Source organism: Streptomyces sp. SA15 (assembly GCF_002291145.1).
GTDB lineage: Bacteria > Actinomycetota > Actinomycetes > Streptomycetales > Streptomycetaceae > Streptomyces.
Map to the genome: position 1 here is coordinate 1 of NZ_NTGE01000102.1, position 55893 is coordinate 55893.

49 protein-coding genes and 8 pseudogenes are annotated in these 55893 nt (G+C 68.8%); 26 read left to right on the top strand and 31 right to left on the bottom strand.

The annotated features are described in order from the left end of the window. On the top strand, positions 1-1154 hold a 1154-nt coding region (locus tag CLM62_RS23200; protein ID WP_218835617.1), incomplete at its 5' end, for a helix-turn-helix transcriptional regulator. A 69-nt stretch (positions 1155-1223) separates the two neighbouring features. Here CLM62_RS23200 and CLM62_RS52730 read toward each other — a convergent pair. The 4 genes from CLM62_RS52730 to CLM62_RS23210 all read right to left on the bottom strand — a co-directional run bounded on the left by CLM62_RS52730 (position 1224) and on the right by CLM62_RS23210 (position 3216). Beyond that, complete coding sequence (locus CLM62_RS52730; RefSeq protein WP_306457929.1) at positions 1224-1559, bottom strand: hypothetical protein; 336 nt, start codon at positions 1557-1559, stop codon at positions 1224-1226. Between the two features lie 20 nt (positions 1560-1579). Continuing rightward, positions 1580-1837 (bottom strand): helix-turn-helix domain-containing protein, encoded by a 258-nt coding sequence (locus CLM62_RS52735; protein ID WP_306457930.1) that lies wholly within the window; start codon positions 1835-1837, stop codon positions 1580-1582. A 3-nt stretch (positions 1838-1840) separates the two neighbouring features. Beyond that, positions 1841-1981, bottom strand: coding sequence for a hypothetical protein (locus CLM62_RS50190; RefSeq protein ID WP_179382199.1), 141 nt, complete (start codon positions 1979-1981; stop codon positions 1841-1843). Positions 1982-2160: 179 nt separating this feature from the next. Beyond that, on the bottom strand, positions 2161-3216 hold the full coding sequence (locus tag CLM62_RS23210; RefSeq protein ID WP_257004026.1) for an alpha/beta fold hydrolase: 1056 nt from the start codon (positions 3214-3216) through the stop codon (positions 2161-2163). 990 nt (positions 3217-4206) lie between these two features. On the opposite strand from CLM62_RS23210, the gene CLM62_RS23215 reads away from it, so the two are divergent. Next, positions 4207-4866, top strand: coding sequence for an alpha/beta fold hydrolase (locus CLM62_RS23215; RefSeq protein ID WP_257004027.1), 660 nt, complete (start codon positions 4207-4209; stop codon positions 4864-4866). A 519-nt stretch (positions 4867-5385) separates the two neighbouring features. Then, positions 5386-5859: a helix-turn-helix domain-containing protein gene (locus tag CLM62_RS23220; RefSeq protein WP_095751908.1), complete on the top strand. Its 474-nt coding sequence runs from the start codon at positions 5386-5388 to the stop codon at positions 5857-5859. 16 nt (positions 5860-5875) lie between these two features. On the opposite strand, the gene CLM62_RS23225 is transcribed toward CLM62_RS23220, so the two are convergent. Then, positions 5876-6481 carry an ABATE domain-containing protein gene (locus CLM62_RS23225; RefSeq protein WP_257004029.1) on the bottom strand — a complete coding sequence of 202 codons (606 nt, stop codon included), beginning with the start codon at positions 6479-6481 and terminating at the stop codon, positions 5876-5878. 66 nt (positions 6482-6547) lie between these two features. Here CLM62_RS23225 and CLM62_RS23230 point away from each other — a divergent pair, with 66 nt between their 5' ends. Continuing rightward, the gene (locus CLM62_RS23230) at positions 6548-7420 is read left to right on the top strand and encodes an alpha/beta fold hydrolase (protein ID WP_095751841.1); all 873 of its coding nucleotides are present in this window, start codon (positions 6548-6550) and stop codon (positions 7418-7420) included. Positions 7421-7608: 188 nt separating this feature from the next. Here CLM62_RS23230 and CLM62_RS23235 read toward each other — a convergent pair. The 4 genes and pseudogenes from CLM62_RS23235 to CLM62_RS23250 form a co-directional block, all read right to left on the bottom strand. Next, positions 7609-8306, bottom strand: a pseudogene (locus CLM62_RS23235) (MFS transporter); the annotation flags it as partial. Further along, the gene (locus tag CLM62_RS23240; protein ID WP_257004043.1) at positions 8261-8464 is read right to left on the bottom strand and encodes a hypothetical protein; all 204 of its coding nucleotides are present in this window, start codon (positions 8462-8464) and stop codon (positions 8261-8263) included. The gene CLM62_RS23240 and the pseudogene CLM62_RS23235, both read right to left, overlap by 46 nt. A gap of 742 nt (positions 8465-9206) precedes the next feature. After that, positions 9207-10382, bottom strand: a complete 1176-nt coding sequence (locus CLM62_RS50795) for a hypothetical protein (RefSeq protein ID WP_218835618.1) — start codon at positions 10380-10382, stop codon at positions 9207-9209. Positions 10383-10904: 522 nt separating this feature from the next. Next, positions 10905-12386 (bottom strand): AMP-binding protein, encoded by a 1482-nt coding sequence (locus CLM62_RS23250; RefSeq protein WP_257004041.1) that lies wholly within the window; start codon positions 12384-12386, stop codon positions 10905-10907. Between the two features lie 331 nt (positions 12387-12717). On the opposite strand from CLM62_RS23250, the pseudogene CLM62_RS23260 reads away from it, so the two are divergent. Then, positions 12718-12920 (top strand): annotated as a pseudogene (locus CLM62_RS23260) (dihydrolipoyl dehydrogenase); the annotation flags it as partial. A gap of 206 nt (positions 12921-13126) precedes the next feature. Here the strand turns inward: CLM62_RS23260 and CLM62_RS23265 are convergent. From CLM62_RS23265 to CLM62_RS23280, 4 genes and pseudogenes are all read right to left on the bottom strand, one after another. Beyond that, on the bottom strand, positions 13127-14182 hold the full coding sequence (locus tag CLM62_RS23265) for an aldo/keto reductase (RefSeq protein WP_095751842.1): 1056 nt from the start codon (positions 14180-14182) through the stop codon (positions 13127-13129). A 170-nt stretch (positions 14183-14352) separates the two neighbouring features. Continuing rightward, positions 14353-14943, bottom strand: coding sequence for a TetR/AcrR family transcriptional regulator (locus CLM62_RS23270; protein WP_095751843.1), 591 nt, complete (start codon positions 14941-14943; stop codon positions 14353-14355). Positions 14944-15274: 331 nt separating this feature from the next. Further along, positions 15275-16090 (bottom strand): oxidoreductase, encoded by an 816-nt coding sequence (locus CLM62_RS23275; protein WP_095751844.1) that lies wholly within the window; start codon positions 16088-16090, stop codon positions 15275-15277. Positions 16091-16608: 518 nt separating this feature from the next. Next, a pseudogene (locus CLM62_RS23280) lies at positions 16609-17961 on the bottom strand (carboxylesterase/lipase family protein); the annotation flags it as partial. A 336-nt stretch (positions 17962-18297) separates the two neighbouring features. On the opposite strand from CLM62_RS23280, the gene CLM62_RS23285 reads away from it, so the two are divergent. Together CLM62_RS23285 and CLM62_RS23290 are read left to right on the top strand one after the other, a co-directional pair. Further along, entirely contained in the window at positions 18298-18597 is a 300-nt protein-coding gene (locus CLM62_RS23285; RefSeq protein WP_095751846.1) for a hypothetical protein, read from the top strand. A 199-nt stretch (positions 18598-18796) separates the two neighbouring features. Beyond that, complete coding sequence (locus CLM62_RS23290; RefSeq protein WP_095751847.1) at positions 18797-19117, top strand: hypothetical protein; 321 nt, start codon at positions 18797-18799, stop codon at positions 19115-19117. Here the strand turns inward: CLM62_RS23290 and CLM62_RS23295 are convergent. Beyond that, positions 19114-23649, bottom strand: a complete 4536-nt coding sequence (locus CLM62_RS23295; protein ID WP_095751848.1) for a hypothetical protein — start codon at positions 23647-23649, stop codon at positions 19114-19116. The two genes, CLM62_RS23290 and CLM62_RS23295, sit on opposite strands and share 4 nt — an antisense overlap. A 397-nt stretch (positions 23650-24046) precedes the next feature. Between CLM62_RS23295 and CLM62_RS51790 the strand changes: the two genes are divergently transcribed. After that, positions 24047-24292 carry a hypothetical protein gene (locus tag CLM62_RS51790; RefSeq protein ID WP_257004030.1) on the top strand — a complete coding sequence of 82 codons (246 nt, stop codon included), beginning with the start codon at positions 24047-24049 and terminating at the stop codon, positions 24290-24292. Positions 24293-25426: 1134 nt separating this feature from the next. On the opposite strand, the gene CLM62_RS23305 is transcribed toward CLM62_RS51790, so the two are convergent. Further along, positions 25427-25618, bottom strand: coding sequence for a hypothetical protein (locus CLM62_RS23305; protein ID WP_095751850.1), 192 nt, complete (start codon positions 25616-25618; stop codon positions 25427-25429). After that, the gene (locus CLM62_RS23310) at positions 25615-26031 is read right to left on the bottom strand and encodes a dihydrofolate reductase family protein (protein WP_095751851.1); all 417 of its coding nucleotides are present in this window, start codon (positions 26029-26031) and stop codon (positions 25615-25617) included. The genes CLM62_RS23305 and CLM62_RS23310 overlap by 4 nt, the downstream gene beginning before the upstream one ends. A gap of 202 nt (positions 26032-26233) precedes the next feature. Here CLM62_RS23310 and CLM62_RS23315 point away from each other — a divergent pair, with 202 nt between their 5' ends. The 4 genes and pseudogenes from CLM62_RS23315 to CLM62_RS23330 form a co-directional block, all read left to right on the top strand. Beyond that, complete coding sequence (locus tag CLM62_RS23315; protein WP_095751852.1) at positions 26234-26578, top strand: hypothetical protein; 345 nt, start codon at positions 26234-26236, stop codon at positions 26576-26578. A gap of 47 nt (positions 26579-26625) precedes the next feature. Next, positions 26626-27576 carry an NmrA/HSCARG family protein gene (locus tag CLM62_RS23320; protein ID WP_095751853.1) on the top strand — a complete coding sequence of 317 codons (951 nt, stop codon included), beginning with the start codon at positions 26626-26628 and terminating at the stop codon, positions 27574-27576. Further along, the gene (locus tag CLM62_RS23325) at positions 27577-28338 is read left to right on the top strand and encodes a 3-oxoacyl-ACP reductase family protein (RefSeq protein ID WP_095751854.1); all 762 of its coding nucleotides are present in this window, start codon (positions 27577-27579) and stop codon (positions 28336-28338) included. Between the two features lie 111 nt (positions 28339-28449). Continuing rightward, a pseudogene (locus CLM62_RS23330) lies at positions 28450-28704 on the top strand (aldo/keto reductase); the annotation flags it as partial. A gap of 309 nt (positions 28705-29013) precedes the next feature. Here the strand turns inward: CLM62_RS23330 and CLM62_RS23335 are convergent. Continuing rightward, positions 29014-29472 carry a carboxymuconolactone decarboxylase family protein gene (locus CLM62_RS23335; RefSeq protein WP_095751855.1) on the bottom strand — a complete coding sequence of 153 codons (459 nt, stop codon included), beginning with the start codon at positions 29470-29472 and terminating at the stop codon, positions 29014-29016. Positions 29473-29566: 94 nt separating this feature from the next. On the opposite strand from CLM62_RS23335, the gene CLM62_RS23340 reads away from it, so the two are divergent. The 3 genes from CLM62_RS23340 to CLM62_RS23350 all read left to right on the top strand — a co-directional run bounded on the left by CLM62_RS23340 (position 29567) and on the right by CLM62_RS23350 (position 31368). Continuing rightward, complete coding sequence (locus tag CLM62_RS23340; RefSeq protein WP_095751909.1) at positions 29567-30556, top strand: pirin family protein; 990 nt, start codon at positions 29567-29569, stop codon at positions 30554-30556. A gap of 23 nt (positions 30557-30579) precedes the next feature. Continuing rightward, complete coding sequence (locus tag CLM62_RS23345; protein ID WP_095751856.1) at positions 30580-30918, top strand: GNAT family N-acetyltransferase; 339 nt, start codon at positions 30580-30582, stop codon at positions 30916-30918. A 189-nt stretch (positions 30919-31107) separates the two neighbouring features. Then, positions 31108-31368: a hypothetical protein gene (locus CLM62_RS23350; RefSeq protein ID WP_143659129.1), complete on the top strand. Its 261-nt coding sequence runs from the start codon at positions 31108-31110 to the stop codon at positions 31366-31368. 15 nt (positions 31369-31383) lie between these two features. Here CLM62_RS23350 and CLM62_RS23355 read toward each other — a convergent pair. Next, a pseudogene (locus CLM62_RS23355) lies at positions 31384-32329 on the bottom strand (fumarylacetoacetate hydrolase family protein). A 109-nt stretch (positions 32330-32438) separates the two neighbouring features. Continuing rightward, a pseudogene (locus tag CLM62_RS23360) lies at positions 32439-32756 on the bottom strand (MFS transporter); the annotation flags it as partial. Positions 32757-32781: 25 nt separating this feature from the next. On the opposite strand from CLM62_RS23360, the gene CLM62_RS23365 reads away from it, so the two are divergent. Beyond that, on the top strand, positions 32782-32934 hold the full coding sequence (locus CLM62_RS23365) for a hypothetical protein (RefSeq protein WP_257004031.1): 153 nt from the start codon (positions 32782-32784) through the stop codon (positions 32932-32934). 170 nt (positions 32935-33104) lie between these two features. On the opposite strand, the gene CLM62_RS50800 is transcribed toward CLM62_RS23365, so the two are convergent. Further along, positions 33105-33278 carry a hypothetical protein gene (locus tag CLM62_RS50800; RefSeq protein WP_218835619.1) on the bottom strand — a complete coding sequence of 58 codons (174 nt, stop codon included), beginning with the start codon at positions 33276-33278 and terminating at the stop codon, positions 33105-33107. A gap of 9 nt (positions 33279-33287) precedes the next feature. On the opposite strand from CLM62_RS50800, the pseudogene CLM62_RS23375 reads away from it, so the two are divergent. After that, a pseudogene (locus tag CLM62_RS23375) lies at positions 33288-33614 on the top strand (hypothetical protein); the annotation flags it as partial. Between the two features lie 164 nt (positions 33615-33778). Further along, complete coding sequence (locus CLM62_RS23380) at positions 33779-34246, top strand: MarR family winged helix-turn-helix transcriptional regulator (RefSeq protein WP_095751858.1); 468 nt, start codon at positions 33779-33781, stop codon at positions 34244-34246. Between the two features lie 59 nt (positions 34247-34305). Here the strand turns inward: CLM62_RS23380 and CLM62_RS23385 are convergent, their stop codons facing one another. After that, positions 34306-34662: an SsgA family sporulation/cell division regulator gene (locus tag CLM62_RS23385; protein ID WP_179382200.1), complete on the bottom strand. Its 357-nt coding sequence runs from the start codon at positions 34660-34662 to the stop codon at positions 34306-34308. A gap of 470 nt (positions 34663-35132) precedes the next feature. On the opposite strand from CLM62_RS23385, the gene CLM62_RS23390 reads away from it, so the two are divergent. After that, complete coding sequence (locus tag CLM62_RS23390; protein WP_095751860.1) at positions 35133-35525, top strand: VOC family protein; 393 nt, start codon at positions 35133-35135, stop codon at positions 35523-35525. 775 nt (positions 35526-36300) lie between these two features. Here the strand turns inward: CLM62_RS23390 and CLM62_RS23400 are convergent. The 3 genes from CLM62_RS23400 to CLM62_RS23410 form a co-directional block, all read right to left on the bottom strand. Next, positions 36301-36759: a pyridoxamine 5'-phosphate oxidase family protein gene (locus CLM62_RS23400; protein ID WP_095751861.1), complete on the bottom strand. Its 459-nt coding sequence runs from the start codon at positions 36757-36759 to the stop codon at positions 36301-36303. A gap of 106 nt (positions 36760-36865) precedes the next feature. Next, on the bottom strand, positions 36866-37243 hold the full coding sequence (locus CLM62_RS23405) for a DUF805 domain-containing protein (RefSeq protein ID WP_257004032.1): 378 nt from the start codon (positions 37241-37243) through the stop codon (positions 36866-36868). Between the two features lie 256 nt (positions 37244-37499). Further along, entirely contained in the window at positions 37500-38177 is a 678-nt protein-coding gene (locus CLM62_RS23410; protein ID WP_095751862.1) for an SDR family NAD(P)-dependent oxidoreductase, read from the bottom strand. 227 nt (positions 38178-38404) lie between these two features. Here CLM62_RS23410 and CLM62_RS23415 point away from each other — a divergent pair, with 227 nt between their 5' ends. After that, positions 38405-38626 carry a hypothetical protein gene (locus CLM62_RS23415; protein ID WP_143659130.1) on the top strand — a complete coding sequence of 74 codons (222 nt, stop codon included), beginning with the start codon at positions 38405-38407 and terminating at the stop codon, positions 38624-38626. Between the two features lie 140 nt (positions 38627-38766). On the opposite strand, the pseudogene CLM62_RS51795 reads toward CLM62_RS23415, so the two are convergent. After that, positions 38767-38901 (bottom strand): annotated as a pseudogene (locus CLM62_RS51795) (transcriptional regulator); the annotation flags it as partial. A 176-nt stretch (positions 38902-39077) separates the two neighbouring features. Here CLM62_RS51795 and CLM62_RS23425 point away from each other — a divergent pair. Together CLM62_RS23425 and CLM62_RS23430 are read left to right on the top strand one after the other, a co-directional pair. Further along, positions 39078-40055, top strand: a complete 978-nt coding sequence (locus tag CLM62_RS23425; RefSeq protein ID WP_095751864.1) for an aldo/keto reductase — start codon at positions 39078-39080, stop codon at positions 40053-40055. Between the two features lie 66 nt (positions 40056-40121). After that, the gene (locus CLM62_RS23430; protein ID WP_095751865.1) at positions 40122-40973 is read left to right on the top strand and encodes an aldo/keto reductase; all 852 of its coding nucleotides are present in this window, start codon (positions 40122-40124) and stop codon (positions 40971-40973) included. 217 nt (positions 40974-41190) lie between these two features. On the opposite strand, the gene CLM62_RS23435 is transcribed toward CLM62_RS23430, so the two are convergent. The 5 genes from CLM62_RS23435 to CLM62_RS23455 form a co-directional block, all read right to left on the bottom strand. After that, positions 41191-43230: a trypsin-like peptidase domain-containing protein gene (locus tag CLM62_RS23435; RefSeq protein WP_095751866.1), complete on the bottom strand. Its 2040-nt coding sequence runs from the start codon at positions 43228-43230 to the stop codon at positions 41191-41193. Between the two features lies 1 nt (position 43231). Further along, positions 43232-45085, bottom strand: a complete 1854-nt coding sequence (locus CLM62_RS23440; protein ID WP_095751867.1) for a peroxidase family protein — start codon at positions 45083-45085, stop codon at positions 43232-43234. Positions 45086-45379: 294 nt separating this feature from the next. After that, positions 45380-46651, bottom strand: coding sequence for a sugar ABC transporter permease (locus tag CLM62_RS23445; protein ID WP_095751911.1), 1272 nt, complete (start codon positions 46649-46651; stop codon positions 45380-45382). Positions 46652-46656: 5 nt separating this feature from the next. Continuing rightward, positions 46657-47439, bottom strand: a complete 783-nt coding sequence (locus tag CLM62_RS23450; RefSeq protein WP_095751868.1) for an ATP-binding cassette domain-containing protein — start codon at positions 47437-47439, stop codon at positions 46657-46659. A 37-nt stretch (positions 47440-47476) separates the two neighbouring features. Then, a complete protein-coding gene (locus CLM62_RS23455) occupies positions 47477-48568 on the bottom strand; it encodes a substrate-binding domain-containing protein (protein ID WP_095751912.1) in 1092 nt (363 codons plus the stop codon). A 171-nt stretch (positions 48569-48739) separates the two neighbouring features. On the opposite strand from CLM62_RS23455, the gene CLM62_RS23460 reads away from it, so the two are divergent. The 4 genes from CLM62_RS23460 to CLM62_RS23475 all read left to right on the top strand — a co-directional run bounded on the left by CLM62_RS23460 (position 48740) and on the right by CLM62_RS23475 (position 54536). After that, positions 48740-51274, top strand: a complete 2535-nt coding sequence (locus CLM62_RS23460; protein WP_095751869.1) for a SpoIIE family protein phosphatase — start codon at positions 48740-48742, stop codon at positions 51272-51274. Then, the gene (locus CLM62_RS23465) at positions 51271-52353 is read left to right on the top strand and encodes a sugar ABC transporter substrate-binding protein (protein ID WP_095751870.1); all 1083 of its coding nucleotides are present in this window, start codon (positions 51271-51273) and stop codon (positions 52351-52353) included. The genes CLM62_RS23460 and CLM62_RS23465 overlap by 4 nt, the downstream gene beginning before the upstream one ends. A 112-nt stretch (positions 52354-52465) precedes the next feature. Then, positions 52466-53224, top strand: a complete 759-nt coding sequence (locus CLM62_RS23470) for an IclR family transcriptional regulator (RefSeq protein WP_095751871.1) — start codon at positions 52466-52468, stop codon at positions 53222-53224. Between the two features lie 100 nt (positions 53225-53324). Then, positions 53325-54536, top strand: a complete 1212-nt coding sequence (locus CLM62_RS23475; protein ID WP_179382201.1) for a PP2C family protein-serine/threonine phosphatase — start codon at positions 53325-53327, stop codon at positions 54534-54536. Between the two features lie 55 nt (positions 54537-54591). Here the strand turns inward: CLM62_RS23475 and CLM62_RS23480 are convergent, their stop codons facing one another. After that, positions 54592-55713: a glycosyl hydrolase 53 family protein gene (locus tag CLM62_RS23480; RefSeq protein ID WP_095751872.1), complete on the bottom strand. Its 1122-nt coding sequence runs from the start codon at positions 55711-55713 to the stop codon at positions 54592-54594. Positions 55714-55893 lie beyond the last annotated feature (180 nt).

The window sequence follows — 55893 nt, forward strand, 5'->3', positions numbered from 1 at the left end:
ATGACCGCGACCAGGTCGTGGCCCCCGGCGCTGACATCCTCACCCGGCTCAGCGGCGGTTCCTGGCTCCTGATGCCACCGGCACCGCTGGCGGTGGCCTGGGGCATCGAGTCCGCCCTGCAGGAGGCCCTCCGCCGCGAGACCGACACGCTGCGGCACACGGACCAGGTCACCGCTCTGACCCAGGCGCTGGCCCAGACCGTGGCGCTCGACATCGCGCAAGGCTCCTGGACCTCGGCCGAGGCGAACGCCCTTGAGGGGCTCCAAGTGGCCGAGGGGACTGGCGACGACATCTTGGCGGCGCAGTGCCGCATCAGTCTCGGATGGCTGGCAGCAGCGCGAGGCGATGAGCAGACGGTCGCAGACTTCGCCGCCCTGCTCATCGAGGTATGGGTGCCGCGTGGGATGCGTGTCTTCGGCGCCGGCGCGGAGTGGAACCTCGGCTTGTCGGCGCTCGTCGCCGGCCGGGCCGAGGAGGCGCTGGACCGCCTGGTCCGGCTGGGTGAGCACGGGCACCAAGCGGCGAACGCCACCATCGCGGTGCTCGCCGCGCTGGACACCGCCGAGGCCGCCCTCCGGGCCGGGCGGCGGGCGACGGCCGAGGAACAGGCACGGCTGTTGCGGAGGTGGGCCGAACGGACGAACGCGCCGTGGGCGATCTCCGCGACGCACCTGGTCCATGCACTGCTGGCATCCCGAGAGGATGCGGAGAAGCAGTTCCGGCTTGCGCTGGAGGTCACCGGAGCCGCGTCTCGGCCCTTCAACTACGCCCGGACGCGCCTGCTGTACGGCGAGTGGCTGCGGCGGGCCGGCCGCCGTACCGACGCCCGGACACAGCTGGCCGAAGCCGCGAAAATTTTCGAGCGACTCGACGCGGCTCCCTTGCTCGCCCGCACCCGGGCCGAACAGGAACTGACCGGGCAGCAACCGCGCCGCGACTCCGCGCGGGAACGGGCGAACCTCACGGCGCAGGAGTTGAGAGTCGCACGGCTGGCCGCGGCGGGGCTCACCAACCGGGAGATCGGGGCGCAGCTGCTGATCAGTCCCCGCACGGTGGGGCATCACCTGGCCAACGTGTTCCCCAAGCTCGGTATCGTCTCGCGCGCCGACCTCGCGCGCATCGACTTCGAGGACGGGCTGCGTCTGATGGGGTGACGGGCGGTATCCCGGGGCTGCCCGGGTGACTCGCCGACGCCCGGTTTCTTACCGTAGGGATGATCTCCGTCACAGTCCCTTAGGTTGGGTCAGCCGCCGTACCAGGTCCACCCAGGCGGCCTGCAGGCGTGCGGTGGCCACCCCGCGCTCCTTGCGCAGGTAATCCGCAGCTTCGAAGCTCGTGAAGGCGAGAAGGACGTGGGCGAGCATGTCGTGGTCTCCGTCCACCCCGGTCTCTCGCAGGAGAGTTGCGACATGACGGTGGAAGGTCCGGCCGGTGTCCGAGGCCTTGCGGCGTGCGTAGGGCACCTGGCGTCCCAGCGCGGCGCCCAGGTCCGCGCGGCGGCGATGCGCTCGAGCAGCGCGCAGCCGAACGCTGCCAGACGAACTCTCGCAGGTGCTCATGGCCCCAGTGGAGGGGGACCTTAGGTATACACCTCCTGGAACTCTGCCTCGGCTTCGTCGAGGAGAGCGAGCAGGAGGCCGTTGCGGTCGCCGAACCGGCGAAAGAGCGTGCCCTTTCCTACCCCGGCCGCTTCGGCGACCTCCCGCATCGTCACATTCTCGGCTCCCTGTTCGGCGATCAGTTGTGCGGCCGCTCCCAGTAGCCGGGAGCGATTGCGCGCGGCATCGGATCGCTCGGCGGTGACGCCGACCGATGCATTGTTCGGTGTCTCCGTCACCGTTCACTCCGTGATGTCGGGCGTGCGTACATACACGCTTCCGTCCTGGATCTGCACCGGGGCGTACTTGGACGGGATGGTCGGCGTAGGGTCGAGGGGGTCGACCGGCGCGCAGGTCGTCATAGGAGCCACGGAACGGGCCACCACCGGCTCCCGGCCCCGGAACGTCTAGCGGTGACGATCGCCGCTCGGGTCAGGTGGCACCGCGCATGGTCATGAGAGGGCCAACGCGACGCGCTAAGTGCGGTGCTCGACGTCCAGCGCTCCGTCCGGGCGTCAGCACGGCCAATGTGAGGCAACGCTCCAGCGCCATCCGATCAAGCTCAGGACTCGAGGAACCCAAGCGCCCTTGCGACGAAATCCTCGTGGTTCTGGAAGATGCCCCCGTGGCCGGAGTCAGGGTAGAGGGGGACAAGTTCGCTCTTGGGTAGACGAGCGGCCAGGTCGATTGTGTTCTTGCTGGGCACCATCCGGTCGTTCTCACCGTTTGCCACGAGGACCGATTGGCGAATCGTCGACAGGTCTGACGGTGCCTGGCGGCCCCATCGTTTGACGGCCTTCATTTGGGCACGGACCGACGGTAGCGAGATGTCCTTGTCGCGGTTGTCCGTGCGCTCCTTCAGCCGTCGCAGGAGGGCGCGTCCTGCCCGTCGGCCGTTTGCGGTGTCGGTGAAGAAGAGGGAGAGCTTCGGGTCCCGAAGGGTCAGGGTGCCCTTGATCGTGGCCTGGATGGCAAGAGCCGGAACCTTGTCGATGCCATCGCCACCGGCGGGACCTGTGCCAGCGAGGATGACCTTGCGGACCAGGCGCGGTTCTTCTTCCGCGATGACCTGTGCGATGAAGCCGCCCAACGACAGGCCGAGCAGATCGACCTGGCCGAAGCCAAGGGCATGGATGAACCGGACCGCGTCGTGCGCCATCCCTTCGATCGTGTCTGGCGTGGAGCCGCCCGACCCGCCCACCCCGCGATTCCCGAAGGTGATCACCCGACGCCGTGCGGCGAGTCCGTCGACGACTCGCGGATCCCAGTTGTCCAGGTTTCCGCCCATGTGAATAAGGAGGATCAGCGGCACGCCGTAATCGGGGCCGAGTTGCCGATAGACGAAGTCCACCCCGTCGACGGACACGGAGCGGGTTGCCGCGTTCTTGTATGACGATCGTGCGGGGGAGGGGGAATTTCGCGGTGTGCTCACGTCAAGGTCCTTCTTGTTAGGTGAGGTGTTGGGGCGTTCTCGCTGCTGGAGGGTGAGGTTGAGCGGGTTGATGCTCGCGGCCTGGATCCGGACCGGCATGTCGTTGGCGCCCACCGTCGGGCTGGGGCGCCTCGCCTGCCGCTCGCTGGCCTTGGCGCCGTGGCGCACTATTGTGGAGGCCCTCATCGTTGTCTCCGCATATCGTTCTGCGAGTGGGCGCGGGGCTGTTCGTCCCGGGCTTCCCCAGCGCTGGAGAATGCTCTGTTTCGGGATGGCTGCCAACAGGGGGTCAACAGCCCGGGTGGCGAGCACGCGTCAGGCGCGCTGGGTGCGGTGCCCGGCGCGCGCCTCGGTGGCGGAACTCTTCGGAGCGGGCTTACCTGGCGTCGTGGATGCGGGTGTGACGCGCGCCAGGCTCCCCCCTGATCGAATTACGTTCATCATTCTATGTGGTTGGTCGGAGGGTCGCAAGAGGGGGCCTTTCTCTTGCGTGCGCCTGCCTCGTGGTGGGGGTGGCGCCGGTCAGCGGCACGAGCACGTCGGCCAGGTCGCGCACCGACGCCCCCGGCGCTGTCGATGACTTCCGCGCCGAAACCGACCGCCACCACCTCACCGGCGATCCGCGGACCGCGGCGGACAAGGACTGCCGCCATCTCGAGAACAATGCCGCCTTCGTCCACGACGACCAGGCCCTGAAGGCCGGATGTCCGATCGCCAGTGGCATCGTCGAGGGAGCCGCCCGCCATCTGATCGCCGACCGACTCGACATCACCGGCAGCCGATGGAGCGTCCCCTGCGCCGAAGCCGTCTCACCCGTCGCGCCGTCATCGCCAACGGCGACTTCCCGCAGTACTGGACCTTCCACACCCACAGGGAACGCGAAGGCCTCTACCCCAGCCCGACCAGCACAACTACGAACTCCAGACCTGACCAGCGATCTCACTCCAGGAGAGCCGCACCCGTCCGACTTCCTCGCCGCCTGGCCGAGCCGGCCGCGCCGCCGGCCCTCGGATGGTGCGGGGCGGCGGTCGGTTGCCCCTGGGGGCGGGTCATGACATGAGGCCCGGCCGGCAGTTGGTGCTCCTCCGGAGTGTGACCTCGTACGCCGCCGCGACATTAGGGCCGGCCTGCTTCACGGGGTAGGGCGTGGACTTCCGGTGGCACCAATCTCTTGTCGTGGCGTCACCGTCATCGTGTGCGGCGCTTCTATCCAGCGGCTCGACACCGAAGACCATCGAGGAGATGGCGAAGGACGCCGTCACCTTCATCCGGGGGCTCGGGCTCGGACATGTCGACATTCACGGCTTCTCGATGGGCGGCATGATCGCCCAGGTGATCGCGCAGGACGAACCGCAACTCGTCCGCAGGCTGATCCTCACGGGCACCGGCCCCGCCGGCGGCGAGGGCATCAAGAACGTGACTCTGCTGTCCCATCTCGACACTGTCCGGGCCCTGTTCACCCTCCAGGATCCGAAGCAGTTCCTCTTCTTCACCCGCACCGCGGGCGGGCGCCGAGCCGGAAAGCAGTTCCTGGCCCGCCTCAAGGAACGCACCCACGACCGCGACAAGGCGATCTCCCTCACGTCGTACTTCGCCCAGCTCAAGGCCATTCACCGCTGGGGCCTCGCGCAGCCCCAGGACCTCTCCGTCATCCATCAGCCCGTGCTCGTCGCCAACGGCGACAACGACAGGATGGTGCCGACGAAGAACTCGTTCGAACTGGCCGGGCGACTGCCGAACGCCGACCTGGTGATCTACCCCGACGCCGGCCACGGAGGCATCTTCCAGTTCCACGAGCAGTTCGTGGCGGAAGCCCTCGGCTTCCTTGAGCAGTAGTGGGTGTCAGGGGCGGGCGGCACGTGCGCCGGGGACGTTGACGAGTCCCGAGTGGCCATGCCCGGACGTGCGGCGGAACGCTTATCGCATCCCGGCTCTGCTCAATGCTCCCGGCGCATCGCCCGGCAGAGGTCGACTAAACGCTGCTGCGGCTCGGTCGCTTCTCTCACGGCGAGCCGTGACTTCTTCGTCGGTGACGGATGAGTGCCTCGCCCGGCGCTGGGCGACAACGCGGACCGGAGCGCGCAGTCGGCGTGGCGAACGTCCATCACGGGGTCCTCGGCGTCAAGGGTGTGAGCCTTGCCTGATGACTCGACGCGATCAGGGCGGGCCGCGGGTTCCGGCTCTGCGCTCGGGCAGGTTCGGGAAGATCGACCCGGTGAAAGACTCTGCGGGGGCCTTGACGTTTCTCGTATGCAACCAAGTCGAGTGATCCTAGCTAAGTATCTAAAAGTAAACTGAACCTCGGTTAGAATCGCTCCCATGGACGCGTGGACCGAAGTTCTTCCAGACACCGGCATGGACCCCCGACTGGACCGGGACACGTCCAACTGCTCGATCGCGCGGACTCTTGAGATCGTGGGCGAGAAGTGGACGATTCTGATCCTGCGTGAGGTGTGGTACGGCTCGTCCCGGTTCGGTGACTTCGAACGTGTCCTGGGCTGTCCTCGTAACCTTCTGGCGGCGCGGCTTCGGATGCTGGTGGAGGAAGGGATCCTTGTGACCGAGACGTACAAGGAGCCCGGTTCGCGGAGTCGGCCGAAGTATGTGATCACCGCTAAGGGCATGGATCTGGTGCCGGCCGTGATGGGGCTGCTGCAGTGGGGTGATCGTTACCGTGCCGACCCGGAGGGGCCGGCGGTACTGGCGCGACACCGCGAGTGCGGCGCGCACGTCGACGTCCAGATTCGCTGCGAACGAGGCCACCCGGTGCAAGCGAAGGACATCGAGAGCGTCCCCGGCCCAGCCTTTCGTCTGAGGTCGCCCGAGTGAGCTGAGGACTCCTCCGTCAGCTTTCCGTCATCCGGCCGCTCTGTCGTGTACGCGCCTGATGGAGGCGGACCTTGGTGCGGTTTCCGCAGCGGGACATGGAACACCAGCGGCGGTTGCGGGCCGGGGAGCGGTCCAGGAAGCGCAGTGCGCAGCGGTCCGCTCCGCAGACGCGTACGCGCCGGATGTCGGCGGACAGAAGCAGGTCGACGGCGTCCTGGGCGATGAGTGCCAGTGCGAGTGTGGGGTCGACGGCGAGGGTCGTGGTGCCGGCGGGCTCCAGGCGGTCGTGGCTGATGACGAGTTGCAGGGCGGGTCTGGGGGCCGCCGCTGCCGATCGGTTGAGCAGCGTCACGTCGCCGGACGTGGGCAGTCGGCCGTCTGCGACCGCCAGTACGGCCCGGTCGACGCTCTCGCGCAGCCGCCGGGCGGACCTGAGAACGGCTGCCGTGGCGGGATCGGCGGTTTCCGGTGCGAGCAGAAGGGCCTCCCGGAGCCAGCCCATCAGGTCGTCCGGTCCCCGGAGTGTCTCCTCCGGAGTGGTTCTCCACCGGCTTCGGAGGGTGTTGGCGAAGTCGAGGCAGACCCGTCCGCCATCCCAGATCCACATGTCGTCCGTTGCCACGTCTCCATTCTGCCAGCTAGCTTAACCGTCTTAGACGGTTAAGCTAGCTGGCAGAAAGGTGCATCCATGGGGCAGCTGACAGCGACGACCGGAGTGACGCAGGTGGACGGGGTCCGCCTGCACTACGTCCGAGCCGGGTCCGGACCTCTGCTCGTCCTGCTCCACGGCTGGCCGCAGACCGCCGACTGCTGGCGGCCGGTACTGGCGGATCTCGCCGCCGACTACACGGTTGTGGCGCCGGACCTGCGTGGATACGGCCTGAGCGACAAGCCCACCACTGGTTACGACAAGCGGCGTATGGCCGCCGACATGGCAGGTCTCGTCGAGGCGCTCGGCTTCGAGCGGGCCATGGTCGTGGGCCACGACCGCGGCGCTCGCGTGGGGCACCGCTGGGCGCTGGACCGCCCGGACCAGGTCGAGCGGCTGGCCGTGCTCGACATCGTTCCCACCCGTGAGATGTTCCGCCGCCTGGACGCCTCGCTCGCCTCCGGGTACTGGCACTGGCTGTTCCACATGCAGCCCGATCTGCCCGAGCGCCTCGTGGGACGCGACATCCGCGGGTATCTCGAGTACTTCTTCGAGCGGTGGACCTACAATCGCCACGCACTCACAGCCGACGCGGTCGACGGTTACGTCCGTGCGTTCTCCCGCCCGGGCGCCCTGCGTGCGAGCCTCGACGACTACCGCGCCATGGAGGAGGACACCGTGCTCGACGACATCGACGCCGCCGAAGGCCGCCGCCTCACCATGCCGGTGCTGGCGCTGTGGGGTTCCACGGGGCTGCCTGCCCGCCTGCCGACACTGGAGATCTGGCGTGGCTACGCGGACGACGTCACCGGTGCCGAGATCCCGGAGTGCGGCCACTTCATCCCGGAGGAGCAACCGGAGGCGCTGGTGGCGCATCTGAGGCCTTTCCTGGCCGAGGAGACGAGCCGGTGAGCCCTTCCACGGTGACGGAAGCGGTGCCCCTCGGCCGGTCGAGCGCCGGCCGGAGGGGTGCGCTGTCGGAGGGGCTCTCGACCACGCTGTGATGACCCTGCACGGCGAGCGAGCCTGGAGGGCAGGACAGGCTGCTGAGGGGCGGCCCCGCCGTAACCGGCTGGGCCGCCCGTCGGTCCGGGCTTCATTCAGGTCGCGACCGGGGCGCCGGCCGGAGCATTCCCTGCAGCAAGGCCGGCAGCCGGGCCGTCGGCCTTGCGCTGCCGGGGCATCAGCAAGGCCACGGCCGCTGCCAGGGCGACGGCACCGGCCCCGACCCAGAGCGCCGGGATCAGTCCGTCCACGAACATTGACGCGGACCCGTACCCGCCCTGAGCGGAGAACACGGCCGCCAGCGACGCGACGCCGATGGCCCCGCCGACCTCGCGGATGGCGTTGTTGGCGCCGGAGGCGATGCCCTGCTCCTCCGGGCGGACCGTGCTCATGACGAGGTTCGCGCTGGGGGCGAAGAACATGCCCAGGCCGATTCCGCAGACGATCAGCGCGGGCAGCAGGTGGGTGTAGGGGACGTGCGGCTCGACGGTGATTGCCCAGAGCCCGAGGCCGATGGCGGGGCCCGGTGGCGACGGCGATGCCGCTGGCCGCGCCCCAGATGCCGAAGGCCGTGCCGCGGCGTTCGGCGGGGACGGCGGCCGACAGCAGGGTGAGCGTCAGCGGCGTCACTATCGCGGCCCCGACTCCCTGTGCGGCGGCGGGCGGCGATCAGTTCACCCATGCCTGGGGCGAGTGCGGCCGCGGCCGAGGATGCGGTGAAGATCGCGAGCCCGATGCGGTCGGCCCTCAGGGGAGCTGCGGGTAGAGCACGGAGACGCCTCCGGCCAGAGCGGCCTGCGCCTGGCGGGCGGCGTTGTCCGCGAGGATCTCGTAGGCGCCGGCGGCGATGCCGTCGATAGCGATCCGCGCGATGTCGACCGGGTCGGACTTGGCCGCGTCGACGGCCCGGACCATGTCGGTGTCCATGTAGCCGACGTGCAGGCCGGCCACTCGGATGCCCTGGTCGGCGAGCTGCAGGCGCAGGGCGCACCGCCTCGTGGGCGAAACCGCCGAGTGAGACGCTGCTGGTGATGCCGTAGGCGAGCATGAGGCTGTTCTGCCGGCCGCCGTAGGTGTACTGCCACGGGTGCGTGTGGGAGTCCCACAGTCCCGGGATGACGGTGGAGCCGGACGCGTCGATCAGCTTCTCGCCGGCCACTGCCCGTGCGCGGTGCGGTTCCACGGCGGCGATGCGGTTGCCGCGGATGACGATGTCGACGTCCTCGCGGACCGTCTCACCGGTCCCGTCCCACAGGCGTCCGACGTGCACCCTGGTGACGTCGGAACGGGAGGGCAGGCGGCGGCGGTACCGCAGCGGCACGGGGACGGTGCGTCGGCCGGAGCCGTCGCGTGCGATGAGCCTGAGCCGACCGCTCGACTCGTAGAGCAGACTGCCGGAGTCGCCCGACCATGAGGGGTGGTCGGCCGCCTCGTCGGTGAGGCGCACAGGATCACCGGCGGGTGTGCCGTCGGGGTGCACCGGTATGACCCACAGTGCTGATTCCATGATGAACGCCATGGCCGAGCCGTCCGGCGACCACACCGGGCCGCCGTTACCGCGGTCGGACAGGGAGGCGTGCGGTGCGGGCTGATGGGCGGTCCACTGTCCGGTAGCGGTGTCGACGACGCGGATGACGTTGTATCCCTCGCGGAACCGGTGGTTGAGCCGTTGCGGTCGCAGAACGCGATGTACTTACCGTCGGGCGACCAACTCGGGGGTCCGGGCAGGCCATTGGCGTGCTGGCCACCGGAGGACAGGTGGATTCCCCGCACCTCTCGACGGGTCGACGAGTCGAAGTCGTAGCGTTTCCTGTGGTGTTGCGGCGGAGACGCTCAGTGACGCTGTGAAGGGGATCTGTTCCGGCGTGGACTGTGCCGTGCCCGGTCGCCGGACCTTCACCTGTCCCTCGGCGACGTAAAAGAGCTCGCCCTTCGGGGTCCAGCAGGGCGGGAACGGAGAGACATCCTCACCGTCGGTCACGGGCTCGCCGTCCACCATGAGGACGGAGCTCGCCGCATTGAAGGGCTGGACGAAATCGCCCACCTGGACGTAGGCCACCCGGCCGTCCGTGGAGACCGCCGGACCCACCAACGTACCCTTGTCCACCGTCCGTGCCACCGAGACCTCCCCGCCCCCGGCTGGGACAGAAGCCAGAGTCCGTCCGCCCTTGGCTCCGGCTCGGACGAACACCAGCCGGATGCCGTCCGGGTGCCAGGCGGGGTCGTAGTCCTCGACATCCGGGTCGTCGGTGAGCTGCGCCAACTCACCGGACCGCACATCCACCGTCCAGACGCTGTAGGAACTTCCGGCTACCGGATCCCCACCGCGCTCGGACGCGAACGCGATCCGCGAACCGTCGGGCGACCACGCCACGCCCCGGTCGTCCCACGGACCCGACGTCAGCTGACGCTGACGGAAACCGTCCGGTGCCATCGTCCACACGTGGAACCCGCCCCCTTGGTACGCGCAGACGGCGATCCGTGAACCGTCTGGCGACCAAGCCACGCGGGTCGGTTCCAAGTCCGCGGGGGTCAGCGCCGTCGCGGGTCCGCCCGTACGCGGAATCGACCACAACACACCCTGCACCCCGGCGATCAACTGGTCGCCGACGGGTGAAGCGGTCACAAAGGCGTTGGTACCGGCGGTGAACTCAAAAGTCGTGGCCGGCGCGGAAAGCGCAGCCGCGCTGTCGGCAGAGGTGGAAACAGAAGAAGCAGGGGCTTGTTCTGAAGGCAGGGGGAGGGCTCCGCCGGCCAGCCCGCCCACCCCGGCCTTCAGAGCGCCCCGACGAGACAATTCATTGTGCTGATCCATCAGGCCTCGCAGGTCAGTGCATCGGCGAGTGGACCGGCGGACGGGATCGGGCATGGCTCACCGCCCCGCCTCCGTCGGCCGGACCACCTGCCGACACATCTTCTTTTTATGGAAGTGACGTGCCTCGACAGGGCCCGACGGCTGCTCCCTGATATGGAATCAACCGCCGGGCCTGCCTCACGCACCTGGCCCCGTCCCCACGGGTCGGCACGTGGCGGGGCCGTCCTCCTCCGCTTCGGATACGGCCCCAGCTATGGGGGTGTTACCTGTGCACTGCGGGGTGACGTCACGGCCGGCCTGCGCAAGTCGGGGATGTGCCCAGCAGTTCACGCGGAGAACCTGATAACGGGTGAGTGCAGTGATCACATTCCGAGGCTACGGATGAAGGGATGGAAGCGGATCCGTCACCGTATCGGTCACGGAGTTACCGAAGCCCGGAACGCAGGTATCACCAGTGCTCCGGCGACAGGGGGGCGCCCGCCGACCCGGCCGCGAGCCCGCACGGAAGCGAGCCCGTCGTTGGGCCAGGGCCGGGTAACTCATCGATGCCGACGGCAGTTCGGTGTGAGGTGAAGCTCAAGAAGCTGCGGCACTGGCAGAGGCCGCGGCGTGGTCGGCACGCAACGAGGCTTTGTCGATCTTGCCGACCGCGTTCTTCGGGATGGCCTCCACCACGAAGAACGCCGTCGGGCGCTTGTAGCCGGTAAGACTGCGTGCGCAGAGGGTTTCCAGCGCCGACGGATCGACCGTCGACCCCGGTCGCGGCTGGACGTAGGCGACAACCACCTCTCCCCACTTCTCGTCGGGTACGCCGATCACGGCGGCCTCGAGCACCGACGGGTCGCCTGCCAGCACGTCCTCGATCTCCCTGGGGTAGATGTTCTCCCCGCCACGGATGATCATGTCTTTCGAGCGCCCGACCAGGGTCAGATAGCCCTCGGCGTCGAGGTGGCCCACATCGCCCGTGTGCAACCAGCCGTTGACGATGACTTTGGCTGTTTCGTCTGGACGGCCGAGGTAGCCACGCATGACGTTGGGGCCCCTCACGACGACTTCACCGTCCATGCCCGGCGCCACCTCGCCGCCGTCGGCGTCGACGATCCGGATCTCCTGGCCGGGGAAGGGAAGCCCCACGGTTCCGGCGCGTCGAGGGCCGGCGAGGGGGTTGATGGTGGAGCCGCAGGTTCCTTCGGACAGGCCATATCCCTCGACGAGCGGAAACCCGTACCGCGCCTCGAAGCGGGTCAGCAAGTCGGCGGAGGCGGGTGCCGCACCGCAGACTGCGAACCGCAGGGACGACGTGTCGGGCTGAACGTCGTCCGGGAGCGCTGCGAGCATGCTGTAGATGGTGGGTACCGCGCTGAAGAAGGTGGGGCGCTCCTGCTCGACGAGGTCGAAGAAGCTGTGGGGATCGAAGCGGCGGCCCGCGATGACGACACTGGCTCCGGCGAGCAGCGGCGCCAGGATGCTGACCACGATGCCGTTGACGTGGAACAGCGGCAGGATCAGCAGACAGCGGTCCGCCGGCCCCAACTCCAGCGTCTGGAGCCCCATCTCCACCATGGCGTCGATGTTGGCGTGGTCGAGCATCACGCCCTTGGGTACCCCGGTCGTACCGCTGGTGTAGATCAGCAGGGCCAGCGTGGCCGGGTTCAGAAGCGGTGCTTGATCCGGCTCTACCGTTCCTTCGTACAGTTCGCCGACGGCGAGTACGGCGACTCCGTGCGCCACTACGGACGCACCGTCCTCGACCACCAGCAGGCGCGCACGGGAGTCCTGAAGCTGTCGAACCACTTCGACGTCGGTCATGCTCGGGTTGACCGGTGTGACGGTGGCGCCGAGCCGCCAGGCGGCGAACAGCAGTACGACGAACTCGAGGCGGTTCGTCAGCTTGAGGGCGACGACGTCACCAGGACCGATTCCGAGGTCCTGGAGCTGACGCGCCGCCATGCGGACCCGGCGCAGCAACTGCGTGTTGGTGAGGGACTGGTGCCCGTCGGAGACCGCGGCCCCGTGGGGGTCGAGCTCGGCGCGGGCGGTCGGGCAGAGAAGCGAAATTCATGGCGAGGGTACCTGTCTCGGTGCTCGGTGTGATGCGATCCGGTCAAGGAGTCGACGCGGCGGGTGCCGGGCGCAGCCGGCGGGCGAGGAACTCGATCTGGTCGCGTACCAGTTCCTCGAAGGTCTCGCCGGTGTAGAAGTCGAAGTGGCCGGCGTCGTACCTCTTGATCTCTCCCCGGGGCGCGGTGGCCGCGTACCGGAGGGTCTGGGCGGGAGGCGTGACCGAGTCGGTGTTGCTGACGCAGAAGAGGATCGGCATGGTGACCTTCTTCGCCGCACGCCCGGGCCGGTAGGCGGCGATGGTCGGGATCACCCGTGCCGCCACCAGATCAGCGACGCCAAGTACGGCGAGCTCCTCGGCGGCTATCTCATCGGCCCGGACGTCACCGAACTGCTCCCCGAGCTGACCCTGGCCCAGCAGTGGGACCTCACGGTCCACGAGGTCGCTCGCAACGTCCACGCCCACCCACCCTGGGCGAGGCGGTCAAGGAAGCCGTCCACGGCCTCGCAGGTCACATGATCAACATGTAGCAGGGCGCTCGGCACAGCGGCAACAGGGCCGGTTGCGCGACCTCGAGCTGCCGGTGCCGGTCACGAAATCGATCGACACGACGGGGGCTGTGGCACCTGGCGGGCGGTGCCGCGGCCAGGCCAACGGCACCGCCCCAAACCGTGCGCACGATGCGGGACGGAAGTGGCGTCGACGGCATGGGGCCGCCGACGGCAGGATCCGCGGCTCAGGCCACGGGCGCTGCGGGCTGGGCGACGAGGGAGGCGTCACCGCCCTGGACGGCGTCTCGGGCGCGAGCGGTCGCTTCGTGGGGCACTCCGAGGGGGATTGCGCTGACATCCGACAGGCGCGCGAACTGCTCCGGGGCGAGCTGGACGTCCAGGGCGCCCAGGTAGTCGTCGAGCTGGGTGAGATTGCGCGGGCCGATGATCGGCACGAACGAGGTGGACGCCTGGGCGGCACGTTCACGCAGCCAGGCCACCGACACCTGGGCGGGCGTCGCGCCGGTCTCCTCGGCGATGGCCAGGACGGTGTCGACGACGGCGGTCTTCTGGTCGGTGCTCTCGGTGTGCACGAGCGTCTTGAGATCGCTCAGCCGTCCCTCGGTGCTGCGGCGGTATTTGCCGGTGAGCAGTCCGCCGCCGAGCGGGGACCACAGGGCGGCGCCGAGTCCCAGGCTCTCGGCCATCGGCAGCAATTCGCGGTCAGGGGTCCTCTCGACGAGGCTGTACTCGATCTGGATGCCCGCGACCGGTGCCCAGTTCTTCAGGTCCGCGAGGGTGGCGGCGCGAGAGACGCGCCATGCGGGGAAGTTGGACAGGGCGGCATGGAGGATTTTGCCGGAGCTGACCAGGTCGTCCAGTCCGCGCAGGATCTCCTCCATGGGTGTGAGGTCGTCGGGGAAGTGGACCCAGTACAGGTCGATGTAGTCGGTGCCGAGGCGCTTCAGGCTCGCCTCCAGCGAAGCGACCATATTCTTGCGGCTGTTGCCCGTCCTGGAGATACCGGGCCGCGGGCCGGCCCCATTGGTGAACTTGGTGGCCAAAACGAAGTGGTCCCGCTCGGCGGCGACGAACTTCCCCACCAGTTCTTCCGACTCGCCGAACTGGTAGCCGTCCGCGGTGTCGAGAAACGTTCCGCCGGCCTCGGCGAACCTGTCGAACATCCGGCGCGCCTCGTCCGGCTCAGCACCAGCACCCCAGCCGGTGCCGAAGTTCCCCGTGCCGAGCGCGTACTCGGAAACGCGCAGCCCTGTCCGTCGTCCGAAGGTCGTGTAACGCATCAGGTCTCCTTGGTGCTGATTTCGCATCGATGGCTGGGTCGGGCCGTGGGGTCACGGCAGTGGTGGCGCTTGAGCAGGCCCGGCTCCCTCTGCGGATGGAGGGGAGCCGGGCCTCGGCCTTGAAGTGGGCGGTCCACCCGACGTGGAAAACAGGTCACCGACTGAAGCGGTCAGTTGTGCTGCTCGGCATCCATCAGTGCGCGGGCGTTGCGGATGCCCTGTTCGAGGAGTTCGTCGGCGAGCTGCCGGTCGGTCAGGGCACGGGAGAGCTGCAGCGTCCCGGCCAGCATGCCGAGGAGGCCAAGTGCCTTCACACGCGCCGAGGGCGGATCGTGGGGTGCCAGGCGGGCGGCGAAGCCGTCGATGAGGGTCAGCGCGCCGTCGGTGTATGCCTGCTTGGTGCGATCCGTGGAGCGTCCGATCTCGTCGAGCAGAGCGGCGTTGGGGCAGCCGTCCTCGATACTGTCGCGCTGCTCGGTGGAGAAGTACCAGCGCACCATCTGCTCGAGTCCGGCGCGGCCGGGCGCCGCCTGCGCGACGATGTTCTCGTGTTGTGCGCGCATCTGGTCGGCGACGGCGGTGGCGACGAGTTCGTCCTTGGACGTGAAGTAGGCGTAGAAGGTGCCGTTGGTCAGGCCGGCGTCTTTCATGAGGGTGGCGACTCCGGAGCCGTCGATGCCGTTGCGCTTGAGCCGGCGGCCGGCTGTGGTGATGATCCGCTGCCGTGTCTGCTGTTTGTGTTCTTTCGTGTACCGCGCCATGGGTTCCTCCGGTTGCAGCCGGGGCTTGCGCCCCGGCTGCCGCTGGGTCAGGTCAGTGTGCCGCGCCTGCGAGGAGAGCGGCGAAGTTGATCCTGGCGGTCTGCAGTTTCGGGTCGTGGGGCTCGGGGACACCGCCGTCGGTGACGTACAGCCGGTTGCCGCGAACGGCGGTGGCGGAGGGTGAGGCGAGTCCGTCCGCGCTGGTCAGGACGGGCTTGTAGGTGCCGTTGGGGTAGATGACCAGAACCTGTCGGGGCCGTTGTTCGAGGAGGAGCCGTTCTGCGCCGCGAAGACCACGTCGGAGCGGGGGGTTTGAGGCCGGGCCGGGGTGTCATCCGGGCAGGCGGTTGGTCTTGCGGATCTGCTTGTCGAACACTCCCGCGGGGACGAGGCGGCGCGCGGTGGTGACGCGTGAGGCCAGTGGGCCGGCGGTGTAGCGCAGTTTCGGCTTCTTGTCGGTGGCCGCGGTGACGATCACCTTGGCGACGACGGCGGGATCGTCGCCGTCCTTCATCGCCTGCGCCATCACCTCGTCGAAGACGCGCCGTCGCTCCGCGTACAGAGGCAGCGGGGTGTCGGGCTGCACGGCGCTGGTGTCGAAGCTGGTCTTGGTGTAGGCGGGCTGGACGAGGAGGACTCGGACGCCGTGCTCGCGGACCTCGTGGTCCAGCGACTCGGAGTAGCCCTCGACGGCGTGCTTCGCGGCGACGTAGAGGGCCATGAAGGGCTGGGGGGCGACCCCGAGGACGGACGAGATGTTGATGACGCGTCCGCCCCCCTGGGCGCGCATGTGCGGCAGGACGGCCTTCGTCATGCGGATGACACCGAGGAGGTTGATGTTCAGGACGCTCTGGGCCTGGGCGACGGAGTTCTCCTCCACCGCGCCCGCCGAGCCGACGCCCGCGTTGTTGACCAGGACGTCGATGTGCCCTAACCGGTCGATCACCTCTGCGACCGCGGCGGTGGCCGAGTCGTCACTGGCCACGTCGAGATCGAGGTACGTCACACCGGCGGGCGGGGTGAGCCCGGAGGTCTTGCGGCCGGTGCCGATCACCTCGAAACCCGCCGCGGCGAAGGCGCGAGCCGTCTCCTTCCCGATCCCCGATGACGCGCCTGTCACGAGCGCCACCGGCCGAGTTGCCGCCATCACAAACTCCCTCGGCTTGAACTACGTCGTATGCCTTACGACCGTATATCTTACGTTCGTACGACCATACGGGGATCGACGGCCGATGGCAAGAGGGCACGTCCGGCGATGCGAGAAAGTTCCGGGAAACGCGGGGTGCGGTACGGGAAGGACCACGAGCGGACGACGAGCAGGACCGAGACGGCCGGTCCTCGCATCACCCGAGACGGCAAGCGAACGGTTCGGGATCACAACGGGTGGCGCAGGGGGCGCCACGGGGTACAGCTGGTGGCGCAGTCCCGGCTGTCGCTGTGGACGACGGGCCGGTGGATTGAGGCGCTGCCGCTGCGTCCTGCTGCGTGCTTCCGCGGTGCGTGAAGTAGGCCCAGGCGATGCTCGAGCCCGCGAGTTCCACCCACCGGCTGGGGTGGGGCCGGCTGGAGAGGGGCTCGACTCTGCCCATGCTGCTGCCGGGTTGCCAGGCACTGGTGACCGCGAGGCAGGCGGAGTTTCCACCGGCAAGGAGGAGTCGGTCAGGATTATGAGGTGATCAGTGGAAGCGCGTTGAACACGTGGTCTTGCCAGAGGCGGCGCGAGGCTTCCTCCGGGTAGGTGGTGGTCATCGGCTCCGTGTCGAGGATTCGCGTCGTGCGGTGCTCGGGGTCGTAGGCGGGCCAGCCCGGATCGCCGGTGGTCGCGAAGGAGGTCCAGGCGGCGCGGACCAGACCGGAAAGGGCATCGGCCTCGTCGAGGTGCGCGGGGCCGATCAGTTCTCCGCCAAGACCCGAGAACGTACCGAACACGAGCGGGATGTCCAGCGAGTGGCAGGCGCCCATGGCACCGCCGTTCGCCGGAGCGGCCCAGGTGAGTTCGTAGAGGTGGGCCCGGCCGCCTCCCGCCACCTGGGCTTCCGCGAGGTGCAGTGAGGGCATGCGGAAGAGCCAGTCGGACTGGACGAGCTCGAAGAGGCGCTCCGCCGGAGCATCGGGGAAGGCGGCGCGGTAGGCGTGACCGGGGTCCGCGCCCGGTCCGAACGTTTGCAGCGCTGCGGCCGCCAGTTCCTCGCCGACCTGACCGAGGAGACCGCCCAGTGCCATGAGCAGCCGGTACTCGTCGCGGGTGTGCCCGATGATCAGCTCCACCTCGCGTGCGGCGCCGTCGGCGAGCGCCTGCCACGGTGCGGTCGGCAGGACCTCTCCGTCGACCACGGGGGAGTAGGCCGTCAACGTGTGCGCGATCGGTCCCCAGCGGTCCGCGTACTGACTCATCCGGGCGCCGAGGGCAGCCCCCACCCCTGGGAGTGTGTGCGGATCCACCACCAAGAGGTCACTCACCGTGGGCCGCAGCCCGATCGCGCCCGCCAGGGCGGTAGCGATGTCGGTGGCCAGCTCGTCGGAGAAGAAGGTGCCGGGCACGCTCTGTGCGATGGCCCGCCGGAACAGGCCTCGCGCGCTCGGCATCGCCAGCAGCGAGGCGATGGACCCGGCGCCGGCTGATTCGCCGAACACGGTGACCTGGCCGGGGTCACCGCCGAAGGCGGTGATGTTCTCGCGCACCCACGTCAGGGCGGCGACCTGGTCGAGCAGTCCGCGATTCGCCGGCGCCCCCTCGATGCGGGCGAACCCCTCCATGCCGACTCGGTGGTTGAAGGTGACCACGACGAGATTCCCGTCACGGGCCAGCCGGCTGGGATCGTAGGCGGGGTCGTCGACGGAACCGAACTTGTAGGCCCCGCCGTAGATCCACACCATCACCGGGCGCCTCGTCGCCGGGTCCGGATCCGGTGTCCAGACATTTATGGTGAGCCAGTCCTCTCCTCCGGGCGTGGGAGTGGGTATGGCAGGGCTCAACGGCTCCTGCGGTGGCGGGGGCCCGAGAACGAACGACTCGCGCGTGCATCGCAATCCCTCGCAGATCCGATTGGCATCTGCTGAATCGAGGAGCGAGCAGCTGGGCAGATCGGCCTTGCGTCGGCTCGTCCGCGCTGCCGACCTGGGCAAGTTGAGAACGGCTGCGGGTCGCGGGTGAGTTGCGCGGGACTTTGCCGTGGCTGGGGAACGCGGTTTCGTCGAGTGCGGTGAAGTGGCGGGGCCTGTGCGGCGTAGGCGGTACCGGGACGCTCGCCGCAACGGTTTCCACGCGCAGGACGCCGTGCCAGCCACTCGTACGGTCGGCCGGCGCGGTGAACTCCATGACGCAGCGGCTGTCATCGCAGTGATGGCTTTCTCATGCGTTCCGGGCTCTACCTGTTCTCGGAGGGTTTCGTCGACGCCGCCGGCAGGCGCATGGTCGTCGTGACGTGGTCGGAAATCCGGTCGATCGAGGGCCAGAAGACGCAGTTCGCCATTGGCTCGCTTCCGGCGGGCAGCGCCTTCGCCTACGAGGTGGCGTTCACGGCGCGGGTGACCGGCCGCGAAGCTGTGTGGAGCTTCAACACCACGTACAGCGACGTACGTGAGCTCGCCGGACTGATCTCCCGCCGTTCCGGTGTCCCGGTGACCGGCCTCACCGACCCGTACCAGCTGTGAAGTGGCGTCGGACAGGCCGTACTTGGCGATGACCTCGGTGGCCGGCTGGTCCTCGGACCATGGGTCTTGAAAACGAACGTTTCCGGGACCCCATGTACACCGACACCGTTTCAGCTGGGCCTCCGAGACCGCGGCTACTGCGACGTGCCGGTCACCGCGCCGCTGTCCGCGCTGGACATCGCACGGCAGCTGGAACAGCATGACGCACGTCGCGGACTACGAAGGCGACCCGCGGCGACGGCCGTTGCACTGCGACGAGGTCCAGACCCTGTTCGACGCGGCGGACGGCTGGGTCGAACAGATCGCTGGAACGCTTTTTGGGTTGGATGCAGTTCGTCCCGGGGAAACTGAATTGGGACCGGTGTGTTCCGCCTGCTATCGCCGGATCCGCACCGCCCGATGCGGGATGCGGCGCTGTCCGAAGACTCCGCAGTTCGGGCCGTTCGGCGCGTTGAACGTGCGGGTCGGCAAGTCGAGCCGGGGCGGTCAATTCCTCCTGAGCCACCGGCAAGACGCCTAGCCGAACAACTCCAGGCTTCTACGGGCCAGATGGGCGATCGTTCCTGGTCCTGACACCTGATCAATGGTCTCGGCGACTGCTGCCGTCACGCTCAGCAGGACGTCCTCGGGCGGGAGCGTATGGTACAAACGGCGGAGTAGGCGCACGGCTTGTTCCGCGGGGGCCTGGCGTGCGAGGGCGTCGAGCCGCCCGAAAATTGCTCGGTACAGGTGCAGGACATCTACGGATAGGAAGTTGCCCTCATAGCTGTTTCCACGCGTCGCCGCCGGAAGCGCTAATGCGGCTTCGAGCGCCCGGCCGATGTGTGTCACGCCTAGATACGGGGTGAGTCCGGTCAGGGCGGTGATCCGTTCTTTCACGTCGCGCTGGTCGATCGCATGATCGAGGGCACGTTGGAGTTGGTCGGAGGACAAGTAGGGAGCCAGCACGCGGAGAGTGGAAGCCACAGCGCGGGTGTGGGCCTGGGCTACGGCTATCAATTCTTGGTCCAGCTGAGGTGCGCTGAGTCGAGGAGCCAATGAAACCAGCAGCTGGTCCGGGTGGTGATCGAACTCCGCTGCCGCTGCCTGATTCGCTTCGACGGCCAAGTCCAGCGGCGGCCCGTCCCCGTGCTTCGCAAGGCAGGTCATGACTTCTGCCTGGGCCCTGCGGTTGGGGAAGGCAGCGGCGACTCTCAGCATTCGTTCGGCCATTCGGCTCCTGGCGGGCTCCGGAAGGTGCTCCGCCAATCCGGCCAGCGGCCACATACGGAGGTGTCCGAATAGCGGCCAGAGTTCGTACCACTGGTCCGACATATCCTCTATGGCCTGCTCCGCTTGGGATAGCGCGCGCGTTGCATCTGGTTCGGGCAAGTGCCGGGCGGCTCCAGCCAGGGCCCACGCGCGCAGCCCTGGGTTGGTGATCGCCTCCGCGAGCGTGTGTACTTTCCGCGACTGTTGTGCGGTCCGCAGGTGTGGTGCCAGGCCAATCAGCGCTGATGGCCTGATCAGCTCCTGTTGAATATCGGCAGCGGCCACCAACGCTCGGTCGAGCTGACTGGCGCGGAGGTAAGGTGCTAGCGCGGTCAGAGCCTCAGCACAGTGCTCCTCCACGGTGTGATTGCGGCCGATCGCGATTGCCGTCTCGAGGGCAGTGTCCAACTGGTCGGCATCGAGGTACGGCGCCAGTATGGCCAGCATGCGGGCTCGGGTCTGCGCCGTCACGGTGTTGGCCGTCAGCCGCAGCGCATTGTCGAGCAGGTCTTTTCCGAGATACGGGGCGAGCCTGGCCAGCAGCGGCTCGCGCACCGCGTGCTCGTTGCCGGGCATGGCTTCCGCTCTTCGCAGGCACTGTGAGACCACGCGGGCACGTTCCGCACCTTGGAGTTGTTCCGCGATGTCGGCCAAGAGCATCACTCGCTCCTCCGCACGAGGGACAGAAGCCAGCGTAGTCAGGAGCCTGTCTCTAGCGGCGTGTCGCTCGTCGTCGTTTAGCCGCGATGCGAGGGAGACCAGAGCTGTAGCGACGCCCGAGGCGATGCCACCCCGGCGGGCCGTGGCGCGCAGAACCTGATCGAGCTGGGCCCTGTTCAGCCACGGCAGCAGTCTCTTCCACAGCAGGTTGACGTTTGCGGGGTTGGAGTCGCGCACGGCGATTGCGACATCGACGGCGCGGTCGAGCTGTTGGGGAGTGAGGTAGGGAGCCGCGACTGACACCACGCCGTACCTGTCCCAGGAATCTTTACCGCTGCCCGCCCATTCAAGGACCCGGTCGAGCTGGGCCGAGTTGAGGTACGGCACCACCTCGGCGAGATGGTGGCCGATCGTACCCCCACGCGCGATCATGAAAGTCATCAGCTGGTCGAGGGCGTGTCGGTCTAGAAAGCACGCAAGTTGGGCCACGTCCCCTATGCAGTAGGAGGGAACGACCCGCAGGGCGGTGCGTAGTTCCGCGTCCAGTTCCGCGCTCGGCCCATCCAACCCTGACAGCTCTCGGTGGCGGCCGAGCACCGCAACCCGTACCAGGGTGCGTGGCCACCCTGTGGGGCAGAAGTCAGAGAGATGGTCTAGGCCGATCTGGTCCAATCGCGGCACTAGCGCGACCAGCGTCCTGGCACGTGCGAGCTCGTCTGAAACGGTGTACGCGAGCGCCAGCACTCTGCCCAGTTGTCGGTCGTGGAGGTGGGGGAGGAGGCGCTGCAGCGCCCGCGAGCGAAAGCCGCCGTCCTTGATGGTTGCCACGAGCTGCAGGGCCTGATCCAGTGTGGAGCTGCGCTCCGGCTCCTGGAGATGTTCGGCGAGACGGGACAGAGCGACGGCACGGTCACCAGGGTCGGAGGTGTCAGCGGCTACCTGCAATGCACAGCGCCACAGGTGGGGCTCCAGGGGTGGCGTCAGCGCGGCTAGTGCCTTCAGCCGCTCTCCGCCTGCGTGGATTGAGCCGACGATAGCGAGTGCCTTCCTTATTCCGCGCTCGTCCAGATGCGGCACTAGCCTCACCAGCGCTTCGGCGCGGATGCGCTGGTCGTGCAGGTTCGCCACGGCGTCCAGGGCCTGTGCAACGACGTCTTCCCGGGCGGAACTGTCCAGGCAGGAGGCGACCCCCGTCAATGCCGCAGCCCGTCCTCGGGGATCCTGTAACGCGCCGGCGGCAGTCAGCAGTGTGGGCAACTGCCCGGCGTCGAGGTGTGGCGCCAACTTGCCCAGCGCTTCACCACGCTGCGTCTCGGCGTCAATCGAAAGTACGACACGCACGGCGTCCCGGCAGGTCTGGTCGACGACCTCCGTGTCGTCAAGCCATGGGAGGAGCCGAGTGAGTGCCTCGGCACGTTGGGGGGGATCGTCCAGACGGTGAGCGTGGGCGAGGGCACGTGCGGTGCTCCAGTTCCCTGTGCGCAACAGAGCTTCTAGCAGGTCGGGGGAGATCATCTTGGAGCGGGTCACCAAGCGCGCGGCCAGCATGGCGTACTCCACTTCGGCGCCAAGTGTGGATGCTGACCGCCCGACGGCGAGTGCTTCGTCGGTAAGTTGCTCGGCCCTTCGACGGGCCAGTTCCAGCCCGGCTAGTAGGGCGTCGAGCGTGCCCGCACGCTCGTGCGCCTCTGCCCAGACCGAGCCGAGAGGTGTGTCGGTGCCCAGAGGACGACAGGTGAGCAAGAGGTGCAGCTCATCGTGACGGTCGATGGCGTCCAGGTGTGCCGGCAAGTGTCTGAGCGCGTAGCAGTTGTCGGCCGAGCTCGACCGTAAATCGGCGGCGAGTACCGGGAGTCCGTTGTGTAGCCCGCCGAAACCGGCCAGATATTGGTCGGCGATTCGGTGATGAGCGGCGTAGGCCGACGCGCGCATTCGGCCACGTTCGACCGGATCCTGGCCCGGATCGTCCGGATCCTCGTCGCCCTGCAGGAACTCACGGAGGCTGGGGTGGTAGAGCGCATAGCACGGGGTGGTGCCGTCCATGTCCACGGCCAGGAACGGGCGATAGCGGACGTCGCACAGGTGTGCGACAGTTCCCTGGTCCAGGCCGGTGAAGCGGACCAACTGCTCCGGGGACAGTGGCTGCCCGGCCGCGGCCAGGGTCGCCAGTAGGACCCGGTCCACCGTGGCGAAGCCGGGCTCGCCACGGCGAACGGTGACGTGTTGCCTGTAGTAGGCCGCCAGTCCGGACGGAAGTCGTTCGAGATCGGCGCGAGCCCAGTTCCCTGCGCGCATCCGGGTGAGGACATAGTGCAGGTAGACCCACACACCCTCGCACCGCTCGGCCAGCAGACGGGTGAACTCGTCGGCAGAGATTCCTGCAGACGCGAGCCGCTCGGCGATCGCCGACTCGCCTGCCCGGACGGCGAGGAACCTGGCAATGTCTCGCTGGTTATTTGGATCGCCTGGATCGATCCGCAACCGCACGACCTGCTCACCGTCCGGCAGCCGTCCCGGGGCCGTGCCCTCACGGCAGGTGGCGACGATGACGACACCGGGAGGCAGTTGATGTGGATGAGGGAGTCCCAGTGCGAGCCCTTCACCAGCGACCCCGTCCAGGCCGTCGACCACGATGCGTACCGTTTCGCCTCGCTGCAGGGCCCGTTGAGCAGCGGCTGACAGCACTGCCGGAAAGTAGGCAGGGTCACTGGCCCAGGCGGTCAGCATCCCATTGGGGGCGAACTTCTCCTCCAAGCCGTAACGCAGGATCAGTTGGGCGGTGATGCTCCGCAGTGCCACGGCGGGGTCGTGTCCCTGCGCCACTTGCTGTGTGAAGTGCTGGGGGCAAGCCCACGCGCGCGACAGCCAGGCCGCGAGAGTTGTCTTGCCCATCCCGGCGCGAGCGGTGACCAGCAGGTAGAGTCCGGAAGCGCGGCCGTTGGCGGCCATCGCCGCCTCGATGCTGTCCAGCAGCCACTCGCGGCCGGTGAACTGCTCCACCCCGGCGCCTGAGAACACGGACGAGTAGTCCAGGGCCGCCACCGCGAGCGGCACCTCCACCATGCCGACGAGGGACGTTTGGACCGTGACGTCCCCATGGATGACGCCAGCCTGGATGAGCACCTGCGCGTTGCCACTCATGTGGTTGTGCACACCTGTGCTTGTACGCGCTGACGGCGTCAACGCGTTCGCCGTCCCGCTGTCTTGCCGCTCCATCTCTCTTCGCGCCCCCGTGCCTCCAGCAGTCCCCTCAACGTAGTCCATTCACTCCACGTACGATGCGGTGCGGTCGCAACAGACAGCAGAGAACCGGCCGTTCCCTCTGTGGTAACCCTCGCGGTCCCCGCGATGCTCTACCCTCGACGGACGATCTAGGCCGCTCGAGACGCGGAGGGTGTCCGTGGACGCGATTGCACCTGAACTATTGATGGCTCTTGCCGGAGGTACTGCAGGCGCAGCGGGGCAACAACTGTGGGCGTCTTTGCGCGACCTGGTCAGACCGCCGACGCAATGTGAGGAGCCGTGTGAGGAGGATGAGTTGACGGTCCTCGTTGATACGGCTAACACCGCCGAGCGGGCCAGGGAGCTGGCCGGGGCGCTGATGGTGCGCGCGCAGCAGAATCCCGCCTTTGCCCAGGCACTGGAGTCCTGGGGGCGTGAAGTCGAGGCATTGGGCGATGCGGTGACTGGCGCGGGCGAAGTAACCAACACGATCTCCGGCGGCACGCAGAACACCGTCGTCCAGGCGCGCGACATTCGCGGTTCCATCAACCTCGGCGGCTGACACGCGCGGCCTGCGGCAGCAGAATACCGCAGACGAGGAATAAGCGCACTCCGCCAGTAGCCGACCGGCTCACCGAGACGCTCCAGCAGACCCTGACCCAGGACGACGTCACCCTCTCGTCCTGCGCGCCGTCTTCTGTTTCGGAACCCGCAGCGTGGCGGTCGTCCTCTGAGGCAGCTGAGGATCGCAACAGCCATAGGTAGGGTGCGATGAACCGCACCTCGGTGGTGGCGGTCGCCCTTCGGGGCGGCCGAGGATTGCGGGTGGCGGTCGAGACGGCCGCGGATCGCAACGGCTGTATCGGCGGCCGGCACCGCTGTGTCGGTCTGGAGGCGGTGGCCCGGGGCGATCGAGGATCGCAACTCCTTCGCAAGCAGCGGCGCCCTGGATGGTGCTCCTCGCGGGCCGGGGCAGCTCATGAATCGTGACGTGGACAGGTAGAGCGACGGTGCGTTGGACATGTCACAGGCGGAAACTGACTGCATCGACGACCTCCGCCGTGTGAATACGGTCTGTAACCGCCGGCCGAGCCTGGGTGGAGTGTCACAGGGATGCGTTCTGGAACACCGAGTGGGCATCTACCAGCACGGGGAGATCCCGGTGCTGGTTCGGTGCTGACTCGAACGTCGGCGATCAGCCAAAACCGCAGGTCCTAGCCCCGATCGAATGAGTTGTCGTACCACTCGATGGTGGTGCCGATGAGGCTGGCGGTGACGATGCGCTTGAGGCTGGCGGGGGGTGGAGGAGCGGGCGCGGGGTAGGACATCGATACCCCTTCCAAGCGGTTGGTGGGGACATTTTCGTGTCGCCATACCGTAGGAATCCGCAGGTCAGTGGCACATGTGGTGGCGCACCATAGTTCTGGGTGCGGACGTGTTGCTCGACGCGTGCGGACTGGGACCGCTCATCGTGCCCGAGCCGGAGGAGGCGTCGGCCCGGACCGGTGACCGAGGGCTCGTCGACGACGTACTCGCAGCTGTCCACCGCCCACGACATGCTGGCGACGATGGGCGCCGATGCCTGCGCCGATCGCGCACGCAGTTCCAGACGGTGCTCGCGAAGGACCCACATCGCGCGACCTGTACCGGTCCGGCCGCATACGAAGCCCGGCCGTTGCGATCGCCCGGACCAGTTCTACAGGTTCCCGGCGCGGCCGGGTGGCCGATACCGCAGGAGCACGTTGCCCGAACGGAACACGGTCACCGCCCCCGCCGTCAGGTCGATGCGGTCCTTCAGGCCGGCGTACAGACTCCACCCGCGGCCCAGCAGCACCGGATGCAGCAGGATCCGCAGCTCATCCACCCATCCCCGCTCCAGCAGTGTCACGGTGATTCCGAACTCCCGAAGATCGCGACGTCACCGTCGGATTCGGCCCGGAGCCGGGCGATCTCGGCGCCCAGATCGCTGCCGTCGGTGACGCGGGTGTTCTCCCAGGGGGTGACCGGGCCGCTGTCCGTCACCACCGTCTTGGGCACGGCGTTCATGAAGGCCGCGACCTCGGGCAGCCGCTGCGCCGCGTCGGCCGAGGTCCAGACCTCGGCGAAGTGCTCGTAGGTGCGCCGGCCCAGTTGCAGGGCACCCACTTCGAGGGTCTGGCGCAGGTTCCAGTCGAAGAACTCCTCGTCGTACAGGCCCCAGCCCAACTCCCCACGGGGGCCCTCGTGATAGCCGTCGAGGGAACAGAACAAGAACGCGAACACCTGCTGCCGGCTGCCCTGAGGCGTCGAGCAGTGACTCATCTCGTCTCCTTCCAGTCGTCGCCGCGTCAGACAGACCGGCTCGGAAGACAAAACTCATCGGGCGTGCGCCGGTTCTGTTCGTGATGCGGCCGGACCCAGCCTGCAGTCCGGAGGCGCTCGGCGGCTGCGGCGGCGGTCCATCGATCATGACTGGCCATCGGCACTGTGCACCCGGAGTCTCGCGCCGGGAGACTGGCACATCATGGAGTACGTCGCCGTCGACGAGGAAGCGCCGCTCACCCGGGTCCCGGACACCATGGACCTCGACGTGGCGGCGGCGCTGCCGACGATCGGTGTGACCGGTCTCGCTCTGACGAGCATGCTCGCACCGCTCAAGGGCAGGACTGTCCTGATCGTGGGCGCGCGAGGCGGCGTCGGCTGCAGCTCCGCATGCGTCGCCGCTTTATTTTCGTCAACCTGGATGATCCGCTCGTGGGCACTCGCGCCCATCATTGCGCGCCCGTTGCCGCGGGAAGCTCGAAACGATCATGGCTCGATCACACCTCAAGTGTTGATGTGTCAACTTATTCGCGATAGCGTCCGTTGATGCATCAACTAGTCAATGAGACGCCTCTTCTGACAGGGACAGCTGCCATGAACGACAAGAAGGTCATCGCGGTCGCCGGAGCGACGGGCGCGCAGGGCGGCGGCGCCGCACGAGCGATCCTCGCCGATCCGGAGTCGGGCTTCACGGTCCGCGCGCTCACCCGGAACCCCGACTCGCCCGCCGCCAGGGAACTCGCCGCGCTCGGCGCCGAGGTCGTCCGAGCGGACTTCGACGACGAGCCGACTGTGCACAAGGCGTTCGAAGGTGCCTACGGCGCCTTCCTCGTCACCAACTTCTGGGCGCACATGTCCGCGGCGAAGGAAACGGAGGAGATCAAGGCCCTGGCCCGGGCCGCCAAGGCCACGGGCCTGCGCCACGTGGTCTGGTCGACGCTGGAGGACACCCGCGAACTGCTGCCGCTGGAGGACGGCCGGATGCCCGTCCTCCAGGAGAAGTACAACGTGCCCCACTTCGACGCCAAGGGTGAGGGCAACGAGCTGTTCCGGCAGGCCGGGGTGCCGACCACCTTCCTGAACACGACCTTCTACTTCCAGGGCTTCTTGCAGGGCCTCGGTCCCCAGCGCGGCGAGGACGGCGTGCTGACGCTGACCCTGCCGCTGGAGGACGGCAAGCTCCTCGCCGGGGTGGACGTGGCGGACATCGGCCGGACAGCTTTCGCCATCCTCAAGGGCGGCGAGCAGTTCATCGGCCGCACCATCGGTCTGGCCGGCGATCACCTGACCGGTGCGCAGTACGCGGAGAAGCTGGGGGCCGCGCTCGGCGAGCCGGTGCGCTTCCAGTCCGTGCCCTATGACGTGTTCCGGTCCCTCGAGATTCCGGCGGCCGACGAGATCGGCAACATGTTCCAGTACTACGGTGACTTCGATCAGGAGTTCACCGGCGCCCGCGACCTGAACCGGCTGCGGGAGCTGAACCCGCAGCTCAGGAGCTTCGACGCCTGGCTGGCCGAGAACGCCTCGAAGTTCGAGGTGAAGTGAATGAGCGAGACCACCACCGTGAGCGGGCAGCTCGGCGGCAAAGTCGCCTTGGTCACCGGCGCGAGCCGCGGCATCGGCGCGGCCATCGCCCGTCGCCTGGCCCGGGAGGGCGCGGCCGTGGCGATCACGTACAACTCGTCTCCCGGCCACGCCGACAAGGTCGTCGAGGGCATCACGGCCGAAGCCGGCAGGGCGGTCGCCATCGCGGCCGATGCGGGGGACGCGGTAGCGGTCCGAGCCGCCGTCAACGGCACCGTGGAGGCCTTCGGTCGCCTGGACATCCTGGTGAACAACGCCGGGGGCGGTCCCTTCGGACCGTTCGAGCAACTCACGGTCGACGACTTCGACCGGTCCGTCGCGGTGAACATGCGCTCGGTGTTCGTGGCCACCCAGGAGGCGCTGCGGCACATGGGGGACGGCGGCCGGATCATCTCGATCGGCAGCGTCTTCGCAGAGCGGATGCCGATTCCGAACGGCACGACGTACTCGCTCACCAAGGCGGCCATCGGCGGTTTCACCCGGGCGCTGGCCCGGGAACTGGGGCCGAGGGCGATCACGGTGAACAACATCCAGCCCGGTCCGATCGACACCGACGGCAATCCGGCTGACGGTGACCTCGCCCCGGTGATGATCCCACTGACCCCGGCAGGACGGTTCGCCTCCCCCGAGGAGCTGACCGGCCTGATCGTCTACCTTGCCGGCCCCGAGTCGGGCTACGTGACGGGCGCGACGATCAACATCGACGGCGGCTACACGGTCTGAGCCGCTCGAGCATTCAGGGACGCGGCAGGTCGGGCGCCGAACCGACGACGCTGGACGATCTGATCAAGCCGGTGATCGAGGTCTGCGAGTTCTACGGCACCGTTCCGTGGCGCGGTCCGCGAGCTGAGCTCACTGGCTCAAAGCAAGGGCATCTCGGTCACCCAGCTGGCGCTGGCCTGGCTGCTCGCACAGGGCGACGACATCGTGCCCATCCCGGGCACCCGCAGCCCGCGGCGTCTGGAAGAGAACGTGGCCGCCGCGCAGGTCACGCTCACGTCCGAGGACCTCGCCCGCCTCCAGGAGATCCTGCCGCACGGATCGGCCGGCTCCCGCTACCCGGCGGGAGTGATGCCGGCCTGGCAGTAACCCTGGCTATTCGAGTCACCCGTACTCCGGAAGACATGATCGCTGGTGGGTCGCGCCAACGAAGAGTCGTCAGCACAGCAGGTAGGTGCTGAGGCACGACGTGCGGGACGAACCTCCAGCGCCACTCACAAAGCAAGGCGCACCCATGTCATTTTCCTGGGCCCCCGAGGTGATCGAAATCTTCGGCGCACCGGGAGAATTTCCCTCTGCCCATATGCCCGTCGGGGATGTCGCAACACGTCGCAGCACGATGGAACCCGTTCACGCCATGATCGACAAGGGGTGGGCCCCGCCAAGCAAGACACCGTCTCACGTACTCCGATTCGCCAGTACCGGGTGCTTGCTCATGATCGAGACCCGGTTGAACGCGTTGATGGTGACCGCCACCCAGATCGCAGCGGAGATCTGGTCATCGGTGAGCACCTGTCGAGCGGCCTCGTAGGCGGTTTCCTGTGCGACGGCATCGGTGGGGTCGGTCGTGGCCTCGGCCAGTGCGAGGGCCGCGCGTTCCACGGGCGTGAACACCTCGGTGTCCCGCCAGGCGGCCAGCACTCCCAGCCGCTGCGCCGTCTCACCCGCGCGCACGGCGGCCTTGGTGTGGATGTCGAGGCAGTAGGCGCAGCCATTGATCTGCGACACGCGGAGGTTGATCAGCTCTACGACGGTGCGGTCGAGCCCCGCTTCGGCGGCAACCGCGCGCACCGCTTCCGACGTCTGCACCAGGGCGTGGAAGGCCTTGGGGCTCTGTTTGTCGATGTAGATCCGCATGTCTCCCGCTCGCTGTGTACTTGCTTTGGCCTTCACCCTAAGATCATGGCATCGTAGTTGATGTGACAACAATATTTCACGGGAGGTGGTCTCGGTGAGCAATGTCGAAGCCGAGCCGGCAGTGATGAGATGCGGGTCACCGGTCGACGACGTGCGGCCGGCCGGGCCGCCACGGGTCGACGTGCTCCCCGCACGGGATGTGCCCCTGGGCGGACCGCGCTCGATGACGGTGCGGCGGACGCTGCCGCAGCGGGACCGGACGCTGATCGGCGCCTGGTGCTTCGCCGACCACTACGGTCCCGACGAGGTCGTCGACAGGGGAGGCATGGCGCTGCCCCCGCATCCGCACACCGGCCTGCAGACGGTGACCTGGCTGTTCGGCGGGGAGGTCGAGCACCGCGACACGCTCGGCACCCACGCCTTCGTGCGGCCCGGGGAAATCAACCTTATGACGGGCGGGTACGGCATCGCCCACTCGGAGGTCTCCACCCCGCGCACGACCGTCGTCCACGGCGTCCAGCTGTGGGTGGCGCTGCCGGAGGAACATCGGAATGCCGAACGGGACTTCCAGCACTATGTGCCCGAGCCCGTGCGGATGGAGGGGGCCGAGATCAGGGTCTTCCTCGGCTCGCTCGCCGGTGACGTCTCTCCGGTACGGACGTTCACGCCGCTGCTCGGCGCCGAGATCATCCTCGAACCGCGTATGACGGTCGCCCTCTCCATGGACACCGACTTCGAGCACGGCCTTCTCGTGGACAGCGGGGACGTCCGCGTGGCCGACACGCTGCTGCACCGGGCGGAGCTGGGCTATGTCCCGCCGGGTGCCGACGCGTTGACGCTGACGAACGAGTCGGACGGTCCGGCGCGGACGATTCTGCTCGGCGGCACCCCCTTCGAGGAGGAGATCGTCATGTGGTGGAACTTCATCGGCCGCAGCCACGAGGACATCGTCAAGGCCCGCGAGGACTGGGAGGCCTCCTCCGACCGCTTCGGCACCATCGAGGGATTTCCCGGGGGCCGGCTTCCCGCGCCCACCCTGCCCAATGCCACCATCAGGCCGCGTCGCAACCCTCCGCGTCGCTGACCTCACTCAGAAAGGCACCCCCCATGAGCCAGCCTTCTGCCGCCCCGGTCGTCGAGCGGGTGGACGTGCATCATCGGTACGAGGTCGTGGTCGACGGCAAGCGCGCCGGCGTGACCGAGTACCGCGATCACGGTGAGCAGCGAGTGTTCTTCCACACGGAGGTCGACGACGCCTACGCCGGACAGGGCCTGGCCGCACAGCTGGTGCGGCAGGCGCTCACCGACACGCGCGACTCCGGGAAGCGGATCGTCCCGGCCTGCCCGTACGTGGCCAAGTTCTTGAAGAGGCATGACGAGTTCGCCGACATCGCCGACCCGGTGACCCCTGAGATCCTGCGGTGGCTGGTGGGGCAGCTGGGCTGACTGGTCGCCGCCCGGCCACTGCGGGTCTCCACAAGGAACAGCGGCCGAGGGTGCGTTACGGCGTCATGGCCATCACCCGCGCACCACGGGCGATGGCCGGCTGCACCGCGAAGGTCCCCGCGCCTGCGGCGGCATGGATCAGCGCTGAGCACCACCGTGACCAAGGCCCGTACGACACCGGCTTCCGCCATGCCAACCCTTGCGCCGACGGCCGCTCGCCCCCGCCCGGCCGCCACCACCCTGCTCCGGGCCGCCACCACCCTGCGCCATGCCGTCACCGGCGGCGCCGCGCTCCTGTGGACCGCGCTCGTCGTCATACCCGCGTACTGGCTGTTCTTGACCAGCCTGCGCGGCCGTACGGACTTCACCACCGCCGGCCCGCCAGCCCGCACGGCTCTTCGTCCCGCCGCCTCGCGGTGGTCCGCTCCCTCGAACACTTCGCGTTCCTGAATATTGACGCGCATGTCATGGCAGCCGGTGGCGGGCGGGCGGCACGGGGACGGGTTCCGGGCCTCGACGACGGTGTTGCGGATGGTGCCGATGCCCTCCACGGTCATGGTGACGGTGTCTCCGGGGACGAGGGGTGGTGGTTCGAACAGGCTGCGGCCGCCCCATAGTTCGGCCAGGCAGCCGCCGTTGCCGCTGGTGCCGGAGCCGAGGACGTCGCCGGGATGGACCCAGGTGCCGCGGGAGGCGTAGGCGACCATGTCCTCGAATGTCCAGGCCATGTGGGCGAGTTGGTCCTGTCTGACCGTCTGGCCGTTGACGTCGACGGTGAGTTCCAGGTCGAGGAAGCCGTCGGTGGTGCGGTGGGGTTCGAGTTCGTCGGCGGTGACGAGCCAGGGGCCGAGGGTGGTGGCGGTGTCCTTGCCCTTGGCGGGGCCGAGTTTGACGCGCATTTCGCGGCCCTGGATGTCGCGGGCGGACCAGTCGTTGAGGATGGTGTAGCCGAGGATATGTTCCCGGGCCTGCTCGGGGGTGAGGTCCCGGCCGGTCCGGCCGATGACGGCGGCCACCTCCAACTCGAAGTCGAAGCGTCGGCAGCCCGGCGGCACCGGACGTCGTCGCGGGCGCCGATCACCGCGTAGGGGTTGGTGAAGTAGAACGCGGGCGCGGCGTACCACTCATCCGGAACGGTGTCGCCGTAGCCCCGGGCGACGCCCTCGACATGACCTTCGAAGGTCATGAAGTCCCGTACGGTCGGCCGCTGGAGCGGCGGCAGTAGCCGGACGTCGGCGAGGGGCACGGGGAGGGAGCGGGCTAGAGCGCGTACCCCCGCGGTGCGCAGGGCGTGCTCGCCCTCCACGACGAGGTCCAGGAGGTCGACCGGTTCGTCGAAAGGGTGGACCGCTGCACCCTGGACGACGCCGGAGCGCTTCTCGTCGGCGTGGAGGAAGGTGGCGTACTTCATGCCTGGCTCTCTTCCATGACGGCCGTGTCGGTCGCGCGGCGCCGGACACCGAGGAAGACAGCTGCGATCACGGCGGCGACCACGCAGGCCGCGGCGGTGAGGATGAGTGCGTTGTTGTAGAGGCCAGCCCCTTGGCGCGCGCGGCCGGGGTAGGTGTGCCCGCGGTGATGACCGCGAGGGAGGCGGGGAAGAGGGCCGCGGCGCCGATGCCCGACAGGGCCTGCCCGGTGATCAGCTGGGCGGCGGTGTCGGACGTGCCCGAGACCAGGTAGCCGACCGCGGCCAGCAGGGCGCCGCCCACCAGCAGTTTCTTACGGCCGTACAGGTCGCCGAGGACACCGAAGGTCAGCGCCAGCACCGCGGCGGGGACGAGGAAGGCGTCGCTGATCCAGGTCAGTTCCGCGCCGGAGGTCTGCAGGGAGCGCTGGGGGCACGGCGAGATCAGGGCCGACGTGGACGGTGGTCAGGCGGGAGCGCTGCTCGCCGTGTGCTACTTCTCGACGGTCCTGCGCTGGATCCGGGAGGAACCCGCGCCCTTCGAGCTCCCCGACCGCCTCGACGGGGCCCTCGACATCGTCCTCCGCGGCATCCTCACCGCCTCGTGACGGAGCAGGCGGTGGTCTTTGTCGCGGTGAGGCTCGGCGTACCCCGCACCTGACCTGCGCCAGCGGAACCTGGCCCGGAACTGCCGGGACCCGCTGAGGCGGCGTCCGGCGACGTTGCACCGGAGCCCAGGGCGGCCCGGCGTCTCCCGTGCGACCGCGATCCCGGCTCATCAGGCAAGGTGATCAGACGGCACGCTCACTGCCCGGCTGACGTGCCCGGTGGGCGCGCAGTCACTGAACGCCCGGCTGACGTTGAGGTCGTGGTCCCAGCGGGGGAAATTGCTGGAGGTGACGTGGACGCGCAGGCGAGGGCCGGCGCGGAGCACGTAACTGGTGGACTGCATGTCGGCGGCATGTCCGTGAACTCGCCCGGTGCGGTGCCCGTCCGTAGGATCCCGTCGACGACGTTCCGGGTCACGCCCTCGCGGAGAACAGGCCCTCGGCTGCTGCTGGCCCGCCCCTACTACCACTCGGCCCAGCTGGGCCGCGCGAAGGCGCGGTTGCGCGAGCTCAACGAGCGGGACCCGGTCGAGCACTACGCGCACCTGTTGCTGGGCCGCGCCCTGCAAGGGCCTGCGCGATCCACCGGCATCATGGCGCCCGCCGGTGCGTCCGGCCCGTACCAACGCCAGGGCCGCCACGACGAGGCGGAACCCTGGCTGCGCATCGCCGCGGCCTTCACCCGCAACCCTCCCCGCCACCGACTGAACAGGCGGGCAGGGCCGCCGCGGTTCACACCGGCGGCGCCCACGGCCAGCCACAGCTGCCACGCACGCACTGGGCGTTGACGGGTCACCTAGCATCCTGGCAGGTGACCCGTCAACGGTCACTTACACTCATCTACATGAAGGAGACGGCGCGGTGGTTGACCCCGGAGGAGCAGCACGCGTGGCGGAGTTTTGTGCGGTTGCACGAGCGGCTGGGTGGCCGGTTGTCGCGTTTGTTGCAGGCCCAGTCGAAGCTGTCGGCCGCGGACTTCGCGGTCCTGGTCAATCTGACGGATGTGCCGGAGGGGCGACAGCGTTACCAGGACCTGTGCCGTGATCTGGAGTGGGAGAAGAGCCGGATGTCCCATCACATCGCGCGGATGGCCGGCCGGGGGCTGGTGGTGCGGGAGGAAGCCCCTGATGACGCGCGGGGGGCCTTCGTGGTGATCACTCCGGCGGGGCGGGAGGCGATCGAGGCGGCGGCTCCGCGCCATGTGGAGGCGGTGCGCGAGTTGTTCCTGGACCATGTCACGCCGGCTGAGCTGCGGATGCTGGGCGAGATCTCCAGTCGTGTGGTGGCGAAGCTGGACGAGGACCCGGCCTGAGCCCGGACGGCTTCACTCGAGCCCCGGGTTTCCGGCCGCTCGGGCGAAGGCGTGGTTTCTCAGGCGGCGCCGTGCAGCAGACGCGCCAGTTCGCCGTCCACGTCCAGACCGTCGGCCTCCCGGCCGGCCGGGACCGACTGATACGTGCGCTGCAGCCACTGCGCCACCGTGGCGAGGGGAGCGGTGAGGCGAGCGGTCCCCTGGGGGGACGACAGAGCGATGTTCGGCTCGGCATCGGGCCCGTGCCCGACCGGCCAGATGTGCACATCGCCCTGCCCGCTCGGCCTCAGCAGGCCTTGGGCCGGCAGATCGCGGGCCAGGACCCACGGGACTGAGCGGTCGGTGTCGGTATGGAAGACCCAGGTGCACGGCAAACGGGTCGCGCGCCAGGCGGGTCGGCACGGCGATCCGCTCATCCGACGCGAGCACGAACTCGGTGTACAGCAATGGCCCGGCAAGGGAGTGTGCGCATATTTGCTTGGTGCATCAACTATCTTGGTAGGGGGCACAACGTTTCCGCGCGCTGATGGTCGTACGCCTCCCTCGCGACGTTCCGCGACCTTCACCATGAGAGGCCCCCGAATCCGGCTCGCTTCGCCCGGACGTCAGAGAAGCACGCCCATGACCGCGCCGTTCCGCCTCATCAGCACCGTCGACTACCACACCGCCGGCGAACCTTCCGCCTCGGTATCGGGGTGGTGATGCGGCGGTGTGACGACGATTTCGCTGTCGGCCGGCGGAGCACGAGCGGCGGCCGGCCATCGCTTCGTGAGGGTGAAGGGCGCACGACCATGCGGACGCCGCCAGCGTGGCGTGCGTCCGGCCGTGGCGCGCGTGGTGTGCCCTGAGATGTCAGGACGGCTCACACGCGAAGGAGACACACGGCATGTTCGGACAATCGCAGGCGTTCAGCGGCTTCTCGGTCGACGACCTCGGCGAGGCCCGCCGGTTCTACGGTGAGGTTCTCGGCCTCCAGGTGGAGGAGGCCGGGCAGGGGAACATGCGGACGCTGATCCTCAAGCTCGGCAGCGGCGCGGACGTCTTCGTCTACCCCAAGGAGACGCACACCCCTGCGACGTTCACGATTCTCAACTTCCCAGTGGACGACATCGGGGCCGCGGTCGGTGAACTCGAGCGGCGCGGCGTGACCCTTGAGCGCTACGCCGGATTCGACCATGACGAGAAGGGCATCGTGCGGGTTGGCAACGGCGGCCCTGCGGCGATCGCGTGGTTCACCGACCCCGCCGGGAACGTCCTCTCCGTGCTCCAGGAGAACTGACCATTCGTTGCGAGCGCCTGAGCGAGCCTGTGGCCCGGCGGCTGTAGGCGGCGGACGATGACGATCGGGGCGAGTTGGAGAAGCCGCGCGCATTCGACGGCGAGCGCGATGGTGGAGAAGGGCTGGGACTTTTCGGCGCGATCAACCTTGGTGAAGAGCATTTCCTGATCAAGGTTGGTCCTGGTCGTCCTGGTGGACCTGGTGGTCCTGGCCGATCAGGGGGTCGGTGCCGAAGCCGGACTGTCCTGCCCGACGCTCGGCGAGACCGCACCGTCCGCAGGTCGCCGCCGGGCGGCTCCTCAGGGCATGCGGCTCAAGCGTTCGACCTCCTCCGCGAAGCGCAGGTGCTCGCGACCGCGCGTGCTCACGGCAGGCCAGGCAGGTGACACGATCCGGACGCGGAGAGGTCATCGCATACGGCACCCGCAGCCCGCATCCAGTAGTGACGAGGCTTGGCAGGTCGCCGGCCCAGGCCGAACTCGGATGCCACCATGTTCCGGACAGCGGCATCGCCGTGGACCACGTTCGCCTCGACATGGATGTGCGGGTCGTTCCCGCCCATGGGTCCTCCCTGCTCAGACGACTGGACTGACCAAGAGTGCTGCCGCGCGGCAGCATCCTGCGGGATGAGTCTGCCAGGTGCCCCATGCTGGTGGCTGGTGTGATCATGGCGTCGCAACCCTCGCCGCCGCAGGAAGCCCCATGCTGTCGATGCCGTAGCCCGCAGTTGAGACCACTCTCGTGTGACTCGGACGGGCAAGGTGTCCCTTGGTTGTCACAGCTTGCGGAAGTCCCAGGAGACGGTCTTCGACGGTGTCAGGCGGATCCACGCATGCCGGCCATCGTGCGGCATAGCCTCCAGACCGAAGTTCTTGCGGGCGAACAGCGGTTCCAGCGCGTCGAGTTCGGTGCACGGTTCTCCGGTGCGGGGGATCTCGCCGACGAACTCCACAGTGCCTGACAGCTCGACCCCGCGCAGCTCCCCGTACCCCTCGCCGGAGTCGACGACGATCGCGACGCGCGGGTCGTGACGAAGCTCGGCCCATCGCTTGCTGCGCACGATGGAGTAAAGCCACAACGAGGTGCCATCCCATGCGAACCAGAGGGCACTGACATGCGGGGCGCCGTCGCTTGAGACGGTAGCGATCCGGCACGTGCGCTGGGTGGCGAGGAACTCGTCCAGCTCGTCCGGCGTCATCATGATCTTCCGGCTCCTGCGCTGAGTTGCAGCCATGCGGGCCTCTCTTCTCTTGCGTCAGGGTGTCAGGGTGGGGGTCTTGTCTGGCGTGGCGTCAGAAGAATGGGCCCTTCTCCATGAGCCTGCAATGGTGGCGTCAGGCTCAGCCGACGGGGTGGCCGACGGCCTTGGGGGAGGAGCCGTACTGGTTGGCGTCTGGGGCGCTGTCCACCATCATGCCCACGAGGTAGACGATCGGGCCGACGACCGGAACCAGGGCGATGAGCATTCTCCAGCCGGACTTGCCGGTGTCGTGCAACCGGCGGACGGAGACGGTCAGCATGGGCACGATGAGCGGCAGCAGGAGGACGCTCAGCAGCGGGGCATTGATCGCGAAGCTGACCACGACGAGTACGACGGTGGCGCTCACGTACAGCAGCGAGAACCACCAATACTCCGAGCGCCGGGCGCGACCGGAGAACGTGGCGTACTTGGAGGTGAGACACACGCGCGCCGCGTCGGCGAACGACATGCTGGTCATAGTGATCCTTTCGCGGAAGCGTCTTGGGGACACGGTGGATCGGGCGACGGGGGCGCGGTCGTGCCGACGGTGCCGGCGCCGTCGCCTCGGCGGCGTGGTCGGCAAGGGATCGGGAGCGTGTGCGAAGCCGTTCCGCTGGTTCTCACGCTGCCGCCGGTCCTGCCGGCGGGGCGAGCTCCTTGCGGATGGATCGCGCCGCGGCGCGATCAGGGTTCGACGACGGGGTGGGAGTCGCGTCAGGGCAGCCGGTGCGGCGTCAGCCTCTGAAGATCCGCTCGGCTTCGTCGCGGTGGGTGGTGTGGAGGTCCCAGTAGACGGGGGAGATCTGGTCAGCCGTGGCCTTCGGCTGTCCGTAGAAGGTGGGGGTGCCGATCGACACGTCGATGCCGACGTGGGCGGCCTGGATGCCGGTGCCGGCCAGTTCCTTGTGCAGGTTGATCGCCCAGTTGCGCAGCGCCGCGGCGGCGGCGTTGACGTTTCCGACCTGCGGGACGGGGTCGATGGAGCCGGCGCCGGTGGTGTAGAGCAGGGTGCCCGTGCCGGCCTCGCGCATGGCGGGCAGTACCGCCTTGGTGGCGGCGATGGCTCCGTAGAGCTGGAACTCGATCTCGTGCTGCACGTGGGACGGTTCGGTGTCGGCCGGGGTGGTCAGGGCGGTGGAGTGGATGGTCCCCACCGGGGAGTACTCCAGGACGTCGATGCCGCCGAACTGGGTGGCGGCGGCCTTGAGCGCTTGAGTGAGTGTGTCGTGGTCGAGGACGTCCGCGGGGAAGGCGGCGGCGGTGATGCTCTCGGCGGTGAGCTTGGCGACGAGGTCGTCGAGCTTGGCGCGGTGGCGGGAGATCAGGGCGACGTCGAAGCCCTGGGATCCGAAGGTGCGGGCGATGGCCAGGCCCAGCTGGGGGCCGGCTCCGACGATGGCGATGCTGGTCACAGCGATCCTTTCGTGGAAGACATGGCAGTGGATGCCAGAAAATATGGATAGATCTATCCGATTCCCAATCGGATAGGCCTTTCCGGTTCATCGTCACCACGGTACCACGGAACTGGATAGGCCAATCCGATTGCTTGGTGCCGGATGCTCTACGCCGGCAGTCGGAGCGATGTCCCATCGACAAGTCGATGTTCTGTGCGGTCACCAGTCCGATGGAGCGGTGGACGGTGTCGTGGGCCGCTGCCCGCTGCGTTCCGGATGGCCGCCGGCCACCCCGTGGCCCAACTCCCGCCCGGACACCGGGCTTCGGCGAGGGACAGGGAGCCGGCGGCGGCTTCGGCACCGGAACCGCCTGGGACGGCCACGGCAAGCGCCCCGACCGTCCGGTGCTCGTGTTCGGCGGCGGCAAGAACGTCGTCTCGGCCGAGTTCTGCGGTGAGACACCATAGTTAGGGAGCGGAGTGTGCGTGCAGCCCCCATGCAGCGTGGTGGATGGGGCCGGCGCCGTGGGACAGGGGCAGGTCGGTGCCTCGGTTGTGGCGGCCACCTCCTCGCGGCGCAGGCCGGGAGTCCGGTGCAGGCCGGGAGTCCGGTGCAGGCCGGGAGTCCGGCGCAGGCCGGGTCCGACGGTGAGGCCGACCTGGTCGGGTCTGGTCTGCGCGCGGCGGGCGCGCAGGAACCGGCCCAGCTCGGCAGTGGCGCCGCTGCTCCGCTCGGGTGCGATGCCCTTCCGTGTCACACCGCGCTGACCTGCACGGCAGGCGCGTGGGGGGCCCTGTCGTTACCCCGAACGCCACTCCCCGGCACAGCTCGGCCTGCCACCGAGGGCGAAAAGGCGCGAGGGTGGATTCCGGACAGGACAGAGGAAACCGGCAAAAGCCAAGGAACGGAGCATTCTCGATGCGGCACGTCAAGCTGGGTGACCTGGAGGTTTCCCGCATCGGACTGGGCGCCATGGGCATGTCCCACGGCTACACCGGGGCCGGGAGGGACGATACGGAGTCGATCCGTACCCTCCACCGGGCCCTGGAGCTGGGCGTCACCTTCATCGACACCGCCGAGATCTACGGCCCGTACACCAACGAGGAACTCGTCGGCCGCGCCCTCAAGGGCAGGCGCGACCGGGTCGTGGTGGCGACGAAGTTCGGCTTCGTCTCGCACGCGGGCGGCGGGCCGGGACACCTGGACAGCAGCCCGGCCAACATCCGCACCGCCGTCGACGGCTCGCTCAAGCGCCTCGGCACCGACTGCATCGACCTGTACTACCAGCACCGCGTCGATCCCGAGGTGCCCATCGAGGACACCGTGGGGACGCTGGCCGAGCTGGTCGCCGAGGGCAAGGTCCGCCACATCGGCCTGTCCGAGGCCGGTCCGGACACCATCCGCCGGGCCCACGCCGTCCACCCGGTCACCGCCGTGCAGTCGGAGTACTCGCTGTGGACGCGGGACCCGGAGGCGCGGGTGCTGCCGCTGCTGCGCGAGCTGAACATCGGCTTCGTGCCCTTCTCGCCGCTGGGGCACGGGTTCCTCACCGGGCAGATCCGCTCCACCGAGGACTTCGACGACACCGACTGGCGCAAGAACAACCCGCGCTTCACCGGCGAGAACCTCCGGCGCAATCTGCGTCTCGCCGACGAGGTCCAGGCCATCGCCGCCGAGGCCGGCGCCACACCGGCGCAGATCGCCCTGGCCTGGCTGCTCGCCCAGGGCGACACCATCGCGCCGATCCCCGGCACCAAGCGCCTGAGCCGCGTCGAGGAGAACACCGCCGCCGACGGCATCGAGCTGACCGCGGAGCAGATCGACAAGCTCAACAACCTTCCCCCGGCCGCCGGCGAATCGCACGACGAGGCCGGCATGCGCCTGCTCGAACGCTGACCGGCCGCCGCGCCCCGTGCCGTCCGGCCACATACCCGCACCCCGCCCCGCACCCAAGGAAGTCCCATGCAGACCGTCACCCTGAACAACGGCGTCGAGATGCCGATTCTCGGCTTCGGCGTCTACCAGATCCCGCCGGAGCAGACCGAGCAGGCCGTCACCGAGGCCCTCGCCGTCGGCTACCGCCTGCTCGACACCGCGGCCGCCTACATGAACGAGGAAGCCGTCGGCCGTGCCATCAAGAAGAGCGGCATCCCGCGTGAGGAACTGTTCGTCACCACCAAGCTGTGGGTCCAGGACGCCCCCTCTGAGGAGAACACCAAACGTGCTTTCGAGAAGTCGATGGCCAAGCTGGGCCTCGACCACCTCGACCTGTACCTGATGCACCAGCCGTACGGCGATGTGTACGGCCAGTGGCGTGCGATGCAGGACCTCCACCGTGAGGGCCGTGTCAGGGCGATCGGCGTCGCCAACTTCCACACCGACCGGCTGGTCGACCTCATCCTCAACAACGAGGTCACGCCCGCGGTCAACCAGATCGAGACCCACCCCTTCTTCCAGCGCACCGCGGACCAGGAGGTCATGCGCGAGCATCGGGTCCAGATCCAGTCGTGGGGCGGGTTCGCCGAGGGCAAGAACAACCTCTTCACCGACCCGGTCCTGAGCGACATCGCCGAAGAGCACGGCAAGTCCGTCGCCCAGGTCGTGCTCCGCTGGCTCATCCAGCGTGAAGTCGTCACGATCCCGAAGTCGGTCCGCCCGGAGCGCATGGCGGAGAACTTCGACGTCTTCGACTTCGAGCTCACCGACGACCAGATGGCCCGGATCGCCACCCTGGACACCGGAAGCTCGCTGTTCTTCGACCATCGCGACCCGGCCATGGTCCGCCGGCTCGGCAAGGTCCGTCTCAACGACTGACCCGGAGGCTTCACCATGCCCCATCGGCAGGACCTCACCGACGCAAGAGCCGCACCGAGGCGACGCACGCTTCTTCGGGGCGCACTTCTGGGAGGAGCCACTGTCATGGCCGGCGTTCAGACGAGCGGCTGCTCCAGGGTCGTGGCTGCGCCGCATCGGCCTGCGCCGAGGCTGATGCGGCGCGGGGCGTGGCGGAAGCCCTGTCGAACGGTTCGGCTCAGCCGCCGAGGTGGCTGCCGATCGACCGGGCGACCTCGGCGTGGGCGAGGTACTCCACGATGCTGTGCGCCCGGTCGCGGGCGTTGACGACGGCGAGGTCGGTCAGCCCGTCCGCCCAGTCGTCGCCCAACGGGCATCCGATGGCGACCGAGTCGGTCGGGCACCATGCGTTGAGCCAGTCCACCACCTTGTCCGGGCGCTTCGGCCCGCCGACGAGCAGCCTGCTGTGCACGTGGTCCAGGCCCAGGGGACTTCCCGCCGTGGTCAGGTGGATGAGGTCCACACCGGGGGGGAGCCGCGTGGTGAGATCCATGCCGACGACCGAGCCGAGGCTGTGGCCGACAAGCACGACTTCTCCCGCGTCCGGCATCGTTTCGAGGACGCAGTCCTGGACCTCGTCCCGGATGCGCCGGTCGCCGAGGTACGCGGCCACGTCACGGTAGATCAAGGCGATGGCCCACGCGTCCAGGTCGCTCCTGGCGGCCAGCCAGCTCAGCTGTCTCTGCAGGGTCCCGACCACGTCGTCCAGGCCGATCCGCTCGGTGGCCAACTGCCTCTCGTGCGGCATGTGCCACTTGGCGGCCGCCTCGCCGACGATCTCCTCGTACACCGCGCGGGCCGTGGCAGTGGCGGGTGCGACCACCTCCGCCGCCGTGGCGGTCGGCGCCTCGACGATGCGGGGGACGGCCTGATGCGTGGTGAGGGCCTGCGCCAGTCTGTCGCCGTAGTAGGGGAACCAGACGTCCGCCGGGTCGACCGGGGGGAGCCCGGCGCGGACGAGCCCCTGATTGAGGCCGGCCGCCCATTCGCGGCGCAGTTTCTCGGGGTCCTTGCCTTCCTGGGAGCGGCCGTGCAGGAAGACCAGATGCCGGTTGCCGCCGAACGCGCCGTCCCGGGCGCGCAGTCCCGTACGCGCGGTGGCCCTCTCGGCGGCCGGGCGCGGCGCGGCGACGGCGGGAGTCGGAGTGGGAGCCGGCCCCGGACCGACTGCGGCCTCCGCGAGGCGCAGCCCCGACTCAGGGCCCATCTCGGCCAGCAGCGCCTGCTGCCGGGAGGTGAGGGGCAGGGCGGCGAGGTGCTTCAGGATGGAACTGATGCGGACGCCCTCGTTGGACACCCAGTCGATGGCGTCGTCTCCGTCACCGGGCCGCCAGACCTGCCCGTCGCGGCGCAGGACGCGGCCCTGGTCGTCGGTCCTGGGCACACCGCTGTGGTGGAGCGCGACGACCTCCCACTGGTCGTTGAAGACCGGGGAACCCGAGTTGCCGGGCTCGGTGTCCGTCTTGTAGTGCACGAAGTCGTCGAGGCGCACCTGGAGCATGTTGTCGCGTACGGCGATCTCCTTCAGGCGCCCCATCGGATGGCCGATGACGTTGACCGGCTCGCCGATCACCAGCTTTCCCGTCTGGGCGCTGAGCCGGTTCCACCCGAACGTCTCCCCCGGGGGCCGCCGGTCCGGGCCGGGTGCGACCAGCACCAGGGCGAAGTCGAGCGTTGCGTCCGCCGCGAAGAACCCGTCGGGGTCGAGTTCCAGCCGCGTCGCCGGCTGCGGTGTGTTGTCGACGGTGACCTGAGCCTCGAACTCCACGAAGCACTGCCGGGCGGCCTCCGCGTCGGTGAGCACGTGATGGTTGGTCATCAACAGGCTCGGCGACACCAGGAAGCCGGTGCCGATCGGCAGCTCGCGGCCGTTCTCCCGCACCGAGATCCGGGCGATGGTACGTGCCGCCCGGACGCCGCGCGGCAGGAAGCTCCATGCCTGCAGGTCCTTGGACACCCCGAGGATGCGTTCGTACGCGGCGGGCGCGGCCAGCGGTTCCGTGCGGACGGCCTCCACCACCATGGCGGCGGGCACCGCGTGCCGGTCGAGCAGGCGGGCCGCGCGCGCCGCGAGCGCCTCCTGCGAATCCGGGAAGGTGACCCCGGCGTCCCGCTGCCGCTCGACCGCCCGCCGCTCGTCGCCGGTCTCGCCGTACCGCGCGGCGGCCGCCGCGACCTGGCGCTCCCGCTCCGCGCGGGACTTGTCCGTCGCTTCCATGTCAGTCCACCGTCCTTCCGGCGGTGTGCCAAGGCACGAAGGCGTTCGTCAGCCCCGCGAGAGCCGTGCGCAGCTCCGGGTGGTGGCGCAGCAGCACCGTGATCATGCTGTTGTCGTCGATCCAGGCCATACCGGCCTTGGAGTACACCTCGGGGGTGTAGTACTCGGTGAAGAAGCGGTCGCTGTTGAGCCGCCGTGATGCCATGAGGATGAAGATGCGGAACGCCGTGTCGCTGAAGGCGAATCCGGCCGGCAGTTTCTCCGCGTACAGCCCGACCATGAGGTCGACCTTCTCGATGTCGCCGTCGTAGAGCCGCTCGATCTGTTCGGCCCATGCCGGGTTGTCCGTCAGCTCCGTGAAGTCGGCCGCGGGCTTCAGCCGCAGCAGCCGCCGGAACTCGTTGTAGCGGGGGACACCAAGCTCCCGGGAGCGCAGGATGTCGGTGGCGGCGAGGTCCTGCAGATGCCCGTCCGGACGCTCGAACTCCTGCAGGAACCTGGGGAAGTTGTGCAGGGTGACCAGTCCGGGGTGGAGCGTGCCGAAGCTGTAGAGCAGATCGGCCATCTCGGTGGTCTCCAGGACCTTCAGCGCCCCGGGGCCGGAGATGTCGCGGAGGGTGCAGTGGCGCAGGGTCTCGTCGTCGGCGGCGGAGCGCAGATGCCACTCGTCGCGGATGAGCGGATGCATGCGGTAGACGGCCACGAATTCCTCGGTGAGCGAGTACGGGACGCCGTAGTGGTCCGTCGCGCCGCCGGGGATGCCGCTGATGACCTCACTGTCGCCGATCCGGCCGAAGAGTCGGTGGACGCGTTCGCCCGCGATGCCCCACCAGTTGGCGCGCAGTGCCTTGACGGTGGTGGGGTGGCTGATCACGGCCGGTGTCCACTCCACGGTGTGGATCTTCGCCAGGAGCGCGGCGTTGACGAGCCGGGCACGCTGGAACAGTTCCTCGTCGTTCCAGGACGGATACGTGGCGTGCAGGTGGTCGCAGATCGCGTTGTGCTCCTTGGCGAACAGGCTCTGCATCATGGCCAGACCCAGCCAGAACCCGGGAACACGCGAGGGGTCGCGGCCGGCGTCCGAGGGGAACGGGGACTGCTCGTCGTCCCACAGATGCAGCTTGCCCGACTCGCCGGTGCGCATCCGGCGCTGCTCGGTCTCGTTCGTCCCGTAGATCTGCGAGGCGTCCCACCAGTGGGAGGACACGTTGACGCGGGTGTCGGGCATCCCGGTGGGTGCCTGCGGGTCGCGGGTCGGGTCGTCCGGTGTCCGCATGATCCGCATGGGGTGTTCCGGCCACGGGTCGTCGTCCATGAGCGGTACTTCCCAGGGCCGTTCCTTGGGGCTCGTACCGTGGCTGAACCAGTCGCGGATCATGAACTGAAGCCAGGCGGCGACCAGGGAGTTGACCGATTCGGCCGGGGTGAGCTCGTCGCGGGTGAGCAGGGCGCGGCTGACCTCGCGCGGGTTCGGCCTGGACAGTACGTCCTGAGGCGTGGCCGGGCCGATCCGGTCCAGCGGGATGTTCCGGCCGAAGCGGGTGCCCGCCATGCCCATCCGCGGCTCGTCGAGGTCGTTGCGGCTGCCGTCGGCGGTCCGGTTGACCTTGTGGCTCTCGGAGGGGGGCGCGGGATCGGGCAGATCGACCGAGGGCAGCCGACCGGTGTCGTGGAGGTTCTCCTGGCGGAGTCTGACGCGTAGCCCGAGGAGCGTCGCCAGGCCCGGAATGACGGGCAGCCTGTCCCAGCCGATGCGCCGGTCCACGAGTTCGGCGCCGCGGGTGACGATCCGCCAGGGGAATGACGTACGGTATCCGGTCGCGGAACGCCGTGCGGCGCGTGGTTGCTTGCTCATCGCGATGCTCCTTCGGCGGTTGCGAGGATCACGTCGCTCGCCTTGTCGCTGATTGCGTCTGCACCCGCCAGTCGTTGTCCTCCGCGGCCGAGAGAACAACCTTCAACAACTGCTTGTCCTGGGCGGCCAGTTCGGGGCGGGGAAGTCAATGCGGCGACGAGAACTACGGCCGAACCTCCCGACAAGGGAGCGGAAACCCCCTGAAAGCACTCTAAATACCACGTTATGGGAACCGGTGCTCTCCCGCACCTCGAGGTGCGCGCCGTGACGGCTCGGCCGTCTCCTGAGCGGACGTCAAGCCCGCCCGTGTGCCTCCTGCGTGCGGCGCGACAGCGAGTCGATGACCACCGCTGCGAAGAGCACCCCGCCCGTGATGATGAACTGGACCGCGGCGGGGGTGTCCGTGATCGCCATGCCCGAGGCGATCGACTGGATGACCAGCATGCCGAGCACCGCGGACCAGGTCGTACCGCGCCCGCCGAACAGGCTGGTGCCACCGATGACGGCTGCCGCGATGGCGTTCAGCAGCAGGACACCCGAGCCCGAACCCTGGCTCACCGAGGTGATGCGCGAGGCCAGGAACAGGCCGCCGACCGCGGCCATGGTGCCCGAGACGGCGAGCACCGCGGTCTGCACGCGGATCACGCTGAGGCTGGCGCGCCGGGCCGCCTCCACGCCGCCGCCGAGTGCGTAGACCTGCCGCCCGTAGTGCGTGCGGCGGAGAATGATGTCGAGGCCGGCCACGACCACCAGAAAGATCAGGAGGGCGAGCGGCAGACCCTGGAAGCGGTTGAGCAGATACGCGGCGGCGAACGCGATCACCGCGAGCACGCCCGTGCGCACCCCGATCGCGCGGAGCGAGCGGTGCGGCATGCCGACGGCCATGCGGCGCCGCCTGTCCTGGTGGGAGACGAGGAAGACCATGCCCGCGCCGACCGCCGCCACGCCGTAGGCGGCGGCGTCATGGGTGAAGTAGTAGCTGGTCAGCTTGGCGACGAGCCCGTTCTCGTCGAGGTTGACGGTGCCGCTGGTTCCGAGGATGTAGAGCATGAAGCCGTTCCAGGTGAGCAGCCCCGCGAGCGTGACGACGAACGCCGGCACCCGCGTCCGGGCGAAGGAGAAGCCCTGGACGGCCCCGGTGACGGTCCCCACGAACACCGCGATGATGACGGCGAGCCATTCCGGCACGCCGTTGTTCACGTTCAGAACGGCGAAGACGGCCGCCGCGAGACCGCTGATCGAGCCGACCGACAGGTCGAGTTCGCCGATCAGCAGCACGAAGACGATGCCGACCGCGATCAGACCCGTGCCCACGATGTCCACGCTGAGATTGGACAGGTTCCGGGGGGAGAGGAAGTTCTCGTTGAGGGTCTGGAAGGTGATCCAGACCGCGGCGAGGACGAGGACGACGGGGAGCCAGCCCAGTTCCCCGGCGCTCAGCTTGCGCCGGAAGACGGCGACCCCGTCCTCCACGGCGCGGGCGATGGCCCGCTCGCGGTGCGGGGGACGAGCCTCGGTGCGGGGTGCGGTGGGTTCGGCCCGGGTGTTGTCCGCCATGTCGCGCATCCCTTTCACCATCCCGACTCCAGCGGGGCCGGCCGCCGGGGCACGTTTTCCGTGGCGCCGGTGATGGAGGAGATGATCTGTTCCTGAGACGCGGTGTTCACGTCGAAGAAGCCGTTGTTGCGACCGAGCCGCAGCACGGCGGCCCGGTCCGCGAGAGCTTTGACGTCGCCCATGTTGTGGCTGATGAGCAGCACACCCACGCCGCGGTCGCGCAGGTGGTCCACGAGGTCCAGGACCTCGGTGGTCTGCTCGATTCCCAGAGCCGCGGTCGGTTCGTCCAGGAGGAGGACCCGCGGCTCGCCGAGGAGCGAGCGAGCTATGGCGACCGTCTGCCGCTGGCCGCTGGACAGCGAGACGACGGGGGCGCGCAGATCGGGGACGGCCCTGGTCAGCCGTTCCAGCAGACGTCTGGTGCGGCGCTCCATCTCCACCTCGTCGAGGAACCCGAACCTGCGGATCTCCCGTCCGAGGAACAGGTTGCCGACGACGTCGAGGTTCCCGCACAGCGCGAGGTCCTGGTAGACGGTGGCGATACCGAGGTCCCGGGCGTCATGGGGGCGTTTGATGTGGACCGCCCGGCCCTCCCACTCGATGACGCCCTTGTCCGCGGGGGCGACGCCGGAGATCGCCTTGACCAGGGTGGACTTGCCGGCCCCGTTGTCGCCCAGCAGAGCGACGACCTGGCCGGCGTAAATCTCCAGCTCGATGTCGGAGAGGACCTCGACGACGCCGAAGCGCTTGCACACGCCGCGCAGCGCCAGCAAGGGGGGAGCCGGCACGGAAACCATCTCCTTCCCGGGGACCGGACCTCGCCGGAACCGGCTGTCAGGTCAGCCCGGCCCTGTCGCAGGCCGAGGCGAGCTCGGGGGTGCAGATCTGCGCGATCGTGTACATGCCGTGCTTCACCACGGTGTCCTCGATGGTGTCGACGGTCACGGACACGGGGGTGAGCAGGACCGCCGGAACGACGTGCCCGTCCCGGGTCCTCACCTCTCCCGTGGCGACCCGGTCGAGGCTTTCCCCGCGGGCCGCGTCCACGGCCATGGCGGCGCCGGCGGACGCCTCGGGCCCGAAGGGCTTGTAGACGGTCATGTACTGATCGCCGCCGATGATGCGCCGCACGGCTCCGAGTTCGGCGTCCTGCCCGGTGACGGGCGGAAGCGGGTCGACCTTGTTCGCTCTGAGGGCGGAGATGCTGCCCGCGGCGAGGCCGTCGTTGGCTGCGTAGACCCCGTGGATGTTGCGGACGCCGAGGGCGGAGATGGCGCCGGACATGTTCGCGTTCGCGGTCTCGGTCCGCCACTGGTGGGTGTCGTACGCCTTGCCGATCTTCACTCTGCCCTCGAGCACGGACAGCGCACCTTTCTTGAACGACACCGCGTTGGGGTCGCTGGGATCGCCGTTCATCATCACGATCTGGCCGTCTCGCGCTCTGTCGGCCATGGCCGTCAGCAGCGCCCTGGCCTGCAGCTTGCCGACCTCCTCGCCGTCGAACGAGACATAGCCCGAGATCGGGCCCTCGGCGAGACGGTCGTAGGCGATGACCGGGACATCCGCCCGGTTCGCCTCCCTGACCGCGGCGGCGAGCGATCGGGCGTCCACGGCCACCAGCACGATGACATCGACCCCCTTGGTGATCATCGATTCCATCTGCTCCTGCTGGATGGCCACCTCACCCCTGGCATTGCCGTGCTCGACCGTGCACTCGTCGCACAGCTCCTTGATCTTCCGCTCGAACAGCGGCCTGTCCTGGGTCTCCCAGCGAGCCGTGGTGGAGTCCGGCAGCAGCAGAGCGATGTGCGGTGTGCTCTCCCCGCCACCGGATTCGTTCCCTCCGCCCGCCCCGCAGGCCGCGAGAGCGACGGCCGTCGAGATCGCGGTCATGGCGACGGCCGCGTCCCGTATGCAGGCCTTCAAGACGACCACGTCGTCAGTTTGGCACCAGTTTTGGCGATCTGCGAATGATGCCTGCTAGTGATGTTATTCAAGCTGATCTGTCCTATTACTTCCCATGTGCGATTCTGGTACGTGGGTGCTCGGTCTGAACCTGTCGGTACCTGCCGCATGGACGGGAAGTAGGTCGCGGACATGCCTCATGACGGCCGTGCCCGGGCCGGAGTCTCAGAGCTGGGAGCATCCGGGGCCGGCGCCGCGGACACCGGTTCACCGCCGCCGGTGCCGGAGGCCGCCGCGAGTGATCGGGCCCTGACGTTCGCCGGAGCGGCGCTCACAGCGGTCTACGTGCCCGGTGGCGGGCATGAAGAGCTCCTGCTGGTGGAGACGGCCGGGTGCGCCGCTTCCCAGTACGGGCTGCCGGAGCGGCTGCCCCTGTCCGGTGGTTCACCCGCGGCGCACGCCTTCCGCACCGACCGGCCCCTGTGGCTGACTCCCGCGGCACTCGCCTCCTACCCCGAGGGCGGGCCGACGCCGCCACGGGCGGAGGCGCCGCTCGCCGCGCTGCCCCTCGGAGCGGAGGGCAGGCGGCTGGGCTGCCTCGTCGTCGTGGGGGATTCCGCGGACGGCTTCGAGGCCGAGCAGCGGCGCTTCCTGGAGCGGTACGCCGACGCCGTCGTCGGCATGCTCCAGACAGGGACCGGCCGGCCCGCGCCGTCGTCGCTGCTGGGTCCCGCCCTGCGGAGTCTGCGCGTCGGCTCGTTCGTCCTGGTACCGGACACCGGCCTGATCGAGGCGGACGACACTCTGCTCGACCTGGTCGGCATCACCCCGGACGACTTCGACGGCAAGGCGGACACCCTGCTCGCGCACGCCCTGCCCGAGGACATGCACGCGCTGATGTCGGTCATCGAGCCGTCCACCCAGGCGTTCGGTCGGCGGGAGCTGGAGTTCCGTGTCCGCCGCCCCACCGGTGAGATGCGCTGGCTGAGCCTGAGCTGCCGGGTGGTGGCGAGCACCGACGGCGCGCCGGAGCAGGTCCTGGGCGTGGTGACCGCGACCTCGGTTCTGCGCAAGGGCCCCGACGACGTCTCCAGGATCCAGTGGCTGACCGCCGCACTCGACGATGCCGCGACGGTCCGTGACGTCAGCCGAGTGGTGGTCACCGCGCTGCGTGAGCCGCTGGGCGCCGACCGGGTGGCACTCGCCGAGGTGCAGGACGACCGGCTCATGGTCACCGTGCTCGACCCGCCCAAGCCCGACGCCTGGCCGGAGGCATGGCGTTCCGAGTGGCGTTCGGAGTGGCCGGACGCCCCGGTCAGCGCCCTGCCCACGCTTCAGATGGCTCTGCGGGACGGACGTACGGATCTGTGGCCGGCCGGCACAGCCTTCGAACCCGCGCTCGGGGGCGTCGGTGCCGGAGGTCTGGCCGTCCTGCCGTTGCCCGCCAAGGGCCGGGTCGCGGGCGTGTGCCTGGTCGGCTGGGACGAGCCGCACGAGTTCGTCCCCGAGGAGAGGTCGCTGCTGACGGCCACCGCGGCGCTGGTCGGGCAGGCCCTCAAGCGCGCGCACGCGCACGACGCCGAGCAGGAGCTCGCGACGATGCTGCAGCGCAGCCTGCTGCCCCGGCGCCTTCCCGAGCTGGCCGGAGGGAAAGCCGTCGCCCGCTATCTGCCCGCCAGACGGGGATTGCAGGTGGGCGGCGACTGGTACGACGTCATCGCCCTCTCCGAGGACCGGGTGGCGCTGGTCATCGGTGACGTGCAGGGACACAGTGCCGGAGCCGCGACGATCATGGGCCAGATGCGTACGGCGGTCAGGGCCTACGCGGTGGAGGGCCACCCGCCCGACGTGGTCGTCTCACACGCGAACCGACTCCTCGTCGGCATGGAGACCGACCTGTTCGCCACCTGCTGCTACGTCGAACTGGACATGGAACAGGGCAACACCCTGTTCGTCCGTGCCGGGCACCTCTCACCGATGCTGCGCCACCCCGACGGCAGCACCGAGGAGGTGCAGGTCGAGGGCGGGCTCCCGCTGGGCATTCTGGCGGAGGCGGATTTCCCCATGACCGCGGTCGCGCTGACGCCGGGCACGGTGCTCGCCCTGGTCACCGACGGCCTGGTCGAGGCCGCCGACCTGCCCCTGGACGAGGGCATGCAGCGGACGCGCAGCGCGCTCGCCGCCGCCGATCCGGCGGATCCGGGGCGGATGGCCGACGAACTGCTCGGCGACCTCGACCGTCGTGAGGACGACGTGGCGCTGTTGCTGCTGCGCTACGACGGCATGAAGACCCGGCCGATCCGGGCCGGCTGGGTGGTGTGGCGGCTGCCCGACGCTGTGATGCACGCCCGCCGCTTCACCGCGCGCACTCTGCGGCGGTGGAGGATCGAGGACGTGGCCGACGAAGTGCTGCTGGTCGTGTCCGAACTGGTCACCAACGCCCTGGTGCACACCCAGGGACCGGTCAGCGTCGACCTGACGCTGCGCGGGGACCGGGTGCGCGTCTGCGTGATCGACTCCTCGCCGCGTGCGCCCGCCAAGCCGGTGATCGTGGACTGGGAGTCGACCGGCGGCCGAGGCCTGCTGCTGGTCGAGGCGATGTCGGAGGCCTTCGGCTCCATGCCGGTGGCCGGCGGCAAGCAGGTCTGGAGCGAGATCGTGGTGCCGCGGCGCGAACCGGCGCCCGCGGACCCGGAGCCTGGAACGGAACGAGGGGGTCTGCCATGAGGACCCGTACGCGGCACGTCATCGCGGCGCTCGTCGCGGGACTCATGACGCTGTCCCTGGCCACCTGTGGGGGAGACGACGAGGCGGGCGCGGACAGCTTCACCGTCGGCCTGCTGCTGCCGAGCCGAGCGGTTCCCCGCTGGGAGCATTCGGACAAGCCGCTGATCGAGAAGCGGCTGAAGGAGCTGTGTCCCCGCTGCACCATGGCGTACGCCAACGCCGAGAACGACGCGACCAGGCAGCGGCACCAGGTCACCTCCATGATCACCAAGGGGGTGGAGGTCCTGATCCTCGACGCCGCCGACACCAGGGCGCTGCGCTCCTCGATCCAGGAGGCGCGCAGGGCGGGTGTCCCGGTCGTCGCCTACGACCGGCTCGCGGAAGGCCCGATCTCGGGCTATGTCAGTTTCGACGGTGCGCAGGTCGGCCGGCTCCAGGGCGAGGCGCTCCTGAAGGCCATGGGCGACCAGACGAACGGTGGGAACGTCGTCATGATGAACGGCGATCCGACCAGCCCCAACGCGGCGTGGTACAGGAGGGGCACGCTGTCCGTCCTGACGGGCAAGGTGAAGATCGCCAGGTCGTACGAGACCCTGGGCTGGAGCACGGATCGGGCCCATGCCAACATGTCCGCCGCCATCGCGGCCCTGGGCCCGGCCCGGATCGACGGCGTCCTGGCGGCCAACGACGCCATAGCCGCGGGTGTCATCTCCGCCCTCAAGAGCGCCGGTGTCAGGGAGCTTCCTCCCGTCACCGGTCAGGACGCCGACCTCGACGCCGTGCGACGCATCATCAAGGGGGAGCAGTACATGACGGTGTACAAGCCCTTCAGGACGGAAGCCGCCGCAGCCGCTGACATGGCCGTCGCCCTGGGGCGCGGTGAGGACATCCGCGACGTCGCCACGACGACGACCGACAGCCCCACCAGCAAGAGCATCCCGTCCATCCTGCTCACCCCGAGAGCGGTGACGGTCGGTAACATCCAACAGACACTTGTCAAGGACCGCGTGTACACCATCGACCAGATCTGCACCCGGCAGCTCCGGCCTGCCTGCGAGAGGGCGGGACTCACGCGGTGAGGGCGCCTTCCCATCTTCCCGCCTTCCCGCCTTCCCGCTTTCCCGTCTTCCCGTCTTCCTGGTGCACCGCGCCCGCCTTGCCTGCGCTGTTCGCCTGACGCAGGCTGGTCGTATGGGTGCGCACGACGGCCCCACGCTCATCACGTCCGTCCAGCGGGCCTTCCGCCTGCTGGAGGCGGTGAGCGCGCACGAGAACGGCGCGCCGGCGAAACAGCTGGCACGTGAGACGGGCCTGCCCCTGGCCACCGCCTATCACCTCCTGCGGACGCTGGTCCACGACGGTTACGTTCGGAAGCTGGACGACGGCGGGTTCGTCCTGGGGGACAAGCTGCAGACGCTGCACACCACGGGCCGTGGGCAGGCGCTGCTCAGCCGTGTCCGTCCCACGCTCGCCGCGCTGCGGGACGAGTTCGCGACCGCCGCCTACCTCACCTTCTACGAGGAGGGCGAGATCCGGGTCGCCGAGATCGTCGACGGTCCCCGGGCACCCCGCGTCGATCTCTGGGTGGGATTCGAGGACGCCGGGCACGCCACCGCGCTGGGCAAGTCCGTACTGCGGGAACTGGACGAGGAGGCCCGCAAGGACTACCTCTCCCGGCACGACCTCGCCGACCTCACGCCAAGGACGATCACCAGCCTGCCGGAACTGCTGCGGCGACTCGACTCCTCACCCGGGGCCCCGGCCGTCACGGACCTGGAGGAGTACGCCCTCGGCACGGTCTGCGTGGCCGTGCCCGTCTACAGCGGGGACACACTCGGCTCGCTCGGCGTCTCGCTGCCGGCGGACCGGCTCTCCCGGCTGCAGGAGATCCGGTCGCGGCTGATCCCGACTGCGAGCCGTGTGACGAGAAGCCTCTCGCTCACTATCTGAAAATCCTCTTCTTGTGACGCCCGGGCCGAACCCGTTTCCTGGATGAAACGGGCATTTCAGGAATGCGCCCCCGTACACAGGTGAGGACTGCGGACGAAACATGAGTCAGGCCAGAGACCATGGCAGCGACCACTGGCCGATACGGCCGTTCAAGACGTTCAAGACCTTCAAGAACCGAGGGGCCCGTCCCGGGGCGCGCTCCCGGCGGCGCGCTGCCGCACACTGGGCCGCCGGGACACCCGTACTGCCCGTGCTGACCGTCTCCGTAGTCGTGCTGGTCGACCTCGTCGGCGGAGCGGGGATGATCTGGCTGCCGCTGCTCGCGGCCGGGCCCGCGCTGGCCGCCACCACCAACGGCCCGCGCGGTGTCCTGTGCGTCGGCGTCCTCGCCGCGGTGCTGGGCGCGACGCTCGGAACCCGGGACGGTGTTCCGGGCCACGAGCTGGCGGCCGTACTGACCGCCCTGGTGGCCGTCACCCTGGCGAGCGGCCTGGCCAGCGCGCTGCGCGGGCGCCGCGAACGGGTGCTCGCGGCCGTCCGCTCGGTCGCGGAGACCGCCCAGCACGCGCTGCTCAGGCCCGTACCGGCGACGGTCGGCCCGGTCCAGGTGGCCGTCCGCTACAGCGCCGCGGCGGCCGAGGCCCGTATCGGCGGGGATCTGTACGCACTGATACCCACCCCGTACGGCGTCCGGCTGATCGTCGGCGATGTGCGGGGCAAGGGGCTGCCAGCCGTGGGGACCACCGCGCTGGTCCTCGGTGTCTTCCGGGAAGCCGCCTACGACGAGCCCGACCTCCTCGCCGTCGCCGGCAGGATCGAACGGAGCCTGGCGCGCAACCTCGGGTGCGACGACTTCGTCACCGCGGTAGTCGTCGGATACCCGCGGCCGGGGCATCTGGAGGTGGTGAACTGCGGACACGCGCCGCCGCTGCTGGTCCGCGCGTCCGGAAGCGTCATGGCGGTGGAGCCCACGCATCCGGCCCCGCCTCTCGGGCTGCGCGCCCTCACGGGCCAGGCCCCCGGCCTCCAGGTACTGCCCTTCGCAGACGGCGATCAACTGCTGCTCTACACCGACGGGGTCACCGAGGCCCGGGACCGCGACCGCGAGTTCTACCCCCTCCGCGAAGGGCTGGCGCGCCACGTGTCCGACGAGCCGGCGCGCACCCTCACCGCGCTCCACGACGAACTGCTGGCACATGTGGGCGGCCGACTGCACGACGACGCGGCGCTGCTCCTGATCCGCAAGCCGGCCACGGCCGAACAGGCGGTTCCCGGGACGACCGTTCCGGAGCTGGCGGCCGACGCCGGATGAGCACGAACGGCACCGCCCGGGGGCGGTGCCGTTCGTTGTCCGTGTCAGCTGTCGGCTACGGCGTCCACTTGATGTTCGGGTTGACCTGGCCGGTCCAGTTGAAGATGGCCATGTTGTCCCAGCCGTTTCCACTGTTGTTGATGTCGGCCGGATCCCATCCGTTGCCCTTGACCGCGTACCAGGTCGGCTCCCAGTAGAAGACGCCGATGGCGCCGGCGTTGCGGGCCGTGTTCTGTACGGCGGTGAAGTTGTCGGCCTGGCCCTGCCAGGTGAGCGGGTAGCCCGAGCAGCCGGAGGTGATCGAGTTGCCGGTGCTGTCCGCGTTCGCCGAGGTGAACGGGTAGGCCGTCTCGGCGATGACCACGTCCTTGCCGTAGCGGGACTTCATGTCCGACACCACGCTGCCCATGTTGGACAGCGTGCCGTGCCACGGGCAGTAGTAGGACAGCCCGGTGATGTCCCAGTTGACGCCCTTCGCCTTGATGCCGTCGTAGAACCACCGTGCATGCGCGTCGCTGTCCGAGTTGGCCGTGTGGATGATGACCTTCGTGCCGCTGTTGCACGCCTTGGTCGCGTTGTAGCCCGACTTGAGGAGCAGGCTGAGGTTGGTGAAGTCGTTGTTGACCACCTTGCCGTCGTCCCACAGCATGCCGACGTTGATCTCGTTGCCGATCTGCACACTGTCCGGCGTGGTGCCCTGGGACTTGAGGCTGTTGCAGACGTCGTAGGTGTAGTTGTAGACGTCCGTCTGCAGCTGGTTGATGCCGTGGCTCGCCCAGGCGGCCGGCTTGTACTGTTTGCCCGGGTCCGCCCAGGTGTCCGAGTAGTGGAAGTCGACCAGCAGCTTGAGACCCTTGGCCTTGACCTGCTTCGCGTACGCCAGCACCTTGGCCTTGTTGTTGTATCCACTGGCCGGGTTGTTCCAGACCCGCAGGCGGACGTAGTTCACGCCGAGGCCCTTGAGGACGTCGAGCGGGTCTCTGGCGGTGCCGCTCGCGTCGTAGTACTTGGCGCCGAGGTCGAGGGCGCGCTGCGCGGTGGAGACATCGGCGCCGAGCATGCTGAGCGAGCCCGCCGCGGAGGCGGTCGTGGGCGTGGTGAGCAGGGACGCGGGCAGGGCGACAGCCGCCATGAGCAAGGCGGCCTTCACTGTGCGGCCTGGACCGTTCACGGTCATCCCGAACTCCTTTGATCGAGACGGTGGCGAAGTCGAGGCACAGGGGCCTGACATGCGCATGTAGGGGATTCCGTGAACGTTCACAGTAAGGGACGTAACAGGTGCTGTAAATATGTGTGTCAGCTTGATTTCGTCCTGGTGGTGAGCTCGTATCGCCAGGCGACAGCTTTGGGTACGTGC

Excerpts from the sequence above, each read along its gene's own strand:
- CLM62_RS52730 (WP_306457929.1), bottom strand. The coding sequence starts at position 1,559 with ATGAGCACCTGCGAGAGTTCGTCTGGCAGCGTTCGGCTGCGCGCTGCT.
- CLM62_RS23210 (WP_257004026.1), bottom strand. The coding sequence starts at position 3,216 with ATGAGGGCCTCCACAATAGTGCGCCACGGCGCCAAGGCCAGCGAGCGG.
- CLM62_RS23220 (WP_095751908.1), top strand. The coding sequence starts at position 5,386 with ATGGACCCCCGACTGGACCGGGACACGTCCAACTGCTCGATCGCGCGG.
- CLM62_RS23230 (WP_095751841.1), top strand. The coding sequence starts at position 6,548 with ATGGGGCAGCTGACAGCGACGACCGGAGTGACGCAGGTGGACGGGGTC.
- CLM62_RS50795 (WP_218835618.1), bottom strand. The coding sequence starts at position 10,382 with ATGCCCGATCCCGTCCGCCGGTCCACTCGCCGATGCACTGACCTGCGA.
- CLM62_RS23265 (WP_095751842.1), bottom strand. The coding sequence starts at position 14,182 with ATGCGTTACACGACCTTCGGACGACGGACAGGGCTGCGCGTTTCCGAG.
- CLM62_RS23270 (WP_095751843.1), bottom strand. The coding sequence starts at position 14,943 with ATGGCGCGGTACACGAAAGAACACAAACAGCAGACACGGCAGCGGATC.
- CLM62_RS23275 (WP_095751844.1), bottom strand. The coding sequence starts at position 16,090 with ATGGCGGCAACTCGGCCGGTGGCGCTCGTGACAGGCGCGTCATCGGGG.
- CLM62_RS23285 (WP_095751846.1), top strand. The coding sequence starts at position 18,298 with ATGCGTTCCGGGCTCTACCTGTTCTCGGAGGGTTTCGTCGACGCCGCC.
- CLM62_RS23290 (WP_095751847.1), top strand. The coding sequence starts at position 18,797 with ATGACGCACGTCGCGGACTACGAAGGCGACCCGCGGCGACGGCCGTTG.
- CLM62_RS23295 (WP_095751848.1), bottom strand. The coding sequence starts at position 23,649 with ATGAGTGGCAACGCGCAGGTGCTCATCCAGGCTGGCGTCATCCATGGG.
- CLM62_RS23310 (WP_095751851.1), bottom strand. The coding sequence starts at position 26,031 with ATGAGTCACTGCTCGACGCCTCAGGGCAGCCGGCAGCAGGTGTTCGCG.
- CLM62_RS23315 (WP_095751852.1), top strand. The coding sequence starts at position 26,234 with ATGGAGTACGTCGCCGTCGACGAGGAAGCGCCGCTCACCCGGGTCCCG.
- CLM62_RS23320 (WP_095751853.1), top strand. The coding sequence starts at position 26,626 with ATGAACGACAAGAAGGTCATCGCGGTCGCCGGAGCGACGGGCGCGCAG.
- CLM62_RS23325 (WP_095751854.1), top strand. The coding sequence starts at position 27,577 with ATGAGCGAGACCACCACCGTGAGCGGGCAGCTCGGCGGCAAAGTCGCC.
- CLM62_RS23335 (WP_095751855.1), bottom strand. The coding sequence starts at position 29,472 with ATGCGGATCTACATCGACAAACAGAGCCCCAAGGCCTTCCACGCCCTG.
- CLM62_RS23345 (WP_095751856.1), top strand. The coding sequence starts at position 30,580 with ATGAGCCAGCCTTCTGCCGCCCCGGTCGTCGAGCGGGTGGACGTGCAT.
- CLM62_RS23350 (WP_143659129.1), top strand. The coding sequence starts at position 31,108 with ATGCCAACCCTTGCGCCGACGGCCGCTCGCCCCCGCCCGGCCGCCACC.
- CLM62_RS50800 (WP_218835619.1), bottom strand. The coding sequence starts at position 33,278 with ATGCAGTCCACCAGTTACGTGCTCCGCGCCGGCCCTCGCCTGCGCGTC.
- CLM62_RS23380 (WP_095751858.1), top strand. The coding sequence starts at position 33,779 with ATGAAGGAGACGGCGCGGTGGTTGACCCCGGAGGAGCAGCACGCGTGG.
- CLM62_RS23385 (WP_179382200.1), bottom strand. The coding sequence starts at position 34,662 with ATGAGCGGATCGCCGTGCCGACCCGCCTGGCGCGCGACCCGTTTGCCG.
- CLM62_RS23390 (WP_095751860.1), top strand. The coding sequence starts at position 35,133 with ATGTTCGGACAATCGCAGGCGTTCAGCGGCTTCTCGGTCGACGACCTC.
- CLM62_RS23400 (WP_095751861.1), bottom strand. The coding sequence starts at position 36,759 with ATGGCTGCAACTCAGCGCAGGAGCCGGAAGATCATGATGACGCCGGAC.
- CLM62_RS23405 (WP_257004032.1), bottom strand. The coding sequence starts at position 37,243 with ATGACCAGCATGTCGTTCGCCGACGCGGCGCGCGTGTGTCTCACCTCC.
- CLM62_RS23425 (WP_095751864.1), top strand. The coding sequence starts at position 39,078 with ATGCGGCACGTCAAGCTGGGTGACCTGGAGGTTTCCCGCATCGGACTG.
- CLM62_RS23430 (WP_095751865.1), top strand. The coding sequence starts at position 40,122 with ATGCAGACCGTCACCCTGAACAACGGCGTCGAGATGCCGATTCTCGGC.
- CLM62_RS23435 (WP_095751866.1), bottom strand. The coding sequence starts at position 43,230 with ATGGAAGCGACGGACAAGTCCCGCGCGGAGCGGGAGCGCCAGGTCGCG.
- CLM62_RS23440 (WP_095751867.1), bottom strand. The coding sequence starts at position 45,085 with ATGAGCAAGCAACCACGCGCCGCACGGCGTTCCGCGACCGGATACCGT.
- CLM62_RS23445 (WP_095751911.1), bottom strand. The coding sequence starts at position 46,651 with ATGCGCGACATGGCGGACAACACCCGGGCCGAACCCACCGCACCCCGC.
- CLM62_RS23450 (WP_095751868.1), bottom strand. The coding sequence starts at position 47,439 with ATGGTTTCCGTGCCGGCTCCCCCCTTGCTGGCGCTGCGCGGCGTGTGC.
- CLM62_RS23460 (WP_095751869.1), top strand. The coding sequence starts at position 48,740 with ATGCCTCATGACGGCCGTGCCCGGGCCGGAGTCTCAGAGCTGGGAGCA.
- CLM62_RS23465 (WP_095751870.1), top strand. The coding sequence starts at position 51,271 with ATGAGGACCCGTACGCGGCACGTCATCGCGGCGCTCGTCGCGGGACTC.
- CLM62_RS23470 (WP_095751871.1), top strand. The coding sequence starts at position 52,466 with ATGGGTGCGCACGACGGCCCCACGCTCATCACGTCCGTCCAGCGGGCC.
- CLM62_RS23475 (WP_179382201.1), top strand. The coding sequence starts at position 53,325 with ATGAGTCAGGCCAGAGACCATGGCAGCGACCACTGGCCGATACGGCCG.
- CLM62_RS23480 (WP_095751872.1), bottom strand. The coding sequence starts at position 55,713 with ATGACCGTGAACGGTCCAGGCCGCACAGTGAAGGCCGCCTTGCTCATG.